General features: G+C 64.4%; 51 protein-coding genes, 2 tRNA genes, 2 pseudogenes and 1 riboswitch (1 of these 56 cut by a window edge). Of the genes and pseudogenes, 27 read left to right on the top strand and 28 right to left on the bottom strand.

Going from position 1 to position 51,148, the window contains the following annotated elements; all coding sequences use genetic code 11:
- Positions 1-204 (top strand): annotated as a pseudogene (locus tag G584_RS12790) (hypothetical protein); the annotation flags it as partial.
- A 25-nt stretch (positions 205-229) separates the two neighbouring features.
- On the opposite strand, the gene G584_RS0107040 reads toward G584_RS12790, so the two are convergent.
- From G584_RS0107040 to argF, 5 genes are all read right to left on the bottom strand, one after another.
- A complete protein-coding gene (locus G584_RS0107040) occupies positions 230-685 on the bottom strand; it encodes a hypothetical protein (protein WP_028493991.1) in 456 nt (151 codons plus the stop codon).
- Between the two features lie 76 nt (positions 686-761).
- Positions 762-1,907, bottom strand: coding sequence for a bifunctional glutamate N-acetyltransferase/amino-acid acetyltransferase ArgJ (gene argJ / locus G584_RS0107035; protein WP_028493990.1), 1,146 nt, complete (start codon positions 1,905-1,907; stop codon positions 762-764).
- The gene (argC, locus tag G584_RS0107030) at positions 1,898-2,935 is read right to left on the bottom strand and encodes an N-acetyl-gamma-glutamyl-phosphate reductase (protein WP_211218403.1); all 1,038 of its coding nucleotides are present in this window, start codon (positions 2,933-2,935) and stop codon (positions 1,898-1,900) included. Before argC ends, argJ begins: the two co-directional genes overlap by 10 nt.
- A gap of 2 nt (positions 2,936-2,937) precedes the next feature.
- Entirely contained in the window at positions 2,938-3,459 is a 522-nt protein-coding gene (locus tag G584_RS0107025) for a Uma2 family endonuclease (protein WP_028493988.1), read from the bottom strand.
- 4 nt (positions 3,460-3,463) lie between these two features.
- Positions 3,464-4,369: an ornithine carbamoyltransferase gene (argF, locus tag G584_RS0107020; protein ID WP_028493987.1), complete on the bottom strand. Its 906-nt coding sequence runs from the start codon at positions 4,367-4,369 to the stop codon at positions 3,464-3,466.
- A gap of 79 nt (positions 4,370-4,448) precedes the next feature.
- A riboswitch (molybdenum cofactor riboswitch) is annotated at positions 4,449-4,572 on the top strand.
- Between argF and modA the strand changes: the two genes are divergently transcribed.
- The 3 genes from modA (at position 4,563) to G584_RS0107005 (ending at position 7,093) form a co-directional block, all read left to right on the top strand.
- Positions 4,563-5,444 carry a molybdate ABC transporter substrate-binding protein gene (modA, locus tag G584_RS0107015; RefSeq protein ID WP_028493986.1) on the top strand — a complete coding sequence of 294 codons (882 nt, stop codon included), beginning with the start codon at positions 4,563-4,565 and terminating at the stop codon, positions 5,442-5,444. Its footprint overlaps the riboswitch before it by 10 nt.
- The gene (gene modB, locus G584_RS0107010; protein WP_028493985.1) at positions 5,445-6,119 is read left to right on the top strand and encodes a molybdate ABC transporter permease subunit; all 675 of its coding nucleotides are present in this window, start codon (positions 5,445-5,447) and stop codon (positions 6,117-6,119) included.
- Positions 6,101-7,093 carry an ABC transporter ATP-binding protein gene (locus tag G584_RS0107005; protein ID WP_028493984.1) on the top strand — a complete coding sequence of 331 codons (993 nt, stop codon included), beginning with the start codon at positions 6,101-6,103 and terminating at the stop codon, positions 7,091-7,093. The genes modB and G584_RS0107005 overlap by 19 nt, the downstream gene beginning before the upstream one ends.
- 465 nt (positions 7,094-7,558) lie before the next feature.
- On the opposite strand, the gene G584_RS0106995 is transcribed toward G584_RS0107005, so the two are convergent.
- On the bottom strand, positions 7,559-7,903 hold the full coding sequence (locus G584_RS0106995; RefSeq protein WP_028493982.1) for a hypothetical protein: 345 nt from the start codon (positions 7,901-7,903) through the stop codon (positions 7,559-7,561).
- 41 nt (positions 7,904-7,944) lie between these two features.
- On the opposite strand from G584_RS0106995, the gene hisS reads away from it, so the two are divergent.
- From hisS to G584_RS0106975, 4 genes are read left to right on the top strand one after another with little or no spacing between them, the layout of a single operon-like run.
- A complete protein-coding gene (hisS, locus tag G584_RS0106990) occupies positions 7,945-9,201 on the top strand; it encodes a histidine--tRNA ligase (protein ID WP_028493981.1) in 1,257 nt (418 codons plus the stop codon).
- A 24-nt stretch (positions 9,202-9,225) separates the two neighbouring features.
- On the top strand, positions 9,226-10,971 hold the full coding sequence (gene aspS / locus G584_RS0106985) for an aspartate--tRNA ligase (RefSeq protein WP_028493980.1): 1,746 nt from the start codon (positions 9,226-9,228) through the stop codon (positions 10,969-10,971).
- Positions 10,964-11,857, top strand: a complete 894-nt coding sequence (locus G584_RS0106980) for a PhzF family phenazine biosynthesis protein (RefSeq protein WP_028493979.1) — start codon at positions 10,964-10,966, stop codon at positions 11,855-11,857. The genes aspS and G584_RS0106980 overlap by 8 nt, the downstream gene beginning before the upstream one ends.
- The gene (locus G584_RS0106975) at positions 11,857-12,684 is read left to right on the top strand and encodes an HAD family hydrolase (protein WP_028493978.1); all 828 of its coding nucleotides are present in this window, start codon (positions 11,857-11,859) and stop codon (positions 12,682-12,684) included. Before G584_RS0106980 ends, G584_RS0106975 begins: the two co-directional genes overlap by 1 nt.
- Here G584_RS0106975 and G584_RS12065 read toward each other — a convergent pair.
- The 4 genes from G584_RS12065 to G584_RS0106955 form a co-directional block, all read right to left on the bottom strand.
- Positions 12,681-13,280 (bottom strand): hypothetical protein, encoded by a 600-nt coding sequence (locus G584_RS12065; RefSeq protein WP_028493977.1) that lies wholly within the window; start codon positions 13,278-13,280, stop codon positions 12,681-12,683. The genes G584_RS0106975 and G584_RS12065 overlap by 4 nt on opposite strands.
- A gap of 14 nt (positions 13,281-13,294) precedes the next feature.
- On the bottom strand, positions 13,295-14,539 hold the full coding sequence (locus tag G584_RS12385) for a sensor histidine kinase (RefSeq protein ID WP_051209199.1): 1,245 nt from the start codon (positions 14,537-14,539) through the stop codon (positions 13,295-13,297).
- The gene (locus G584_RS0106960; RefSeq protein WP_028493976.1) at positions 14,517-15,179 is read right to left on the bottom strand and encodes a response regulator transcription factor; all 663 of its coding nucleotides are present in this window, start codon (positions 15,177-15,179) and stop codon (positions 14,517-14,519) included. The genes G584_RS12385 and G584_RS0106960 overlap by 23 nt, the downstream gene beginning before the upstream one ends.
- A gap of 61 nt (positions 15,180-15,240) precedes the next feature.
- Positions 15,241-15,876 carry a hypothetical protein gene (locus G584_RS0106955; RefSeq protein ID WP_028493975.1) on the bottom strand — a complete coding sequence of 212 codons (636 nt, stop codon included), beginning with the start codon at positions 15,874-15,876 and terminating at the stop codon, positions 15,241-15,243.
- Between the two features lie 80 nt (positions 15,877-15,956).
- On the opposite strand from G584_RS0106955, the gene asnS reads away from it, so the two are divergent.
- From asnS to G584_RS0106935, 4 genes are all read left to right on the top strand, one after another.
- Entirely contained in the window at positions 15,957-17,273 is a 1,317-nt protein-coding gene (gene asnS, locus G584_RS0106950; RefSeq protein WP_028493974.1) for an asparagine--tRNA ligase, read from the top strand.
- 224 nt (positions 17,274-17,497) lie between these two features.
- Positions 17,498-18,580, top strand: a complete 1,083-nt coding sequence (gene dctP, locus G584_RS0106945) for a TRAP transporter substrate-binding protein DctP (protein WP_028493973.1) — start codon at positions 17,498-17,500, stop codon at positions 18,578-18,580.
- Positions 18,581-18,599: 19 nt separating this feature from the next.
- The gene (locus G584_RS0106940; protein ID WP_038050864.1) at positions 18,600-19,118 is read left to right on the top strand and encodes a TRAP transporter small permease subunit; all 519 of its coding nucleotides are present in this window, start codon (positions 18,600-18,602) and stop codon (positions 19,116-19,118) included.
- Positions 19,108-20,421 carry a TRAP transporter large permease gene (locus tag G584_RS0106935; protein WP_028493971.1) on the top strand — a complete coding sequence of 438 codons (1,314 nt, stop codon included), beginning with the start codon at positions 19,108-19,110 and terminating at the stop codon, positions 20,419-20,421. Before G584_RS0106940 ends, G584_RS0106935 begins: the two co-directional genes overlap by 11 nt.
- 28 nt (positions 20,422-20,449) lie before the next feature.
- On the opposite strand, the gene pdxT is transcribed toward G584_RS0106935, so the two are convergent.
- The 7 genes from pdxT to fsa form a co-directional block, all read right to left on the bottom strand.
- The gene (pdxT, locus tag G584_RS0106930) at positions 20,450-21,025 is read right to left on the bottom strand and encodes a pyridoxal 5'-phosphate synthase glutaminase subunit PdxT (RefSeq protein ID WP_038050851.1); all 576 of its coding nucleotides are present in this window, start codon (positions 21,023-21,025) and stop codon (positions 20,450-20,452) included.
- 35 nt (positions 21,026-21,060) lie between these two features.
- Entirely contained in the window at positions 21,061-23,115 is a 2,055-nt protein-coding gene (locus G584_RS0106925; RefSeq protein ID WP_028493969.1) for a heavy metal translocating P-type ATPase, read from the bottom strand.
- 31 nt (positions 23,116-23,146) lie between these two features.
- A complete protein-coding gene (locus tag G584_RS0106920; RefSeq protein ID WP_028493968.1) occupies positions 23,147-23,506 on the bottom strand; it encodes an ArsR/SmtB family transcription factor in 360 nt (119 codons plus the stop codon).
- A gap of 20 nt (positions 23,507-23,526) precedes the next feature.
- Positions 23,527-24,408 carry a pyridoxal 5'-phosphate synthase lyase subunit PdxS gene (gene pdxS, locus G584_RS0106915; protein WP_028493967.1) on the bottom strand — a complete coding sequence of 294 codons (882 nt, stop codon included), beginning with the start codon at positions 24,406-24,408 and terminating at the stop codon, positions 23,527-23,529.
- A gap of 87 nt (positions 24,409-24,495) precedes the next feature.
- Positions 24,496-25,692, bottom strand: coding sequence for a LysM peptidoglycan-binding domain-containing M23 family metallopeptidase (locus G584_RS0106910; protein ID WP_038050845.1), 1,197 nt, complete (start codon positions 25,690-25,692; stop codon positions 24,496-24,498).
- Positions 25,693-25,816: 124 nt separating this feature from the next.
- A complete protein-coding gene (gene rho / locus G584_RS0106905; protein ID WP_028493965.1) occupies positions 25,817-27,100 on the bottom strand; it encodes a transcription termination factor Rho in 1,284 nt (427 codons plus the stop codon).
- Positions 27,097-27,768 (bottom strand): fructose-6-phosphate aldolase, encoded by a 672-nt coding sequence (fsa, locus tag G584_RS0106900; protein WP_028493964.1) that lies wholly within the window; start codon positions 27,766-27,768, stop codon positions 27,097-27,099. The genes rho and fsa overlap by 4 nt, the downstream gene beginning before the upstream one ends.
- Before the next feature lie 410 nt (positions 27,769-28,178).
- Here fsa and ileS point away from each other — a divergent pair, with 410 nt between their 5' ends.
- The 5 genes from ileS to nfo are packed head-to-tail and all read left to right on the top strand — an operon-like array spanning position 28,179 to position 34,242.
- Positions 28,179-31,310, top strand: coding sequence for an isoleucine--tRNA ligase (gene ileS, locus G584_RS0106890; protein WP_028493963.1), 3,132 nt, complete (start codon positions 28,179-28,181; stop codon positions 31,308-31,310).
- A 4-nt stretch (positions 31,311-31,314) separates the two neighbouring features.
- Positions 31,315-31,869, top strand: coding sequence for a Uma2 family endonuclease (locus G584_RS0106885; RefSeq protein WP_028493962.1), 555 nt, complete (start codon positions 31,315-31,317; stop codon positions 31,867-31,869).
- A gap of 23 nt (positions 31,870-31,892) precedes the next feature.
- Positions 31,893-32,924, top strand: coding sequence for a M24 family metallopeptidase (locus tag G584_RS0106880; RefSeq protein ID WP_028493961.1), 1,032 nt, complete (start codon positions 31,893-31,895; stop codon positions 32,922-32,924).
- Positions 32,925-33,422 carry a septal ring lytic transglycosylase RlpA family protein gene (locus G584_RS0106875; protein ID WP_028493960.1) on the top strand — a complete coding sequence of 166 codons (498 nt, stop codon included), beginning with the start codon at positions 32,925-32,927 and terminating at the stop codon, positions 33,420-33,422.
- Between the two features lies 1 nt (position 33,423).
- Positions 33,424-34,242 (top strand): endonuclease IV, encoded by an 819-nt coding sequence (nfo, locus tag G584_RS0106870; protein WP_028493959.1) that lies wholly within the window; start codon positions 33,424-33,426, stop codon positions 34,240-34,242.
- Here the strand turns inward: nfo and G584_RS0106865 are convergent.
- From G584_RS0106865 to G584_RS0106850, 4 genes are read right to left on the bottom strand one after another with little or no spacing between them, the layout of a single operon-like run.
- On the bottom strand, positions 34,222-34,440 hold the full coding sequence (locus tag G584_RS0106865; protein WP_019550678.1) for a hypothetical protein: 219 nt from the start codon (positions 34,438-34,440) through the stop codon (positions 34,222-34,224). The genes nfo and G584_RS0106865 overlap by 21 nt on opposite strands.
- Positions 34,441-34,449: 9 nt before the next feature.
- The gene (locus G584_RS0106860; protein ID WP_028493958.1) at positions 34,450-35,109 is read right to left on the bottom strand and encodes a site-2 protease family protein; all 660 of its coding nucleotides are present in this window, start codon (positions 35,107-35,109) and stop codon (positions 34,450-34,452) included.
- The gene (locus G584_RS0106855) at positions 35,106-35,711 is read right to left on the bottom strand and encodes a zinc metalloprotease (RefSeq protein ID WP_028493957.1); all 606 of its coding nucleotides are present in this window, start codon (positions 35,709-35,711) and stop codon (positions 35,106-35,108) included. Before G584_RS0106855 ends, G584_RS0106860 begins: the two co-directional genes overlap by 4 nt.
- Entirely contained in the window at positions 35,686-38,172 is a 2,487-nt protein-coding gene (locus G584_RS0106850) for a CBS domain-containing protein (protein ID WP_028493956.1), read from the bottom strand. The genes G584_RS0106855 and G584_RS0106850 overlap by 26 nt, the downstream gene beginning before the upstream one ends.
- A gap of 56 nt (positions 38,173-38,228) precedes the next feature.
- On the opposite strand from G584_RS0106850, the gene G584_RS0106845 reads away from it, so the two are divergent.
- A tRNA-Ser gene (locus tag G584_RS0106845) sits at positions 38,229-38,322 on the top strand.
- 15 nt (positions 38,323-38,337) lie between these two features.
- Here the strand turns inward: G584_RS0106845 and G584_RS0106840 are convergent.
- The gene (locus G584_RS0106840; protein WP_028493955.1) at positions 38,338-39,585 is read right to left on the bottom strand and encodes a Gfo/Idh/MocA family protein; all 1,248 of its coding nucleotides are present in this window, start codon (positions 39,583-39,585) and stop codon (positions 38,338-38,340) included.
- Positions 39,586-40,105: 520 nt separating this feature from the next.
- On the opposite strand from G584_RS0106840, the gene G584_RS12675 reads away from it, so the two are divergent.
- Entirely contained in the window at positions 40,106-41,272 is a 1,167-nt protein-coding gene (locus G584_RS12675; RefSeq protein WP_028493954.1) for a hypothetical protein, read from the top strand.
- Between the two features lie 128 nt (positions 41,273-41,400).
- Here G584_RS12675 and G584_RS0106830 read toward each other — a convergent pair.
- Positions 41,401-41,475 (bottom strand) — tRNA-Ala (locus G584_RS0106830).
- Positions 41,476-41,639: 164 nt separating this feature from the next.
- Between G584_RS0106830 and rpsB the strand changes: the two genes are divergently transcribed.
- The 8 genes from rpsB to G584_RS0106790 all read left to right on the top strand — a co-directional run bounded on the left by rpsB (position 41,640) and on the right by G584_RS0106790 (position 48,024).
- Positions 41,640-42,428 (top strand): 30S ribosomal protein S2, encoded by a 789-nt coding sequence (rpsB, locus tag G584_RS0106825; RefSeq protein WP_028493953.1) that lies wholly within the window; start codon positions 41,640-41,642, stop codon positions 42,426-42,428.
- On the top strand, positions 42,425-43,015 hold the full coding sequence (tsf, locus tag G584_RS0106820) for a translation elongation factor Ts (protein ID WP_028493952.1): 591 nt from the start codon (positions 42,425-42,427) through the stop codon (positions 43,013-43,015). The genes rpsB and tsf overlap by 4 nt, the downstream gene beginning before the upstream one ends.
- A 75-nt stretch (positions 43,016-43,090) precedes the next feature.
- Positions 43,091-43,795 (top strand): UMP kinase, encoded by a 705-nt coding sequence (pyrH, locus tag G584_RS0106815; RefSeq protein WP_028493951.1) that lies wholly within the window; start codon positions 43,091-43,093, stop codon positions 43,793-43,795.
- Between the two features lie 10 nt (positions 43,796-43,805).
- Positions 43,806-44,363 (top strand): ribosome recycling factor, encoded by a 558-nt coding sequence (frr, locus tag G584_RS0106810; RefSeq protein ID WP_028493950.1) that lies wholly within the window; start codon positions 43,806-43,808, stop codon positions 44,361-44,363.
- A 93-nt stretch (positions 44,364-44,456) separates the two neighbouring features.
- Complete coding sequence (locus tag G584_RS0106805; RefSeq protein ID WP_028493949.1) at positions 44,457-45,287, top strand: phosphatidate cytidylyltransferase; 831 nt, start codon at positions 44,457-44,459, stop codon at positions 45,285-45,287.
- Entirely contained in the window at positions 45,284-46,387 is a 1,104-nt protein-coding gene (gene dxr, locus G584_RS0106800) for a 1-deoxy-D-xylulose-5-phosphate reductoisomerase (RefSeq protein ID WP_028493948.1), read from the top strand. The genes G584_RS0106805 and dxr overlap by 4 nt, the downstream gene beginning before the upstream one ends.
- Entirely contained in the window at positions 46,384-47,394 is a 1,011-nt protein-coding gene (locus G584_RS0106795; RefSeq protein ID WP_028493947.1) for a M50 family metallopeptidase, read from the top strand. Before dxr ends, G584_RS0106795 begins: the two co-directional genes overlap by 4 nt.
- On the top strand, positions 47,395-48,024 hold the full coding sequence (locus G584_RS0106790) for a glycosyltransferase family 2 protein (RefSeq protein WP_028493946.1): 630 nt from the start codon (positions 47,395-47,397) through the stop codon (positions 48,022-48,024).
- Here G584_RS0106790 and G584_RS0106785 read toward each other — a convergent pair.
- The 5 genes and pseudogenes from G584_RS0106785 to G584_RS12055 form a co-directional block, all read right to left on the bottom strand.
- Complete coding sequence (locus G584_RS0106785; protein ID WP_028493945.1) at positions 48,021-48,593, bottom strand: hypothetical protein; 573 nt, start codon at positions 48,591-48,593, stop codon at positions 48,021-48,023. The genes G584_RS0106790 and G584_RS0106785 overlap by 4 nt on opposite strands.
- A gap of 4 nt (positions 48,594-48,597) precedes the next feature.
- The gene (gene proC / locus G584_RS0106780; RefSeq protein ID WP_028493944.1) at positions 48,598-49,383 is read right to left on the bottom strand and encodes a pyrroline-5-carboxylate reductase; all 786 of its coding nucleotides are present in this window, start codon (positions 49,381-49,383) and stop codon (positions 48,598-48,600) included.
- The gene (locus G584_RS0106775) at positions 49,380-50,579 is read right to left on the bottom strand and encodes an RsmB/NOP family class I SAM-dependent RNA methyltransferase (RefSeq protein ID WP_028493943.1); all 1,200 of its coding nucleotides are present in this window, start codon (positions 50,577-50,579) and stop codon (positions 49,380-49,382) included. The genes proC and G584_RS0106775 overlap by 4 nt, the downstream gene beginning before the upstream one ends.
- Positions 50,576-50,848 carry a stage V sporulation protein S gene (locus G584_RS0106770; protein WP_003044778.1) on the bottom strand — a complete coding sequence of 91 codons (273 nt, stop codon included), beginning with the start codon at positions 50,846-50,848 and terminating at the stop codon, positions 50,576-50,578. Before G584_RS0106770 ends, G584_RS0106775 begins: the two co-directional genes overlap by 4 nt.
- 91 nt (positions 50,849-50,939) lie before the next feature.
- Positions 50,940-51,148, bottom strand: a pseudogene (locus G584_RS12055) (integrase core domain-containing protein) (its annotated part continues 479 nt past the right edge of the window); the annotation flags it as partial.

The raw sequence follows: 51,148 nt of genomic DNA, 5'->3' as shown, positions 1-51,148 counted from the left end.
TTGGTCTTTTTGCCCCCCTACTCTCCTGAGCTACAGCCTGTGGAGCGGGTATGGCCCTTGGTGGACGGGGTGGTAGCGAATGGGCGGGTGGATTCGGAGGAGGAGCTTTGGGAGAGGGTGGAGGCCCGCTGTGCTTACTTGCAGACCCAGCCGGAGCTTATTCGGAGCCACACTCTTTTTCACTGGTGGCCGGGGGGATGCTGAGGGAATGGATCGGGAGGATTTCATATTAGAAACCGTAATTAGCCCCCACCTTTAGGTAATACACGAAAGCCCCAGCTCCCGCGAAGGCATAACCCGGCTGCACTTCGAGGAAGGCCGTCAGAGGCGCACCGGCGATAGGGTACTTAAGGCCCAAAGTCCCATGGGCACCAAAGAAAGAGCCGTTGGGCCAAAGCCACAGATTACCTCCTAACCCTACATAGGGCACAACCGGTGAACCTGGCATACTCAGGTTCATCAAAACATCAGCATTAACACCCGGAAGGAGGACGCCAAAAACAGAGGAAAAGTCCACGCCACCCCGCACCTCGAGGCCCCCTTGCAAACCAACACCGGCGTGCAGCCCTCCGTTAAGAAGGTTCAACCCCGAGGTGCCAAAAAGCCCCACGTGACCTCCCACGTAGGGCGCTTGCGCCAACGCGAAACCCAAAGCCAAAAGACCACCTAGGATAAGCTTCTTCATCGTTTCCCTCCTTTGACCAGACACAGCCTAAGGCTGTGTCTGACCGCATTGATTTTAAACAGTGGTCTAGAGTCTGTCAAGTTGTGTACAAGGAGTTAATCCTCACATATCCCTCTGTCAAGTCGCACCCCCAGGCCACACCCTCTCCCCTTCCCTCCTGAAGGTCCACCAGGATCTCCACCTCTTCGGAACGCATGGCCTGGCTCGCAGCCTCCCGGTCAAAGGGAAGAACGCCCCCGGCATAAAGGGGAATCCCCTGCACCCAGATCCTCACCCTTAAGGGGTCAAACCGGGCCCCTGAGTTGCCTAAAGCCGCCAAAATCCGGCCCCAGTTGGGATCGTTTCCGTAAAGGGCGCTTTTCCAAAGGGCGCTTCCCGCTATGGTCCTCGCCGCCCGCCTGGCCTCTTCCTCCGTGGCTGCCCCCACCACCCGCACGGTCATGAGCTTGGTGGCTCCCTCCCCATCCCGGGCGATCTTCCTCGCCAACTCCTGGGCCACTGCCCCCAGGGCGGGAAAGAGGGCCTCGAGGGGCACCGCGCCAAAAGCCCCGTTCGCCATCACCAGGGCGAGATCGTTGGTAGAGGTATCCCCGTCCACGGTCACCTGGTTGAAGGTGCGGTCCACGATACCCCGCCAGGCCTCCCTCAAGGCCTCCTGGGGTAAAGCGGCATCCGTCACCACGAAGGCCAGCATGGTGGCCATGTTGGGATGGATCATCCCGCTGCCCTTGGCGATACCCACGATCCTCGCCCCCTCCACCTCGGCCTCCGCTACCTTGGGAACTAAGTCCGTGGTAAGGATGGCCTCGGCAAAGGCATCGGCATAGGGGGTGAGTTCTATCTGGGGCAAACCCGTCTCCACCTTTTCCACGGGAAGGGGAACCCCGATGACCCCCGTGGAAGCAGTCAAGACCTCCTCCACGGGCACTCCCAGGCGCAGGGCAGCAACCTCGGCCATGCGCCGATCATCCAAAAAGCCCCGCTCCCCGGTGGCACAGTTGGCGTTGCCCGCGTTGACCACCACTGCCCGCAAGGTCCCACCCCGGGCATAAAGGGCCCTACCCCGGTGGATGGAAGGGGCTGCAGCCCGGTTCTGCGTGGCCACATAGGCCCAGGAGGCAGGAAGGCCGGAAACCAACAAGGCCAGATCGGGCTTGCCGGAAGGCTTGATGCCCGCCCGGGTAGCCCCGGCGCGAAAACCCCGGGGAAGCCTCACGGCCATAGGCCCTCCCTGGGAAGCGCGGTCTCCTCAGGCAGACCCAGCATCAGGTTCAAGTTCTGCACCGCCTGCCCCGCCATCCCCTTCACCAGGTTGTCCAAGGCCGCAAACACCATAACACGCCCCGTTCTAGCTTCATAGAGAGGCTTCACATCCACCCGGTTGGAAGCATAGGTGCCCTTGGTTTCCGGCAAGGCCTCGGTGATCCGCACAAAAGGTTCTTGGGCGTAGAAGTCCTGGTAAAGCTCGTCCAGGGCCTTTTGGTTCCAGTTCCCTTCCACCTCCGCCTCCACCGTGACCAAGATGCCCCGGGTCATGGGCACCAGGTGGGGGACGAAGGAAAGGCGCACCTCTCCCAGGGGCCCATGGGTGCGCACCGGGCGCCCCTGGGCCAAAAGGCGGCCCAGGTTCCTTTCCATCTCCGGTATATGGCGATGGACACCCCCCACCTTGTAGGGCTTAAGGTTCTCGTTCACCTCGGCAAAAAAGGTACCCTCCCCCTCCCTGCCCGCCCCGGAGACCCCGCTTAGACCCACCACAAAGGCCCCCCGCAGGGCACCTTCCGCCGCCAGAGGGGCCAAGGCCAAGGTGGTGGCCGTCACGTAACAACCGGGGTTGGCCACCAGGCGCGCACCTCCAAGCTCCTCCCGATGCAACTCGGGAAGGCCATAGACCGCCTCCCGGTAAAGCCCTGGGCTCTTGTGAGGGATCTCGTACCAGGATTCGTAAACCTCCGGGGGAAGCCGGAAGTCCCCGGAGAGGTCTATGACCCGTTTGCCCTCCTTCAAGGCCCTGGGAGCAAGCTCCATGGCAAGCCCGTTGGGCAAGGCCAAAAAGACCACCTCAGCTCGCTCCAGTACGTCCTCCAGGGTGGCAAAAAGCCCCTCATCCCATAGCTGGGGCCAGGCGGAGGAAAGGGGTTTCCCCTCGTGTTTACGGCTGCTAAACCCTACCAGCTCCACCCCGGGGTGAGCCTTAAGGAGGCGAATCAGCTCCCCTCCCCCATACCCCGAGGCCCCGATGATCCCCACCCTTACCACGGCACCTCCAAAGGGATGTCAGCGAAGGCCAAGGGAGCCAGTTTTTCCCCAGGGGAAAGCCAAAGCTGCTCCCGGTAGTGGTCGCCCGCAGGACCCCGGAAGACCAAGAGGCGGCCCTGAGTTAAATCCTGTACCCAAACCTCCAGAACTCCTCCCTGGGCGTAAAGGGGAACCTTTCTTCCTAAGTCGTATTCCAAGCTGGTGTCCGCGACCTCTATTGCCAAGAGCACCTCATCGGGAACAGGATAGCGCTCCCGGTAATCCTTCAACTGGCACAGAAGGAGATCGGGTTCCAGATAGGTGTCTGGCGGAATAGCGAAAGGACCTTGTATCCGCACCCGGGCCCTGCCCGAAAAGGTGCGAAGGAGCACTTCTGCCCACCGATCCACCAAATCCGCATGACGGGATCCAATAGGTGCCATCTGGTATATCTCCCCCCTCAAAAGCTCCACACCCCGCTCCGGCAGGGGAAGCCGCAGAAACTCCTCGAGGGAGAAGCGGTAGGGCCGGACCATACCCCTAGCTTAGCAGGCACAGGAGGACGGCCTTAGCGGTGTGGAGACGGTTTTCCGCCTGGTCAAAGACCCGGCTCCGCGGCCCGTGCACCGCCTCCTCGGTGGTTTCCTCACCGTAGTGGGCCGGAAGGCAATGGAGGAAGATGCCCTCAGGCCGCAGGAGCTTCAAGAGTTCCCCGTTTACCTGGAACCCATTGAAATCCCTGAGCCGCCTTTCCCGCTCCGCCTCCTGGCCCATGCTGGTCCAGACATCGGTGTAAAGGGCATGGGCTCCCAAGGCGGCTTCCTTGGGATCGTGGGTCAAGAAGGCCCCCGCCTTCTGCAAAAGGCCGGGATCCGGCTCATACCCCCTTGGCGTGGCCACCCGCATCCTAAGGCCCACAAGGGGAGCCACCTCAAGAAGGGAGTTCAACACGTTATTCCCATCCCCCACCCAGGCCACCTCGAGGCCCTCCCATCCCCCGAAGGCCTCCTTCAAGGTGAGGAGGTCCGCCAGAGCCTGCAAGGGATGGGCCCGGTCGGAAAGGGCATTGATCACCGGGATGCGGGCGTGGCGAGCGAGTTCCTCCACGGTCCCGTGCCGGTATACGCGGGCGGCGATCCCCTCCACGAAGCGCTCCAGGTTCTTGGCTACATCCCTCACAGGCTCGCGCTCGCCGATGCCCACCTGTTTCTGGTCCAGGTAGATGGCATACCCTCCCAGGTGCAGCATGGCCACCTCGAGGGTGGTGCGGGTGCGCAAGGAGGGCTTCTCGAAAAGAAGGGCCAGGACTTTTCCCTTGAGGTCCTCCCCGCGGTAGCGCTCCCTCTTCAGCCTCTCCGCCAAGGCCAAAAGTTCCTCGATCTCCTGGCGACCGTAGGCCGAGAAGTCCAAAAGATCCTTGGGCCGGGTGAGGGCGTCTCCCACCATGAGGCTTATAGGATACCGCATCCTTGCAAACTTATGCAACCCCGAGCCCTCGTTGACATGGGATGAGCCCGCGGGCTAGCATCCCCTTAGCCTCCGAGCCCGGATAGACCCCCTGGGCCTTCCGGGCCGGGCTTATGGCCCCGGGGTGGTGGGGGTAACCCTGCCGCCTGCCGCGGTTGCAAAGGAGGTAAGGGTGAACAAAAAGGTGCTGTTCCTGTCCTCGGTGCTGGCCTTTGCCCTGGCTTGGGCACAGAGGACGGTCCAGGTGGTGGCGGCCGCCGACCTGCAGTATGCCTTAAAGGAAGTAACCCACGCCTTTGAGGCCAGGAACCCGGGGACACGGGTCTTGCTAAGCTTCGGCTCCTCGGGGAAGTTCTACACCCAGCTCACCCAGGGCCTCGAGGCGGACCTGTACTTCTCCGCGGAAAAGCTCTACCCCGAGCTCCTGGAAAAAAAAGGCCTAGCAGAGGCCGGAACCCGCAGGTCCTACGCCATCGGACGCATGGTCATCTGGCTGGACCGCAGGCTGGGGTTAAACCCGAGCCCTGAAGCCCTCAAGAACCTCAGGATCACCCGGCTCGCCATCGCCAACCCGGTGCATGCTCCTTACGGCCGGGCCGCTATCACCCTGCTGGAACATTACGGCCTTCTAAGGCGCCGGACCAATGCCCCGGTCCCTGGCCTGAAGAAACCCTTTCCCAACCTTTCCTGGGAGGAGATTCCCTGGGAGCGCCTCTCCCAGGGGGTGGAGGCCTACTGGGATGCCAGCCCCCTGCGGCAGGGCAAGGCCAGCTTCCAGTTCGTCTACGGGGAGAACATCTCCCACACCGCCCAGCTGGCCCTCACCGCCACCCAGGCGGGTATCCTAGCCCTTTCCCTGGCGGTGCACGAAAGCCTTTCCCGCCCCGGGGTGTACTGGCTCGCCCCCTTGGAAAGCCACCTCACCTTGGAGCAGGACTATGTGATCCTGAAAGGTCGCAGGCGACCCGAGGTCTTGGCCTTTTACACCTTCGTGGGAAGCCCCGAGGCCCGAGCCATTTTTAAGCGCTACGGCTTCCTTCTCCCGGGGGAGTAGATGCCGGAGCCCCTCTTCTGGACCTCCCTGAAGCTCTCCCTGGTGGTGGCGATGGCCGCCTCCCTAATTCTCCTCCTTCTGGGAGTTCCTCTGGCCTGGCTCCTGGCCTTCCGCCGCTTCCCAGGCAAATCCATTCTGGAGGCCATCTTCCTCCTACCCCTGGTTCTTCCGCCCACGGTGCTGGGGTTTTACCTCCTCCTCTTCCTGGGGCCGGAGGGGCTTTGGCGCAAGCTTACCGGGCTTTCCTGGGCCTTCCGGCTCGAGGGGCTGGTCCTCGCCAGCGTCCTCTTCAGCCTGCCCTTCGCCCTCACCGCCTACCGGGAGGCCTTTTTGGCCCTGGACCGGAACCTTTTGGAGGTAGCCCGAACCCTGGGGGTCCCCCCCTGGAAGACCTGGGGACGGGTGGTGCTGCCCTTGGTCTGGCCTGGGTTGCTCTCAGGGACCCTTTTGGCCTTCGCCCACACCCTGGGGGAGTTCGGAGTGGTCCTCATGGTGGGTGGTTCCATCCCGGGGAAAACCCAGATGGTGAGCATCTATATCTACGACCTGGTGCAAGCCCTACGCTTCGAGGAAGCCTCCAGGGCAGCCGCGGTACTCCTTTTCCTCAGCCTGGCCATCCTGGTGGCGGCAAGAACCCTGGAGGCCAAGGGACGAGCATGGAAGTCCACTACCTGATCAGGAAGCCGATCCTCCTCGAGGCCCGGTTCCACATCCAGGGCTTCACCGTGCTCCTGGGGGAAAGCGGCGCAGGCAAGACCACGCTTCTCAAGGCCCTGGCGGGCCTGGTACCCGCCGAGGGCAGGCCCTATGGGGGCCTTCCCCCCGAAAGACGGCCCGTGGGCTACCTGCCCCAGGACCTGGCCCTCTTCCCCCACATGACCGCTTGGGAGAACGTGGCCTTTCCCCTGGCGGGAGGAAACCGGAAGGCTAGGGCCCTGGCCCTCTTGGAGCGGGTTGGCCTCGAGGAGCACGCCCACAAGCGCCCAAGCCAGCTTTCGGGCGGCCAGAAGCAACGGGTGGCCCTCGCCCGGGCTTTGGCCAGGAACCCGGAGATTCTCCTTCTGGACGAGCCCACCAGCGCCCTGGATCCCCTCACCAAGGACCAGGTTCTAGGGGAGCTGGTGGAACTCATCCGCCGGGAAGGAATCCCCACCCTGGCGGTGAGCCACGACCCCATCCTGGCCCGCATGGCCGACTGGCTTCTGGTGATGGGGTCGGGAAAAATCCTGCAAGAAGGCCCGCCCGAGGAAGTGTACTCCGCCCCAAGCCAGCTCCTGGTGGCCAGGCTGCTCGGCTACGAAAACCTATTCCCGGCCCGCATAGAACCTGGGGGCGTGGAGGTCAACGGGGTCCACCTCCGCCTTTCCCTCCCTTCCTGGGCCCGGCCCGGGGACACCGCCTGGGTGGGCATCCGGGCCGAGGAGGTCATCGTGGTGCGCCAGGACCGGCCCCCACCCCCAGAAAACATCCTAGATGGCGTGCTGGTAAGCCTTCATCCGGAAGGCCTCGCCTACCGGGGTGTGTTCCAGGGATCCATCCGCCTGCAGATCCTGCTCCCCAGGCACGTCCAAGCCCGGTTGAACCTGCACCCCGGGCAGAGGCTCCAGGTGGTCCTTAAGCCCCATTACCTTCACCTGATGCCGGGCTAGGTGGACTAACCCTTCCTCCCCCAGGCCAAACTTATTGGTAACCCCCTTCAGGAAAAAGCGGGCCCGGTCCCGGGAAAACCCCAGGGCCCGGGCCAAGGCCCCCACCCTCGGGGGAATTCCGTTTCCCACCGCCCACAACACTGCCTTTTCCCCCGGAAGGAGCCGTAGGCCCACCCGTCCCCCAAGGCCCAAAGCCAAGGTCCTGGGATCGTCCCGACGGGTGAGAAAGATCATGCCCAAAGGGGCATAGGCCCTAAGCCCCCAAGGGGTAACCCAAAGGAGCACCTCCCCCTTTTCCATCTGGTCCAGCCCCGCCAGGGCCAGGCCACGGCCTTCCTTCCAGTACACCTTCCAACCCGCTGGGCTAAGCGCCCCGTGCACCAGGGCGTAAAGCTGCAAACTCTCCGTGTACACCACTGCTTCCAAGATTCCACCCCCCTTTCGCCCAAGGAGCCCTCGTCTAACTCAAGCGAAGATCCCGGGGGCAAAAGGAGGGGAGCGGGAAGAAAAAGCCCCTCCCTGGGGTTCCGGATAGCCGGACACGGGGGCAACCCTGGCGCGCACCACCCGCACCAGGGTAGGAGGCACCACCTCCCCTATGGGGGGCAAACCTGGAGAGACCTGCAGGCCACAGAAGGGGGAGTGGTCCACCTCCCTCTCTTCCCCCGGAGCCTGGCAGAGATCCGTCCGGAGGCCAGGGTTCCGTACCTGCATAAGGTACGTCTGCAGGGCCACCCCGGTGGAGGCGGCGAGGGTGAGGAGGAGGTAGAGGAATACCAAAAACCCCCGCACGGAACCCCTGGAGGACATGGCTGCAGTATAGCCTTCGCCCTCGGGTAAAGTGAAGGGGTATGGCCGTGCGCGGCACCAAGGATCTTTTCGGCAAAGAGCTAAGGCTCCACCAGCACATCGTGGCCACCGCCCGCCGGGTGCTGGAGGCAGCAGGGGCTTTGGAGCTCATCACCCCAGTGTTTGAGGAAACCCAGGTCTTCGAGAAAGGGGTGGGGATCTCCACCGACATCGTCAGGAAGGAGATGTTCACCTTCCAGGACCGGGGTGGGCGCTCCCTCACCCTGCGCCCTGAGGGCACCGCTGCCATGGTGCGGGCCTATCTGGAACACGGGATGAAGGTCTGGCCCCAGCCCGTGAGGCTCTGGATGGCGGGGCCCATGTTCCGGGCGGAGCGCCCCCAGAAGGGACGCTACCGCCAGTTCCACCAGGTGAACTACGAGGCCCTGGGCTCGGAAAGCCCCATCCTGGATGCGGAAGCCGTGGCGCTCCTGTATGAAAGCCTTAAGGAGCTCGGCTTGAGGCACCTCACCGTCAAGCTCTCCTCCGTGGGGGACCCCGAGGACCGGGCCCGCTACAACGCCTACCTACGGGAGGTCCTCTCCCCCCACCGGGAGGCCCTCTCCCAGGACTCCCAGGAGCGCCTGGAACTTAACCCCATGCGTATCCTAGACTCTAAGAGCGAGCAAGACCAGGCCCTCCTCAAGGAGCTCCGCATCCGGCCCATGCTGGACTTCCTGGGGCAGGAAGCCAGAACCCATCTGAAGGCGGTAGAACGCCACCTAGAAAGGCTTTCCGTGCCCTACGAACTGGACCCCACCCTGGTGCGGGGCCTGGATTACTACGTGCGTACCGCCTTCGAGGTGCACCACGCGGAGATCGGGGCACAAAGCGCCTTGGGGGGTGGGGGAAGGTACGACGGCCTATCTGAGCTCCTGGGGGGGCCGAGGGTACCCGGGGTGGGTTTCGCCTTCGGGGTGGAGAGGGTGGCCCTGGCCCTCGAGGCGGAAGGGTTTGACCTTCCCGAGGAAAGGGGCCCAGACCTCTACCTCATCCCCCTCACGGAAGCCGCCGTGGCCGAGGCCTTCTACCTGGCAGAGAGGCTGAGGCCTCGCCTGCGGGTGGAATACGCCCTTACCCCCAAGAAGCCGGGCAAAGGCGTGGAGGAAGCCTTGAAACGAGGCGCTTCCTTTGCTGGCTTTCTGGGGGAGGACGAGCTTAGAATGGGGGAGGTCACCCTAAAGCGGCTTTCCACGGGGGAGCAGGTTCGTTTACCCCAGACGGAAGCGTTGGGCTTCCTTCTTTCCGCCCTGGCCTGAGAATCCGTTAAGATTTGGGGGATTATGCGGCGCACCCACTTCGCCGGAAGCCTAAGGGAAGAACACGTGGGGGAGGAGGTGGTCCTCGAGGGGTGGATAAACCGCCGCCGGGACCTGGGGGGGCTCATCTTCCTGGACCTCCGCGACCGCGAGGGTTTGGTCCAGCTGGTGGCCCACCCGGAAAGCCCCGCCTATAAGGAAGCGGAGCGAGTCCGCTCGGAGTGGGTGGTGCGGGCCAGGGGCACCGTGCGCCTACGCCCGGAGCCCAACCCCCGTCTGCCCACCGGAAAGGTGGAGGTGGCCCTCACCTCCCTCGAGGTCCTCTCCGAGGCCAAAACACCCCCCTTCCCCGTGGACGCCGGCTGGCGGGGAGAGGAGGAAAAGGAGGTTTCCGAAGAGCTCAGGCTCAGGTACCGCTACCTGGACCTACGCCGGAGGAAAATGCAGGAAAACCTGCGCCTCCGCCATCGGGTCATCAAGGCCATCTGGGACTTCCTGGACCGGGAGGGTTTCATCCAGGTGGAAACCCCCTTCCTGACCAAAAGCACCCCGGAAGGGGCCCGGGATTTCCTGGTGCCCTACCGCCAGCAACCTGGCCTCTTCTACGCCCTCCCCCAGTCGCCGCAACTCTTCAAGCAAATGCTCATGGTGGCGGGTTTTGACCGCTACTTCCAAATCGCCCGCTGCTTCCGCGACGAGGACCTCCGGGCCGACCGCCAGCCCGACTTCACCCAGGTGGACCTGGAGATGAGCTTCGTGGAAGTAGAGGATATCCTGGAGCTTAACGAAAGGCTCATGGCCCACGTGTTTCGGGAAGCCCTGGGCGTGGAGCTTCCCCTCCCCTTCCCCCGCCTCACCTACCAGGAAGCTCTGGAACGCTTCGGCTCGGATAAACCCGACACCCGCTTCGGCCTGGAGCTCAAGGAGGTGGGGCACCTCTTCCGGGAAAGCGCCTTTCAGGTTTTCCGGGAAGCGGAAAGGGTAAAGGCCCTGGCGGTGCCCAAGGCCCTTTCCCGCAAGGAGATCGCCGACCTAGAGGAGCTGGCCAAACGCTACGGGGCCAAGGGCCTGGCCTTTGCCCGGGTAGAGGAGGGAGGATTCGCAGGCGGGATCGCCAGGTTTCTCGAGCCCGTGCGGCAAAGCCTCCTGGAGGCCACGGAAGCCGGTCCGGGGGACACCCTCCTCTTCGTGGCCGGGCCCGCCAAGATAGCGGCCACCGCCTTGGGGCAGGTGCGGCTTAAGCTGGCGGAGGTCTTAAACCTCCCTAGGGAAGGCTTCCGGTTCCTCTGGGTGGTGGACTTCCCCCTTTTGGAGTGGGACGAGGAAAGGGGCCAGTACACCTACATGCACCATCCCTTTACCAGCCCCCATCCCGAGGACCTACCCCTCTTGGACACCGATCCTGGGAAGGTGCGGGCCTTGGCCTACGACCTGGTGCTGAACGGCACCGAGGTGGGGGGCGGATCCATCCGCATCCACGACCCCGCTCTTCAGGCCAAGATGTTCCAGGTGCTGGGCATCGGGGAGGAAGAGCAGCGGGAAAAGTTTGGTTTCTTCCTAGAGGCCCTGGCCTACGGGGCCCCACCCCACGGCGGCATCGCCTGGGGCCTGGACCGCCTCCTGGCCCTCATGACGGCCAGCTCCTCCATCCGCGAGGTCATCGCCTTCCCCAAGAACAAGGAGGGTAGGGATCCCCTCACCGGAGCCCCAAGCCCGGTGTCCGAAGAACAGCTTCGGGAACTCGGCCTCAGGGTGATCGCCCATGGCTAGGATTCCCTACGTGATCGTGGACGCCTTTGCCTCCACCCCGGGGGCCGGGAACCGGGTGGCCATCGTGCTGGACGCCCGGGGCATGGGCCTAGAAGAAATGCGAAGCCTAGCCCGGCGCCTGGGCGAACCGGAAACCGCCTTCGTAACGGAAAAGCAAGGGACCCTGTTCGCCGTGCGCTTCTTCACCCCTTCGGGAGAGGTGGAGTTCTCCGGCCACGCCGCCATAGCCCTGGGCCTTACCCTGGTGCGCCTGGGCCTAGCTCCCGAGGGCACCAAGCGGCTTTTCCTGCACACCCCCACGGAGGCCCTGCCGGTGGAGATCCTGTACGAGGCCGGAGAACCCCGCAAGGCCTTGGTGAGGGGTCCTGCCCCGAGGTTCCGGGATCTTCCCCCTTACCAGGTGCTCAAGGAGGTCCTCGAGGCCCTGGGCTCGGATGAGCGTTACCTGCACCGCGGCCTGCCTTACGGCATCGCCTACACCGGGCTTTGGAGCCTCTTCGTCCCCCTTATCGCCCCCGGGGTGGTGGATGCCCTGGAGCCAGAGATGAAGACCCTGGCCGAACTTTCCCACCAGCTGGAGGTGGCCACCGTCCATGCCTACGCCCCCATGGGCCCAAGGAGCTTCTACGCCCGGGACTTTGCCCCCATCCTGGGCATACCCGAAGACCCGGTGACGGGCTCCGCCAACGCCGCCCTGGGCGCCCTCCTGGCCCGGGCAGGGGTGGTGCCCAGGCGGGAAGGCCGGGTAGCCCTCACCATCTACCAGGGCCACCGCCTGGGCAACCCGGGGGTGGTGGAGGTGGTGGTGGAGTACAGCCCCACGGGCCAACCCTACGGGGTGCAGATCGGGGGGGAGGCGGTCCAGGTATCCGCTGGGGAAGTTTGATGGTGCGGCTGGTCTTCGTGGACGTGGACGGCACCCTGGTGGGCAAGGAGGGGGTGCCCGAGTGCGTGTGGCCAGCGGTGGAAGCCTTAAGGGCCAAAGGCATCCGCCTAAGCCTTATCACCGGCCGGCCGGGCCGGGGGCACGCCCTGGCCTACGCCCGCAGGCTGGACCCCATGGGCCTCCACGTGTTCGAGTCGGGGGCAGTGGTCCTGGCGTTTTCCCGTGATCCCCACTCCCCTCCCACCCATCCCCTCCTGGTGGAAGCCCTGCCCCAGGAGGCGGCCCGGGAAGCCATCCGCCTGGCCCGCAGGCTCGGGCTTCCCCTCGAGGGCTATACCGCCGACGGGGGCTTCTTCATAGAGGGGGATAGCCCCCTCCTCAAGGCCCACCAGGAACTCCTAGGCGTGGTGGCCGAGGAAGCGGACCTGCTAAGGCTTCCTACCCCTTTGGTCCGCCTCCAGGTGCTGGCCGAGGTTCACGCTCCCCTGGGCGCCCTCATGGACCCCTTGCCCCAGGAACTCCAGGCCCACGTGGCGGAAAGCCCCAGGATGCCCGGGGTGCGCTTCGTCTCCCTGACCAAGCGGGGGGTGAGCAAGCTCTCGGCCGCCCGCTTTGTGGCGGAAAGCTACGGCCTGACCCTGGCCCAATGCGCCATGGTGGGGGACGGGGAAAACGACCTGGAACTCATCCAAGGAGTAGGCCTGGGCATCGCCATGGGGAACGCTTCGCCCCGGGTCAAGAAGGTGGCCCAACGGGTGGTGGCTCCCGTGGAGGCGTGCGGTTTGGCGGAGGCTCTTGCCAGCCTATTACCCAGCCAAACGCCTTAAGGGAATGGCCTAAACCGCACCCATACCACCCGCCCATCCCGATAAACGCCGGTCCCTTCCACCCAGCCTGGAGCCAAGCCGGGGGCAGGGGGCCGGAGCCCGGGGGGCAGAGCCAAGAAGCGCTGCCCATCCCAGTACGCCACCAGGTAAACGCCGGCTCCTTCTGGAGCAGTTCTTAGGGCCAGGGTCCGCACGCTGTTCCCTTCCTCCACCGTCCAAAGCTCCAGGGCCCGGTAGCCCCCTTGGCCCACCACGGCCCCCGGGCCCCGGTAATACGAGAAGCGCGCCGGGGCCACAATGCGCAACTCCCGGAGGCGAAACCCCATTCCCTCCCAACTTCCCTCCACTTCCACCACCATGCCGGGAACCAAAAGGGTCATCCAGGGGGAGGAACCAAGGAGGGGAACGCCACCCACCAAGAGCGCCTGCCCATCGCTAAGGGTGACCTGACCGTAGAAACGCTGCAGGCCCTGGTCGGAAGGGGATGGGGTAACCGGGGGGGGCAGGACGGGAGGCTTGGGGAGGGGCACGGGGGGAAGGGGCAAGGGGGGTAGTTCCAGGGCCAACCCCCACCCCAGGAGCAAAAGCCCCAGCACCGCTATCCGGCGGTTTATGAAACCTCCTTGGGCAACCATAGGACCACCCGCCAACCGGGGTGGGCGTTTCCCCACTGGACCCTTCCACCCAACCGCTCCACGGTGTGGCGCACCAAGGCCAAGCCTAGGCCCGAACCGGAAGAAGAGGGTCCCTTGTGAAAGGGGGTACCGAGCGCAGGTATCCGGGCCTCCGGAACCCCGGGACCATGGTCGCGCACGCTAAGGACCAGCCATTCCCCTTCCTCCCTTAACCCCACCTCCACAGGGGGACTGCCGTGCCGAAAAGCATTGGTCAACAGGTTCGCCACCACCTGGCGCAGAAGATCGGGAGGCCCCCATACCTTCCCTTCCGTCTCCACCTTCAAAACCAAACCCGGCCATTCCCGCCCCAGCTCCTCCAACAAGGCCTTCAACCCCACCCGCTCCCGGGTCATCTCGCCCCGAGCCAAGGCCAGCAGGTCCCTCAGCAGACCCTCGAGGCGGGAAACCTGCGCCTTCAGGCGGGGAAGGGCCTGCTCCTGCGATACCAGACCCCGCTCCAAGGCCTCCAGTTGGCTACGCAAAGCCGCCACCGGCGTCCGTAACTCATGGGCCGCATGCCGGGTAAAGGTGCGCTCCCTTTCCAAAAAAGCCCTCACTGCCTCCACCATGCGATTAAAACTCCTGGCCAGGGTGACAAGCTCGTCCTCCCCCGTGGGAACCGGCACGGGTTCGGGAAAGCGCTCCTGGGAAAGGGCCTCCGTCGCCCGGGCCAACTCCCCAAGAGGGCGGAGGAGACCCTTGAGAAGCAGGAAGGTGATCCCCAAGGCCAAGGCCAGGGCCAAGGGAAAGGCCAAAAGGCTCGCACCGAGGGCATACCCCAAACTGGGGGCGGGAAGGGCCACCTCCAGGGCGTACCCTTGGGGCAAGGCCCAGGCTTGGGTCATCCAACCCCTTTCCGCTCGGTGCTCCCCTAAGGGGGAAGGAACCGGAAAGGGACCGCCATAGCTGAGGTAGATTCGCCCCTCCCTCGTTACCCGCGCCCTACCCCTGGAGAAGGGGAGGAGGAAGCTATAACCCTCCGGTTTAAGGGCGGGCAGGGGCCCGGTAAAATCCAGAGCCTGATAAAGGCTTTGGGCAAAGACCAGAAGCTCCCTTTGGACCGTTGCCTCAGCGGCGCGCAACAAAACCCAGTACCCCAGGCCCAGCTGGGCCAGGGCGGAGATTCCCACCGCTACCCCCACCCCGAGGAGCAGCCTATTCCGGAAGCCCCAGGCCATACCCTCCTGCCCCCGTGCGCACCACTTCTGGGGCGAGTTTTTGCCTTAGGCGGTGAATGTAGATCCGCACCATTCTTACCGCCGTATCCCGGCCCGGGAACAAGCGATCGGCCAGCTCCTCGGGGGTGAAAAGGCGATCGGGGTTTAGGCACAGGGTCTCTAGCAAAGCAAACTCCTTGAGGGTCAGGCCGATCTCCTCTCCCTTCCAGTACGCCTTCCGCGCCACCAGATCCACCACGAGATCCCCCCGCTGGAAACGGCCCCCCTTGTGCTGGGCTCCCCGGCGGAGAAGGGCCCGAACCCGGGCGAGAAGCTCTTCCAGGGCGAAAGGCTTGACCAGGTAGTCATCCCCTCCGAGGTCTAGCCCGGCTACCCGGTCCTCCAGGGAATCCCGGGCTGTGAGAAAGAGGATGGAGCCGGAATACCCTCCCTCGCGCACCTGACGGGCAAAGGTAAACCCCGCATCCTCCCCTTCGGGCAACATCACGTCCAAAACCAGCAAAGCGGGTTCGGCAGCCAAAAACTCCTCCCACGCCGAATCCAGGTTGGGGGCCCAGGCTACCTCATACCCTTCCCGGGACAAAAGCAGGGTTACGGGCTCGGCGATGTCCGGTTCGTCCTCCACCACCAGGATGCGCACGCCTTCCCCTATTCCAAGGCCCGGCCCCCCTCGAGGTCAAGGGGGGCCGGGGAAACGTCCCTTACCTTCCCCCGCCGATCCCAATCCCGATCCTCAGGTTCACCCCTCCTTGGCCACTACCCTCTATCCCACTGGAACCCTGGCCCTGCGAGCCTTGCCTCGCCTGGCTTCCCCGGGCCACCTCCAACAGGCTCCGCACCTGCCCCTCCACGCTGACGCTCACGTCCACCAAGGTGCTCCCTGCATGGTGAACCTGCAGGGTTCGCTCCTGGCCGTTCAGGATCAAGGTCACCTGGGTTGCTCCCTCGGCGGACACCCGGGCATTGGGGTTCACCTCCACCAGGCCCACCACCCGGCCCTCCTTCCAGAAGACGGCCAGCTCCTTCTTGCCCTCCAGGGCCATGCGAAGCTCCGTGGCCACCTGGGCTAAAGCCGTTGCCTGTCCGTTCAGCCAAACCCTCGTTTCCCCCAAGGTCTTGCCCATCTGGGCCAGGGCAAAGGCGTAAACCCTTCCCTCCAAGTGGAGCCTCACCTCTCCCTGGGCCTTAGTTTGAGAGGAGGTAGCCTGATCCAATTTCCCCTGGACCACCAGCCGGCCCTGGGCATAGACCTCAGCCCAAACCCCCCGCTCTTGCTCGGCAAGACCCCAAGCACCTAAGGCCGCTACCAACAACCCAACCAGCCACTGCTTGCTCATACCTTCACCTCCCATGCCCAGGGTAGGGAACAGAGGTAAATGCCAGGTAAACGCCTCGAGGCCCCTTAGGATAGAAGGGTATGCGGGTCTTTATTGATGAGATCGCCAAATACGAGGGCCAGGAGGTGGAGCTCAGGGGCTGGCTCTACCAAAGGCGCTCCAAGGGCAAGATCCACTTCCTTATCCTCCGGGACGGCACGGGATTCCTGCAGGCCACCCTCTTCAAGGGGGAGGTACCGGAGGAGGTCTTTGAGCAGACGGATCACCTGCCCCAGGAAACCGCCCTGAAGGTCCATGGCCTGGTGCGGCGGGACGAGAGGGCCCCCGGGGGCTTTGAGCTTTCAGTGCGGAACCTCGAGGTGGTGAGCCTTCCCCACGGGGAGTATCCCATCGGTCCCAAGGAGCACGGCATCGACTTCCTCATGGACCACCGCCACCTGTGGCTCCGCCACCGCCGCCCCTTCGCGGTGATGCGCATCCGGGACGAACTGGAAAGGGCCATCCACGATTTCTTCGCCGAGCGGGGTTTCCTGCGGTTTGACGCCCCCATCCTCACCCCGAGCGCCGTGGAGGGCACCACCGACCTCTTCGAGGTGGACCTCTTCGACGGGGAAAAGGCCTACCTTTCCCAGTCGGGCCAGCTCTACGCCGAGGCCGGGGCCTTGGCCTTCGGCAAAGTCTACACCTTCGGCCCCACCTTCCGAGCGGAAAGGAGCAAAACCCGCCGCCACCTCCTGGAGTTCTGGATGATCGAGCCCGAGGTGGCCTTCATGACCCACGAGGAGAACATGGCCCTGCAGGAGGAGTTGGTGAGCTACCTGGTGGGCCGGGTTCTCACGCGAAGGGCCAAGGAGCTGGAGATGCTGGAGCGGGATCCCAAAGCCCTCGAGCCCGCCGCAGAAGGCAACTACCCCCGGCTCACCTACCGGGAGGCGGTGGCCCTGGTGAACCGGCTTGCGGAGAAGGACCCTCAGGTGCCGCCTCTGCCCTACGGGGAGGACTTCGGGGCCCCCCACGAGGCCGCCCTCAGCCGCCAGTTTGACCGCCCGGTCTTCATCGAGCGCTACCCCGCCCGGATCAAGGCCTTTTACATGGAACCCGACCCCGAGAACCCGGAGCTGGTCCTAAACGACGACCTCCTGGCCCCCGAGGGCTACGGGGAGATCATCGGGGGGAGCCAGAGAATCCACGACCTGGAGCTTCTACGCAGGAAAATCCAAGAGTTCGGCCTCCCGGAGGAGGTCTACCACTGGTATCTGGACCTGAGGCGCTTTGGCAGCGTGCCCCACTCGGGTTTCGGATTGGGCCTGGAGCGCACCGTGGCTTGGATCTGCGGCCTCGCCCACGTGCGCGAGGCGATTCCCTTCCCCCGGATGTACACCCGGATGTGGCCCTGAGCATCCGGGTGAATTCCTTCCGCCGTAAAATCTCCCGCTCCACGCTCTTTGGCGTGGAGCGGTTACCTTTCACGCTGGATCCCAGCAGGGACCTTGGTATTTCACTTCTTGAATAATCATGCCAAGGCTTGACAAATAACGCAACTCGTGTTTCTATAAGTCCGTCACCAACCTACCGCGCTGCTCCGAGAGGTACCTGTATCGCTTTACGCTGGAGGGGAACCATGAAGGAGAACCGGAGGAACTTTATTCGCAAGCTGGCCACCGGTGTTGCGGCGAGCTCGGTGTTTAGCCCTCTGGCCATCGCCCAGGCCCCCAGGTTCCGCTGGCGCATCCAGTCGGCCTGGGACGCGGGAACCGTGGGCTATAGCCTGTTCCAGAAGTTCGCCGAGCGGGTCAAAGAGCTCACCGACGGCCAAATAGAGATCCAAACCTTCCCTGCCGGGGCAGTGGTGGGCACCTTTGACATGTTCGACGCCGTCAAGACCGGGGTCTTGGACGGCATGCACCCCTTTACCCTTTACTGGGCAGGGAGGATGCCCGTAACCGCCTTCCTTTCCTCCTATCCCCTGGGCCTGGACCGGCCTGACCAGTGGGAAACCTGGTACTACGGCCTGGGTGGCCTAGAGCTGGCCCGCAAAGCCTACGAGGAACAGGGACTCTTCTTTGTGGGCCCGGTCCAGCACGACTATAACCTCATTCATTCCAAGAAACCCATCAAGAGCTTCGAGGACTTCAAGGGAGTGAAGCTGAGGGTGCCCGGGGGCATGATCGCCGAGATCTTCGCCGCCGCCGGGGCTGCCACGGTGCTCCTGCCGGGTGGCGAGGTGTATCCCGCCTTGGAACGCGGGGTCATCGATGCGGCCGACTTTGTGGGCCCAGCGGTGAACTACAACCTGGGTTTCCACCAAGTTGCCAAGTACATCATCATGGGCCCACCCGAAACGCCCTGCATCCACCAGCCCGTGGACCTTGCGGATATCACCATCAACATCAACCGCTGGCGCGCCCTGCCCAGGAACCTTCAGGAGCGCTTTGAGGCAGCGGTTCACGAGTGGAGCTGGATCCACTACGCCGGCATCCAGAAGGCAAACCTGGAAACCTGGCCCAAATACAAAGCCGCGGGCGTGCAGATCATTCGCCTGTCCACGGTGGATGTGCGCAAGTTCCGCCGTGTGGCCATCCCCATCTGGTTCAAGTGGGCCAAACAGGACAAGTACACTCGGGAAGCCTTTGCCAGCCAGCTGGAGTACATGAAGGCCTTAGGGTACGTTACCGATGCGGACATCCGCGGCTTGAGCCTCTAGCCTCGAGGGTTGCACCGTGATCCAAACCCTGCTGCGCCTCCTCAACCTCATCGACGCCTTAAGCCTGTGGACAGGGCGGTTGGCTGCCTGGCTTACCTTGCTGGCGGTTCTCATCCTTACCGCCGAAGTGGTGCGGCGGTACTTCTTCAACGCCCCCACCCAGTGGGCCCACGAGGTGTCCACGCTTCTCTTTGGCCTCCTGTATGTGCTTGCTGGGGCTTACGCCCTGAAGGAAAAAGCCCACGTGGGTGTGGATGTTTTCTATAGCCGCCTTTCCCGCAAGGGACAGGCCTGGTTCAACCTCCTGGGCTTCGTCTTTTTGACGCTATTTGCTGGCACCCTGGTGGTGTATGGCTGGAAGTTCTTCCTGGCTTCCTGGCAGAACCGGGAGTTTTCCCTGGCCAACCAGGCCATCCCCATATTTCCCTTCAAGCTGGCTATCCCCCTGGGTGCCGCCCTGTTGCTCCTACAGGGTCTAGCTAACGCGATTCGGGACCTTCTCCTGCTTCTAGGAAAGGAGGAAGATCGTGCCCATTGAGACGCTCACCTGGTTGATGTTCGGAAGCCTCTTCCTCCTCCTCTTCACGGGTTATCCCCTGGCCTTTCTGATTGGGGGCGTTGCGGTAACCTTCATCGCCTGGCTGTGGAGCCCAGACGCCCTGGCCCTGGTGCCCCAGCGCATGTGGAACAACATGACCCAGTACCTTCTAGCGGCCATCCCCCTCTTCATTTTCATGGCCTCCATGCTAGAAAAATCTGGGCTCATCGAGGAAATCTTTGACGTCGCCTACAAGTGGCTGGGTCGGGTCCCGGGCGGTCTGGCGGTCGCCACCGTTGCCGCTTCCACCGTTCTCGCCGCCATGGTGGGGGTGATCGGCGCGGCAGTGGTAACCATGGCCTTAGTGGCCCTACCGGCGATGCTCCGCCGGGGGTATAGCCCCGTGCTCGCTGCAGGCACGGTGATGGCGGGGGGCACCCTCGGCATCCTCATCCCTCCCAGTGTCCTCGCCATCATTTACGGCCTGGTGGCCAACCAGTCCGTGGGAGAGCTTTACCTGGGCTCTGTGCTCCCCGGGTTGGTCCTTTCGGGCCTGTACATGCTCTTCTCCGTCGTCTATGCGCTCCTCTATCCCCAGGCTGCCCCCAGGATCCCCAAGGAGGAAATGCCCACCTGGGCGGAGCGCTGGCGAGCCCTAAGGGCCATCTGGGCCCCCCTCCTTCTCATCTTCCTGGTGCTCGGGACGATTTTCCTGGGCCTGGCCGCCCCCACGGAGGCGGCGGCGGTGGGCGCCTTCGGATCCCTGTTGGTGGCCGCCCTACACCGCAAGCTCACCTGGCAAAACCTGCAGCTGGCCTTGGAGCAGACCGCCAAGGCCACCGCCATGGTGCTTTGGATCATCTTCGGGGCCAACGCCTTTGTGGCCTTCTACGTGGCCCAAGGGGGGGATCGCTTCGTCAGCGAGCTCCTTTTAGGAACCGGGCTCTCTCCTTGGGGAATCCTGATTGTGATGCAGATCATCCTTATCATTTTGGGGATGTTTCTGGATTGGGTGGGGATACTCCTCCTGGCCGTTCCCGTCTTCGTACCCATCATCCGGAGCCTAGGGTTTGATCCCTTGTGGTTCGGGGTCCTCTACCTGGTAAACATGCAGATGTCCTTTCTCTCACCCCCCTTTGGGTATGCCCTCTTCTACGTAAGGGGGGTGGCACCCCAGATCCCCATGGGCACCATTTACCGGGCAGCCATCCCCTTTCTCCTCCTCCAGCTCACGGGCCTTATCCTGGTTATGCTCTTCCCAGGGCTCGCTACCTGGTTGCCCAGTCTGGTTTACGGGAAGTAGGCTCCAGGAAATACCTGGAGCCTACTCTTTACACCCCCGCCAGCTCCAGGAAGTACCGGTGGAGCCTAGGATCCTGGGTGAGCTCGGGGTGGAAGGCACTGGCGAGGATCTTGCCCTGGCGCACCAGGACGGGAAGACCATTCAGCTCCGCCAGCACCTCCACTCCTTCCCCGAGCCTACGGAAGACGGGGGCCCTGATGAAGATCCCGTGGAAGGGACCCAAACCCCGAACCTCGAGGTCCTCCTCAAAGCTTTCCACCTGCCTGCCAAAGGCGTTGCGTTCCACCCATGCCTCCAACACCCCCAAACGGGGTTGCTCGGGGTAGCCCACGATCTCCTTGGCCAACCAGATGGCCCCGGCGCAGGTGCCGAAGAGGGCCAGGGAACCCTCTTTCACCCGCCTGCGCACCTCGTCCTCGATCCCGTATTCCCGGGCCAGCTTGCCGATGGTGGTGGACTCCCCGCCAGGCACGATGAGGGCCTTCAGCCCCTCCAGGTGCTCCTTCTTCCGCACCTCCCTTGCCTCTATCCCCAGGCGCTTAAGCGTTTCCTTATGCTCGCGGAAATCCCCTTGTAAAGCTAGGACGCCAACCACGCCCCTCATCCTGGACCCAGGCCCTGGCCCTGTCAAGGGCCAGGCTACACCCGGGCCCGAAGAAGGCGAAGGCTATTCAGGGTCACCAGGACCAAAGCGCCGTTGTCCGCCAAGATCGCCGGCCAAAGCCCGGTCAGGCCCACCAAGGTGGTGAGGAGGAAAAGCCCCTTAAGCCCCACCGCCAAGGCCACGTTCTGGCGGACCACGCCCAGGGTCAGGCGGCTTAGCCGGAAGGCCCGGGGCAAGGCCGCAAGGCTTAGAAGCCCCACATCTGCACTCTGCAGGGCAGCCTCCGTGCCCTCAGCCACGGCAAGCCCCACCGTGGCCCTGGCCAGGGCTGGGGCGTCGTTCACCCCGTCCCCCACCATGGCCACGCCACCCCCCTTTTCCATCTCCTCCACCAGGCGGAGCTTGTCCACGGGAGAAAGGCCAGCCCGGATTTCCTCAGGAAAAAGCCCTATGGCCGTGCCCAAAGCCAAAGCAGAGGTTTCCCGATCCCCGGTGAGCAAGAGGGGCCTAAGGCCCAGTCGGCGCAGTTCGGCCAAGGCTTCCCGGGCCTCGAGGCGGGGGGTATCCTGGAAGGCCAAGAGGGCCAAGGGAACCCCCTCCCTAACCAAGAGGGAAAGGCTGAAGCCTTCCTCCGTCAAGGCCTTCACCTGGGCCTCTACTTCCGGGGGCAGGTCCCAGGCCTCGGGCCGCACCAAACCCACCTCCTTCCCCTCCACCCGAGCGAAGGCCCCGAGGCCCGGCACCGCCCGATGCTCCTCCGAGGGCAAGGCCTTGGGGCCCAAAGCCTCCCGCACCGCCCGGGCTAAGGGGTGGGAGGAACCCTCCGCCACCCCCTTCGCCAGGGCCAAGGCCTCCTCCGCCGAAACCCCAAAGGTAACCACCCGCACCAGCGTGGGCTTTCCCAGGGTCAGGGTTCCCGTCTTGTCCAAAGCCACGTAGCGAACCCCAGCCAAGCGCTCCAGGGCCGCCCCGCTCTTAAAGAGCACCCCCGCCCTGGCTCCCCGGGCCACCCCTGCGGCGATGGCCGCAGGCACCGACACCACCAGAGCGCAGGGACAGGCGATGAGGAGAAGGGCCAAGGCCTTGTAGACATGCCCCAGGAAATCCCCCTGGAAAAGGGGAAGGACCAGGCCCACGAAGCCTGCCAGGGCCAGGACCGCCGGGGTGTAGCGGCGGCTAAAGGCATCCACCACCCGCTCCGCCTGGCTCTTCTTAAGCAAGGCCCCCTCCGCCAGGCGTTCCATCTCCGCCAGGAAGCCCTCCTCGGGAAGGCGCTCCACCTTTACCACCAAGCTCCCCTCCTGCACCAGACTGCCCCCGTAAACCCGGTCCCCTATCCCCTTGGGCCTAGGCAAGGGCTCCCCGGTGAAGGCGGCCTCCTCCACGGAAGCCTGTCCAGACACCACCACCCCGTCGGCCGGTACCCGCTCCCCCGGGGGCACCCTCACCAGGTCCCCCACCCTCAAGGCCTTAAGGGGCACCTCCTCCACCCCACCCTCCTTCAGGCGGTAGGCCCGCCTGGGAAGAAGCTCGGAAAGGGCGTAAAGGGACCTGCGGGCCTGGGCCACGCTATAAGCCTCCAGCACCTCCCCCACCAGGAAGAGGAAGACCACCACCGCCGCCTCGGCCTCCGCCCCGATGACCAAGGCCCCAAGGGTGGCCAGCGTGACCAGACTCTGCATGCTAAAGGGGTTTTGCCGGAACGCAGCCACCGCACGACGAGCCAGGGGGAAAACCCCTATCAAGGCCGCCAGCCGATAACCCCAAGGGGCTAGGCCGGGGAGGAAGAGCGAAGCCAAAAAGGCCGCCAGGAGAAGCCCTCCGGAAGCCAAGGCCCAGCGCCAGGGTCCCAAAACACCCCTGGTCGTGTCCCCTTCAGGCTTCAAACGGTAGCCCAGGGCGGAAACCACCCTTTCCGCCTCCTTCTCCGCCCCGGGAACCTCGAGGTGCAGATACGCCTTACCGCTGGCAAAGCTGACCTGGGCCTGCACCACTCCAGGCACCTCGGAAAGGGCTTTCTCCACCTTTAAGGCGCAGTCGGCGCAGTCCAAACCCTCCACCCGGAACACGCGAACCCTGTGAGCCTCCATGCCCCCAGGGTAGCATCACTTGAGCAGATATTCAAGTGTTCTCTAATGCGTGCTCCAGGGCTCCCTCCAGCAGCCTCTCCACGTGGTGGTCCGCCAGGCGGTAATAGACCTGCTTCCCCTCCCGGCGAAAGGCCACCAGCCGGGCCTCGCGTAGAAGCCTGAGCTGGTGGCTCACCGCGGAAACCGAAACCCCAGCGAGGAGGGCTAGATCGCACACGCAAAGCTCCCCCGCCGTCTTCAAAGCCAGAAGAAGGCGCATCCGGGTAGGGTCGGCCAAAGCCTTAAGGAGGAGGGCGGCTTTCCCCAGCACCGCCTCCTCGGGCAAGGCCGCGCGGGCTTTCTCCACCCGCTCGGGGTGGATCTCGTAAACCCCACAGACCGCCCGCGCCATGGCCTTACCCTAGGCTTCCCTTACCAGCCTCGCTTGGCTAGGCGTTCCTCCTCCCTAAGCTGGTCCAGGTTGATGCCCACCATGGGCTCGCCCAGGTCCTCGGAAACCTCGGCCAGCACCTCGGGATCGTTGTAGTGGGCCACCGCCCGCACGATGGCCCGGGCCCGCTTCTTGGGGTCACCGGACTTGAAGATGCCGCTTCCCACGAAGACCCCATCCATCCCCAGGTGCATCATCAAGGCGGCATCGGCCGGGGTGGCGATGCCCCCGGCAGCGAAGTTCACCACGGGAAGGCGGCCGTGGTGGTGGACCCACCTCACCAGCTCCAAGGGGGCCCCGATCTCCTTGGCGTAGGCCACGAGCTCGTCCTCCCGGAGGGACTGGACGTAGCGGATCTGCTTCCACATGGTGCGGGCGTGGCGGACCGCCTCCACCACGTTGCCCGTGCCCGCCTCCCCCTTGGTGCGGATCATGGCCGCTCCTTCGGCGATGCGCCTTAGGGCCTCCCCCAGGTCCCGAGCCCCATTAACGAAGGGCACCTTGAACTTCCATTTGTCGATGTGGTGCTCCTCGTCGGCAGGGGTGAGGACCTCGGACTCGTCGATAAAGTCCACCCCGATGGCCTCGAGGATCATGGCCTCCACAAAGTGGCCGATCCGCACCTTGGCCATCACGGGAATGGACACCGCCGCCATGATCTCTTTGATGACCTTGGGGTCGGACATGCGGGCCACGCCCCCCTGGGCCCGGATGTCGGCGGGAACCCTTTCCAAAGCCATCACCGCCACCGCCCCCGCCTCCTCGGCGATCACCGCCTGCTCGGGGGTGGTCACGTCCATGATCACCCCGCCCTTGAACATCTCGGCAAAGCCGGTCTTGATTTGGAAGGTACCCTTCTCCATCCCGTCCTCCATCCTCCAGCTTACCGCCCGGCGGGTCAAGCCAAAAGAAGCCGGGGGCCCAAGAGCCCCCAGGGCGCTAAGGCCCACCTAAGGCAGATAGGCCAAGGGGTTGCGGGCCACCCCCCCCACCCGCACCTCAAAGTGCAGGTGGGGCCCGGTGGACCAGCCGGTGGAACCCACGTACCCGATCACCTGCCCGGCTTCCACCCACTGCCCCGCCCGCACGGCAACGCGGGACATGTGCGCGTAAAGGGTTTGTACACCGCCCCCGTGGTCCAACACCACGTGGAAACCGTAACCCACCGAGCTCCAGCCCGCCACCTCCACCTGGCCCGCCTTGGCCGCCACGATGGGGGTGCCGTAAGGAGCAGCCAGGTCGATCCCCGTGTGGAAGCGCTGGAAGGCTCCCCGCTGACCGAAGTAGGTGGTGATGCGAAAGTCGGAAAGGGGCCAACGCATGGCCCCTTCCTGGTAGCTCACCCGCCGCACCTGGGGCTGCTGGGCCTGGGCCCGCCGCGCTTCCCGGGCGCGCTGCTGGGCCAAAGCCTGCTGCCTCCTGCGCTCCTCCGCCAGGCGCCTTAGCTCCTCCTGGCGACGCCGCTCCGCCTCGAGGCGGGCCTGGCGCTCCGCTTCCTGTTTAGCCAGAAGGCGCTGGTACGTGGTTTTGGCCTGAATGCCGGGCAGGAGGACCAGGTCCCCTGGCTTCAAGTCCAAGGGATCCTTGACCCCGTTGGCCCGGGCCACCGCCACCGGGGAGAGGCCGAAACGGGCCGCCAGGTCCACCAAGGTCTCCCCCTCGGGCAAGACCACCAACAAGCCCTTGGTCCTTTTAGGAATGTAAAGGATACTCCCCGCCACCAAGCGGTCCAGGCTTTCTAAGGAAGGGTTGGCAGAAACCAGGTCCAGGACGCTTATACCATAACGGCTCGCCACTCCCTGCAGGGTATCCCCAGGGCGCACGCGGTACACCTCCACCCCCGGGGGTACCCGGGGAGAGCGGTCCTCCACAGCCACCAAGGGGATAAGAAGCCTTTGCCCCACCTGCAAGCGGTCGCTTTGCAGGTTGCTGGACCACATGATGTGCCGGGGATCTACCCCGTAACGAGCGGCAATCCCCAGCAGGGTATCCCCGGGCTTCACCTCGTAGATCACCCACCCCTTTCTGGCCGCCTGGCCCACCTCCACCGTGTTCTCGGGAAGGGGAAGGGGGCTAAGAATAGGGAGCTTGGCGAAGGCCAAAGAGGAAACCAATAGACATAAATTTCCCCACCATATTCCCCGCAACGCTCACCTCCCAACAAAACCCCGCCCAAACCTCGCGGGGATTATACCAGGGACAAGCGGGAAAAGCGCAAGGGGCAAAAAGCCTTGGGAGGCGGAAAACCCGCCTCCCAAGGGAGAATCCCGTCTAACGGGCAGCCAAGGAAGCCAGAAACTCCTTGTTGTTCTTGGTGCGCCCCAAGCGGGCAAGGAGCATCTCCATGGCCTCCGCCGGGTCCATATCCGCCAGGACCTTGCGCAGAAGCCACATCTTGTGCACCACCTCCTCGCCCAAGAGGAGCTCCTCCCGACGGGTCCCGGACTTCAGGATGTCTATGGCCGGGAAGATGCGGCGCTCCTCGAGGCGGCGGGAAAGGTGGAGCTCCATGTTCCCTGTACCCTTGAACTCCTCAAAGATCACGTCATCCATGCGGCTTCCCGTCTCCACCAAGGCGGTGGCCAGGATGGTAAGGCTACCCCCACCCCGGATGTTGCGGGCCGCTCCCAGGAAGCGCTTGGGGAAGTAGAGGGCGGCGGAGTCCAAACCGCCAGACAGGGTACGGCCCGTGGGCGGGGTCACCAGGTTGTTGGCCCGGGCCAAGCGGGTGATGGAGTCCAGGAGGATCATCACGTGCCCCCCTTCCTCCACGATGCGCTTAGCCCTCTCGTGCACGAACTCCGCCACCCGGATGTGGTTTTGGGGAGGCTCGTCAAAGGTGCTGGCGATGACCTCGGCTCCCTGGACGCTTTCCCGGAAGTCCGTGACCTCCTCAGGGCGCTCGTCTATGAGCAAAACGATCACCTTGATGTCGGGTTCATTCTTCAGGACCGCATTGGCGATCTTCTTGAGGAGGGTGGTCTTGCCCGCCTTGGGCGGGGCCACGATGAGCCCCCGCTGCCCCCGGCCGATGGGGGCTAGCAGGTCGATCACCCGGGTGGAAAGCTCATCAGGGGTGGTCTCCAGCTTGATCTGCCGGTCGGGAAACTGGGGGATGAGCTCGTCAAAGCGGGGCCGGTTCTTGGCGGCCTCGGGATCCAGGTCGTTCACCGCCTCCACCTTGAGGAGGGTGCCGTAGCGCTCGTTTTCCCGGGGCGGCCGCGCCCGGCCCACGATGTAGTCCCCGCTCCTTAAGGCATACTGCCGGATGAGCCCTGCAGAGACGATGGCCACCCTGGACTCCAGGTTGTACAGGCTCTCGGTGATGAAGCCATACCCATCCGGGCTGATCTCCAGGTAACCCTTGACCAGCTGCAGGCCCTCCCCTTGGGTCTGCCGTTCTAGGAGGGCCATGATGAGCTGGTCCTTCTTCATGCGCTTGTAGTTCTCAATCCCTGCCTCCTGGGCCAGCAAGTGGAGCTCCGGAAGGATTTTGGCCGAAAGCTCCTGGTAGGTGAGGGGTGCTTCTTGTTGGGTATCCGCTTTTCTCCTCATGGCTTGACCTTCTCCCAGTCCTCCATAAAGCGTTTCAGGCCTAGGTCCGTCAGCGGATGCTTAAGAAGCTGCTTGAACACCGCATAGGGCATGGTGGCGATGTCCGCCCCCAAAAGGGCAGCCTCGGTCACATGGCGGGGGTGGCGGATGGAGGCGGCGATGACCTTGACCGGCAGGTTCTGGACCTGGATTACTTCCACGATCTCCCGCAAAAGCTCTCCCCCATCCCAGGAAATATCGTCCACCCGACCCAGAAAGGGGGAAACATAGGCCGCCCCCGCCCGGGCCGCCAGAAGGGCCTGGTTAGTGGAAAAGATTAAGGTCATGTTTACCTTTACGCCTTCGGCGGAAAGGCGCCTGCAGGCCTTCAAACCCTCCTCGGTGGTGGGCAGTTTGACCACGATGTTGGGGTGGATACCGGCAAGCCGCCGGCCCTCCTCCACCATGGCCTCTGCCTCCAATGCGGTCACCTCCGCCGACACAGGCCCCCTTACCACCTCGCATATGGTCCGTAGGTGAGTGAACAAAACCTCCTCGGTAAGCCTCGCTCCTCGGCCCGCATATTCCTTAGCCACCAAAGTGGGGTTGGTGGTAACCCCGGAGAGCACCCCCCAGGCAGCGATCTCCCGTATCTCCTCCAAGTTGGCGGTATCCAGGTAAAGCTCCATGAGCACTCCTTTTGTCGGGAAGTGGACCGGCTTAGCTCGATTCTAGCAGACCCAGCCAGGACGTTGTCAAGAAAGGGGAAGGGCTGCTAGCATGGGCTTAGCCGCCAATGGGGGATTTTACCCCAGGGGGCACGAGCTGTAAAGGCGAGGATGGGGAGAGTACCCCTTTCCGATAGCCGCAAGCGAGCCGGGGAGGGTGGAAGCCCGGTGGTGAGGAAAGGCGGGAAGATCACCCCGGAGCCGCGGGAGGAAAGGGGCTAAGAGCCTCGAGTAATGCCCGCCGGGTGCGCCCGTGATCGCGCGGAAATGAGGGCCTGGAGGCTATCTCCAGGAAGCGCGGTGGTACCGCGGAAGCCTTTGCGCTTTCGTCCGCGCCCAAATGGCGCGGGCGTTTCTTTAGGGAGGAGCGTATGTTCAAGGAGGTCGGTGAACCCAACTTTCCCAGGCTGGAAGAGGAGGTTCTGGAGTTTTGGAAGCGGGAGAGGATTTTTGAGAAGAGCGTGGAAAACCGTAAAGGGAGGCCCCGTTACACCGTCTACGAGGGACCCCCCACCGCCAACGGTATGCCCCACGTGGGCCATGCGCAAGCCCGAAGCTACAAGGACCTTTTCCCTCGCTACAAGACCATGCGAGGCTTCTACGTGCCCCGCCGGGCCGGCTGGGACACCCACGGCCTCCCGGTAGAACTGGAGGTGGAGAAGAAGCTGGGGCTAAAGAGCAAACGGGAGATCGAAGCCTACGGCATCGAGCGCTTCAACCAGGCCTGCCGGGAGTCGGTTTTTACGTACGAGAAGGAGTGGGAAGCCTTCACCGAACGCATCGCCTACTGGGTGGATCTCAAAAACGCCTACGCCACCCTGGATCCCACCTATGTGGAAAGCATCTGGTGGAGCCTGAAGAACCTCTTCGACCGGGGGCTTCTCTACCGGGACCACAAGGTGGTGCCCTACTGCCCTCGCTGTGGCACGCCTCTTTCCTCCCACGAGCTCTCCCTGGGGTACAAGGAGATCACCGATCCCTCGGTCTACGTGCGCCTTCCCCTCAAGGAACCGGGAAGAGTGGGCCTGGAAAAGGCCAGCCTCCTCATCTGGACCACCACCCCCTGGACCCTGCCCGGGAACGTGGCCGCGGCGGTGCACCCCGAGTACACCTATGGGGCCTTTGCCGTGGGGGAGGAGGCGGTGATCCTCGAGGAGACCCTGGGCCGCAGGCTCCTCGGCGAGGAAACCCCCATTCTAAGGACCTTTTCCGGGAAGGAACTGGAGGGCCTGGCCTACGACCCCCCCTACCCCCAGGCCCTGGAGAAGGGGTACTTCGTGGTCCTGGCCGAGTACGTGAGCCGGGAGGACGGCACGGGCATCGTCCACCAGGCCCCCGCCTTCGGGGCCGAGGACCTGGACACGGCCAGGGCCTACGGTCTTCCCCTCCTCAAGACGGTGGACGAGGACGGGAGACTCCTGGTGGAGCCCTTTAAGGGCCTCTTCTTCCGCGAGGCCAACCGGACCATCCTGAAAGACCTCCGCTCCCGGGGGCTTCTTTTCAAGGAGGAAAGCTACCTCCACAGCTACCCCCACTGCTGGCGGTGCTCCACTCCCCTCATGTACTACGCCACGGAAACCTGGTTCATCAAAAACACCCTCTTCAAAGAGGAACTCATCCGCAAAAACCAGGAGATCAACTGGGTCCCGCCCCACATCAAGGAGGGACGTTACGGGGAGTGGCTCCGGAACCTGGTGGACTGGGCCCTAAGCCGCAACCGCTACTGGGGCACGCCCCTTCCCATCTGGGTCTGCGGCTCTTGCGGAAAGGAAGAGGCCATCGGCAGCTTCCAGGAGCTGAAGGAAAGGGCCATTCAACCCCTTCCCGAGCCTTTTGATCCTCATCGTCCCTACGTGGACGAGGTGGAACTCCGGTGCACCTGCGGGGGCACCATGCGCCGGGTTCCCTACGTGATCGACGTCTGGTACGACTCCGGAGCCATGCCCTTTGCCTCCTTGCACTACCCCTTCGAGAACGGGGAGGAGTTTAAGGAGGCCTTCCCCGCGGACTTCATCGCGGAAGGCATCGACCAGACCCGGGGCTGGTTCAACTCCCTACACCAGCTTGGGGTGATGCTCTTCGGCTCCATCGCCTTCAAAAACGTCATCTGCCATGGCCTCATCCTGGACGAAAAGGGCCAGAAGATGAGCAAGTCCAAGGGGAACGTGGTGGACCCCTGGGACATCATCCGGGAGTTTGGCGCGGATGCCCTCAGGTGGTACATCTACATCTCCGCTCCCCCGGAGGCGGACCGCCGCTTCGGGCCCAACCTGGTGCGGGAGACGGTGCGGGACTACTTCCTCACCCTCTGGAACGTGTATAGCTTCTTCGTCACCTACGCCAACCTGGACCGGCCGGACCTTAAGAACCCGCCTCCCGTGGAGAAGCGGCCCGAGCTGGACCGCTGGCTTCTTGCCCGGCTCCAGGATCTGATTCAAAGGGTGACGGAGGCCCTCGAGGCCTATGACCCCACCTCGAGCAGCCGGGCCCTGCGGGACTTCGTGGTGGAGGACCTCTCCCAGTGGTACGTGCGCCGGGGCCGCAGGCGCTACTGGAAAAACGAGGATCCCCTGGACCGGGAGTCCGCCTACGCCACCTTGTACCAGGCCCTGGTCACCATCAGCCAGCTCTCCGCCCCCTTCACCCCCTTCCTGGCCGAGGTGCTTTGGCAGAACCTGGTGCGCTCGGTAAACCCCGAGGCCCCCCTTTCCGTGCACCTTTCCGACTGGCCCGAGGTGGATCCCCGCCTGGTGGACGAGGAGCTGGTGGCCAAGATGCGGGCGGTGCTCAAGGTGGTGGACCTGGCCCGCTCCGCCCGGGCTAGAAGCGGGATCAAGACCCGCATCCCCCTTCCCCTTCTCCTCATCACCGCTCCCACCGCCCTCGAGCGGGAGGGCCTGAGGCACTTCGCCTCCGAGATCGCCGAGGAGCTCAATGTGAAGGAAGTGCGGGTCTTGGAACCAGGGGAAGAGGTGCTCCGCTACCGGGTCCTGCCCAACCTGAAGCTCCTCGGCAAGAAGTACGGCAAGCTTCTTCCCAGGATCCGCGAGGCCCTGGAAAAGGAGGCCTCGAGGGTGGCTGGCCTGGTCCTGAAGGGGGAGAGGGTGCCCCTGCGTTTGGAGGACCAGGAGGTGGTCCTGGAGCCAGAGGAAGTGCTCCTCGAGGCCCAGGCCCCCGAGGGGTACCAGGCCCTGGAAAAGGAGGGGTACGTGGCCGCCCTGGAGGTGCGGGTCACGGAGGAGCTGAGGCTTGAGGGCCTGGCCCGGGACCTGATCCGCCACCTGCAACAGACCCGCAAGGAGATGGGCCTCAAGGTTTCCGACCGCATCCGGGTGGGCTACGAGGCGGAAGGCGCCTACCTGGAAGCCCTGAAACGGCACGGCAGCTGGATCGCCGAGGAGGTCCTGGCCTTAGAGTTTGCTGAAGGCCTCTTCCCCGGCCACACCACCCTCCTGGAGGACGAGGAAGGCCGGGTGCGCTTCAGCTTGGCCAAGCTAGAATAGAGCCATGGGCCAGCCCGCCCGAAAGGCCCTCAGCCTCGAGGCCTACCTCCAGCTGGAGGAGAAAAGCCCCATCCGCCATCACCTGGTGGAGGGAACCCTTTGGGCCATGGCGGGGGCAGGGCGGGCCCATAACCAGATCCTGACCCGGCTTCTCCTAAAGGTGGGCCCCAAAGCCTTGGAGGAAGGATGTGAGACCTATGCGGTGGACCGCAGGCTGAAGGTTTCGGAGGATACCGTCTTCTACCCCGACCTCATGGTGGTGTGTACCCCTTCCCCTTCCCTATACGAGGAAGCCCCCTGCCTCTTGGTGGAAATTCTCTCGGAAAGCACGGAGGACCTGGACCGGGGGAAAAAGCTGTGGCACTACCTCCGGCTGCCCTCGCTCCGGGCGTACCTCCTGGTGGATAGCCGCCGGGTAAGCCTCGAGGCCTACCTGCGGGAGGGAAACCAGTGGACCTACCTCCGCCTGGGGCCGGGGGAGAAGCTTCCTCTCCCCTGCCCCACCCTGGAGTTGGCCGTGGACGACCTCTACCGGGGCGTGAACCTAGAAGAGGGTTAACGGGTGGTATAGTAGGCCCCGTGCTGGATCCGAAGACCCTCCTCGAGCCCCTAGGGCTGGACGCCCTTTACGTGACCCGTCCCGAGAACGTGCGCTACCTATCGGGCTTTCCTCACCCCGAAGACGCCCAGGTCCTCGTTACCCACGAAGGAGCCTTCCTCCTCACGGATCCCCGCTACCCCGAGGCGGAGCAGGAAAGCCGCATCCCCGCCAGGGTGCTGAAGCGGGAGGAAAAAGAGGAGGTCTTCAAGGGCTTGAAGGGCCGGGTGGGCTTTGAGGCGGAACACCTCCCCTACGCCGCCCTGGAACGCCTGCGGGAGCTTGCCCCCGCGGAGTGGGTGCCCACCAAGGGGGTTATCGAGCGGCTCCGGCTCAAAAAGACACCGGAGGAAGTGGAAAGGATCCGCAAGGCCCAGGCCCTGGCGGAGGAAGCCCTGGCCCACGCCCTTACCCTGCTCAAGCCAGGGGTTTTGGAACGGGATGTCGCCTTGGAAATAGAGTTCTTCCTGAAACGGCGGGGGGCCGAGGTGGCCTTCCCCCCCATCGTGGCCTCGGGGGTGCGGGGAGCCTTGCCCCACGCCAGGGCCTCGGAAAAAGCCCTCGAGGCGGGAGAGCTCGTTACCCTGGACCTGGGGGCCAGGGTGGAGGGGTACCATTCGGACATGACCCGCACCGTGGCCTTGGGAAGGGTGGACGGGGAACTCAAGCGGGCCTTTGAGGCCACCCTGGCCGCCTTGGAACGGGTTCTAGAAGTTCTGGGCCCAGGGAAGAGCACCAAGGAGGTGGACGCCCTGGCCCGGGAGGAGCTTAAGCGCTTTGACCTGGACCGCTACTTCGTCCACTCCCTGGGGCACGGGGTGGGGCTCGCGGTGCACGAGGGGCCGGGGCTTTCCCCCTACACGGAGGAAACCCTCGAGGCGGGCATGGTGGTCACCGTGGAACCCGGGGTCTACCTGCCGGGTATAGGCGGGGTGCGGATTGAGGAGCTCGTCCTCATCCGGGACACAGGGATTGAGCTCCTCTCCCGCTTCCCCCGGGGCTGGCAGGAGGTTTAGGTGCGCGCCCTTATTCTAGCCCTCCTCCTCTCCAGCGCCCTGGCCCAGACCTACACGGTAAAGAAGGGGGATACCCTCTTCCGCATCGCCAAAGCCCACGGTATGAGCGTGAGGGAACTGAAGGAGCTCAACGGCCTCACCTCGGACCTGATCCATCCCGGCCAGGTCCTGAGGCTTACGGGAAAGGAGCCCCTAGCCAAAACCCGCTTCCTCCAGGAGGGGCTTGCGGTCTGGTACGGCCCCGGCTTCCACGGCAGGCGTACGGCCAGCGGGGAACGCTACGACATGTACGCCCTCACCGCCGCCCATCCCTCCCTGCCCTTCGGCACCCGGGTGCGGGTCACCAACCTGAAAAACGGCAAAAGCGTGGTGGTGCGCATCAACGACCGGGGGCCCTTTGGGGGAAGGTACATCATCGACCTCTCCTACGCCGCTGCCAAGGCCATTGGAGCCCTTTCCGCTACCCGGGTACGGGTGGAGGTTGTGAAGGAGGAGTAGCATGGTGCGCTACGGCTTCCACCTCTCCATCGCCGGAAAAAAGGGGGTGGCCGGGGCCGTGGAGGAAGCCCAGGCCCTGGGCCTTTCCGCCTTCCAGATCTTCGCCAAAAGCCCGAGAAGCTGGAAAACCCGAGCCCTCTCCCCAAGCGAGGTGGAGACGTTTCGCGCCCTGCGGGAGATGGCCGGGGAGCCTCCCGGGGTTATCCATGCCTCCTACCTGGTAAACCTGGGAGCGGAAGGGGAGCTTTGGGAAAAGAGCGTGATGAGCCTGGCGGACGACCTGGAGAAAGCCCGCCTACTGGGCCTGGAGTACGTGGTGGTCCATCCGGGCTCTGGAGACCCCAAGCGGGTCAAGGAAGGCCTCCTGAAGGCCCTGCACCTGGCCGGGGTCAGGGAGCGCCCCACCCTCCTGGTGGAGAACACCGCCGGCGGCGGGGAAAAGGTGGGGGCTCGCTTTGAGGAGTTGGCCTGGCTCATAGAGGACACGCCCTTGGGGGTCTGCCTGGACACCTGCCACGCCTATGCCGCCGGGTACGACGTGAAAGGGGATCCAAAGGGAGTTTTGAGCGAGCTTAACCGCCTCGTGGGGCTCGAGCGGGTACCTGTGGTCCACCTGAACGACTCCGTGGGGGGCTTGGCTAGCCGCATCGACCACCACGCCCACCTCCTCCAGGGCCAGATCGGGGAAGGGCTTAAGGGCGTGCTCCTCGACCCCCGGCTAAGGGAGCGGGTCTTCATCTTGGAAACCCCAAGGAGCCCGGAGGAGGACGCCTGGAACCTGAGGATCCTGCGCACTTGGCTAGAGGAAGCCTCCCCCTAGGAAAAGGCGCAAGGCGGAAACCACCATCAGCAGAAGCCCGAGCTTAAAGGCCCGCTCCTCTCCCGAAAGCAGGCCGAGCCCTGCGGCCAGAAGGGCCAGGGGCAGGACCACCCAGTTGAGCCAGCCCAAAAGGGGCAGGAGGGCAGGGAGGAGGAGCAGGAGGGCCACCACGGCCAGCACCAGGCTTAGGGTGCGCATGGCCCCAGTCTAGCCGAAGAAAAAGCCAAAGAACATCCGCCGGGCCAAGCGCAACACCTCCTGGATAGGCCCCCGCAACACGGTAAGGATCAGAAGAAAGGAAAGCCAGGCGTACTGCTCCAACCGCCACAAAAGGGGTTGCCAGGAAAGGGGAAGAAGGCTCTGCAGGATCTTGGAACCATCCAAGGGGGGGATGGGCAGGAGGTTAAAGACCGCCAGGACCAGGTTAATGGAACTGGCGAAAAAGGCCGCCAGGGCCAGCAGGCCAAGCCCAGTCTGCCCCTCCCCCCGCAGGGTCATCACCACTCCCACGGGATCCAGGGCAAATAGCCCCCGAACCAGGAGGGCAAAGAGCACGGCCAAAACCAGGTTGACGACGATCCCGGCAATGGAAACCCCGAAAAGCCCCAGGCGGTAGTGGCGGAAGGCCGGGGGGTAGATGGGCACGGGTTTGGCCCAGCCGAAGCCCACCAGGAGGAGAAGCGCCGTTCCCAGGGGATCCAGGTGCCGTAAGGGGTTAAGGGTAAGCCTCCCTTGGCGCTTGGCGGTGGCGTCCCCGAAGAGGTAGGCCGCGTAGGCGTGGCCCAGCTCGTGAAGGACCAGGCTGAACACCAAGATGGCAAAGGTTAAAAGAAAGGCCAGGGGATCCCGCTGCAAAAGGGCGATCATAGCCCGATGACCCGGTATAACGTGGCCAAGAAACCCGCAAGCCCTTGGACCACCGCCCCGGTAACCCCGGTATAGGAGAGAACCAGAAAGATCAGGATGAAACCCAGGGGTCCGTAGGCCGCAAGCTGCTCCAGAAAGCGCCGGGCCTCATACCCGCCCACGGCATAGAGGGCCTTGGCCCCATCCAAGGGAGGCACGGGGAAAAGGTAGATGGCGGCGTGAAGGAGCATGAGCCTTTGGGCCAGCAAAAGCCCTTCGCCGAAGGGATAGGGCAGAAAGCGGGCGAGAAGGCCATAGAGGAAGGCCGCCACAAAAAACCCCAAAGGCCCCATGAGGGCCACCATGGCCCCCTTCCTCCCGGGAAGGTTCGTGGGCACGAACCGGGGCCAGCCGAAGCCCAGAAGGACCAAGAGGACCAGGCCCAAGGGCTCCAGGTGGGCCCGGAGGTCCAGGGAAAGAAAACCGTAACGCCGGGGGGCCGTCTCCCCATACCGGTCCGCCAGGTAGGCTTGGAACAGGTTGTGGACCACCAGGCCAAAAACAGCAAAGGCGAAGGCCACCAGGAAGACCGGGGGGTCATTGAGGTACGGAAAAAGACCCATCGCCTATCAGTCTACGGGCTAAGGCCAGTTCCTCCTCGAAGGTCCTTACCTCCCCCCGGGCCCGCGCCTCAGCCACCTGGCGCAGGATCTCCCCCACCCTGGGACCCGGCTTCAGGCCCAGCTGCAAGAGATCCCGCCCCATGAGGACCCGTCTTTTTTCCGTAAGCCAGCCCTCCTTCTCAGGGAATAGGGCCAGAAAAACACTGCGCAAGGGCTCCTTCCCCAAAGCCTCCTTGTCCACCTCTTCCCAGGAGCCTTTGAGAAGCAGGGCCAAAGCCTCCTGCAACCGCTTGGGAAGCCCCAGGGCCAAGGCCTTTTCCAGGGGGTTTTCCTGGAAGTAGAGGAGAAGGAGAAGGCGGGCTTCCATCCTCGCCCGCCCAGGCGGGAACCCCTCCTCTTCCAGAGGCTCCCACCTAAGCCGTACAAAGGGGTCCCTGGGTGGAAGCTTTAGCCCGTAGAGGGGACCCAAAGCCCCAAGCTCCTCCAAAAGGGAAAGGGCCTCGAGGAAGGTGTCCTCCTCCAGGGTCAAGAAGAGCTCGTCGCGCAGGCGGCTCTTGCTGGCACCCTTGAGCACCTCGGGAAGGAGGGCTGGGGGCAAGGCCTTTAAGGCCTCCTCGGAAAAACGGAAGGCCAACCGGGCGGCCAGGCGCGCCCCCCGGACGATGCGGCTCGGGTCCTCCACGAAGGAAAGGGGATGAAGGGGACGGAGGAGGCGGTTCCTTAGATCCTCGAGGCCCCCATAGGGATCCAAAAGCTCTAAGGTGGCCAAGGACAGGGCCATGGCGTTCACCGTGTAATCCCGCCTCTCCAGGTCCTTGGCGATAGGGGCCGGACGCACCTGGGGTAAGGCGCCGGGATAGGGGTAGACCTCCTCCCGGCTTTCCGCCAGGTCCACGGTAAGGCCAAAACTCACGCGCACCCGGGCGGTGCCGAAGGCATAGTGGAGGCCAAAGCTGCCCCCGAAGCGCTCCACCAAAAAGCGGGCCACCTCCCCCACCCTGACCCCCGGTTCCAGAACCAGGTCCAGGTCGGGGCCCGACCGGTCCAAAAGGGCATCCCGCACCGCCCCCCCCACCAGGTAGATCCCTTGCGGAAACACCTCCCTAAGGGCCAGGACCACTCGCCTGGCCCCTTCCGGCAAGGCCTCCAGGATCCGCTCCCCCAGAGGCTTCTCCAAAGCGGGCCTCTTGCGGTAGAGGTCGGTACGGGTGAAGATCCCAAGAAGCTTAACACCCTCCCCCAACCTCTCCCCCACCAGAACCCTCCCCCCTCCCGCCTTCAGGTGGGGCTCCACCTCGGAGAGAGGGGTCTCCGGAGGCAGGACAAGGGCCCGGGCCAAAAAGCCCTCCACGGGATGCTCCGCCAGGCCGAGCCTTTCCGCCTTCCTGAGGTCCCTTCGCCGGGCCAGGCCCAAGACCCGCACCCTTCCTCCCTCCAGGGGCTCCACCACCGGCATGGCCCCGTACCCCCGCTCCTCTAGAACCCGCAGGGCTTCCCGCACGGTGGTGGGACGCAGGGTTTCCACGGGCGAGGTCATGACCTCGGCTAGGGTGGGCTCGGGCTCCAGGTACCGGGGAAGGCTTTCCAGAAGGCGCCGCACCGCATTGCGTACCCCCCGCACCCGGGCAAAGGCTGCCCGGGGGTGCCCCCCACCTCCCACCTGGGAAAGCCAGCGGCCCACATCCAACCGCTCTCGGCTCCGGGCGATGAGGAGGACCTCCCGGGCAAGCCGAAGCACCAGCAACACCCCATGGGCCTCGTGCAGGTCCAAAAGAGCATGGGCGAGGGGAGCCAAGGCCGGCACATAGCCCTCCTCCTGAGCCCGGGCGAGGAGGAGCCGGAACCCCTGCCGTTCCACCACCTTGGCGGTGCGGATAAGGCTCTTCAGGACCTCCCGGGCCTCCTCCCCCAACTGGGGCCGCACCCACTCCCGCACCCGGGGGATCTCCGCCCCTTGCTGGGCTAAAAAGTAAGCGGCCTCGAGGTCCTGGGGCGTGGTGGAGGGAAAGCTGAACCCCCCGGTATCCTCCCAGATCCCCGCATAGGCCAAGGTGGCCTCCAAGGGCGTGAGGGTCAGGCCCCGCTCCCGGATCAGGGGAACCAGGAGGCTCACCGTGGCCCCTACCTGGGCCACCCTCCCCCCCACCGCGGGCACATCCCCCGGTGCCCGGGGGTGGTGGTCGAAGACCAAAAAGGGCACCCGCCCCACTAGGGCCTTAAAGGGACCGATGCGCTCAGGCCGGGCGTTGTCCACCAGGACCACCTCGGTCACCTTTTCCACAGGAATCTCTGCAGCCGGGACCAGATCCAGACGATCCTCCAAAAGGGGGGCGATCTCCTTCAAGGGCCCCTCGAGGCCCCCAATCAAGGCCAGAACGCTTCCCGGAAAGAGCCTTCCCGCCAGGACCATGGAACCCAGGGCGTCAAAGTCCAGGTTCTCGTGGGCCACCACCACCCGCACACCTTCAGCTTACTTGACGATAAAAACGGGCCTTGTTAAACTCAGGCTTGGCACTTGGAGAGGTGCCCGAGTGGCTGAAGGGACACGACTGGAAATCGTGTAGGCGGGCTTAAACCTGCCTCGCGGGTTCGAATCCCGCCCTCTCCGCCAAAGATCCCCTGCCCTTCAGGGCAGGGGATTGTCTACTTGAACCACCCTCCCCTCCCTCCTGGCCTCCTCCGCTAAGAAGGTGAGCCGGTGGGCCTGCACCGCCTCGGAGAAAGGCTCCACAAGGCTTTCGTCCTCCTGGGTTAGGGCCTCCAGGAAGGCCCGCACCAAACCCAGGTCTCCGCCCCCGTGCCCGCTTCGGATGGAGCCCTCCCGTTCCGTCTCCAGGTCAAAGACCCTCTCCCCCTCCCCGAACCGGTAGAGCCTCAGGTACCTCCCGTCCCCAAAGAGCTCCCCCCGGGTGCCGAAGATCCGGGTCTTGCGAAACCGCATCCGGCTTAGGCCTTCCACGTGCAAGCTGGCCGTGCGCCCATCCCGGTATTCCAGCATCACCACCTGGTGGTCCGCCACGTCGTTCTTCCCCAGGTACACGCACTCCCCATAGGGGCCTTCCGCCAGGGCCTTTACCAGGTTCTCCCAGGTCACCGGGTAGGCCACCACGTCCAGGGGCCAGCCCCTCTCCCCCTTCTCGTAGGCTTCCAGGTAGATGCGCCTGGCGGAGAAGGGGCAGTTCCTCTCCACCTCCTCCGGGCATTCCAGGCATCGGGAGGCCGCCTTGGGAGGTCGGTTCTCCGGGCGGAAATGGAAGAGCCCCCCGAAGGAGGCTACCCGCCTCACCTCCCCCGGCATCACGAAAAGCAGCCAGTCCAGGTCGTGCACGCTCTTGGCCAGGAGAAAGGGGCTGGACTCCTCTTCCCTTCGCCAGTTTCCCCGCACGAAGCTATGGGCGTAGTGCCAGTGGCCCACGGGTTCCAGGTGCTGGACCGACACCACCTCCCCCACGGCCCCTTCCCTTAAGAGCCCCTTCAGGGCCCGGGCGTAAGGGGTGTAGCGGAGCACGTGGGCCACGGCCACCAGGCGTCCGGTGCGTTCCTTGGCCTGGGCCACCCGTTCCACCTCGGCCCAGGTGGGGGCGATGGGTTTCTCCAGGAGGAGGTGGTAGCCCTTCTCCATCAGGGCCACCGCCGCCTCAGCGTGGAGCCGGTCGGGCAGGGCGATGACCGCCGCCTCCCCCAGAAGGGGAGCCTCCAGAACCTCCCGCCAGTCGGCAAAGGTCCGCTCCACGGAGAAGGCTTCCCGGAAGGCCTGGAGGCGTTCGGGGCGGGGGTCCGCCACCCCGGCGATGCGGGCGCCCAGGGCGTGGGCGTGGTGGGCATAGGCCATGCCGCGGTTGCCCGCTCCCAGGAACACCAGGCTAGGGGCCATGGCTCCATCCTGCCATGGCCTACCTTCGCTGGGAAAGGCGGAAGGGACGATACCTGAAGCCCCATGAACCGCCCCTCCTGGCCTCGCCCTCCGCCAGAACCCGGCGCCGCCCCACACGCCGTACTCCCTCTTCACCTCTCGGAACGGTCCATGGCCCCGGTTAGCAGGACTTCGCCCTTCTTCCGGGCGTGGCCCGACCCGTAGCCACCACCTCCCCCAGGCCCAGGGTCTACCTGTACCGGAACATGGTCCAGGCTAAGGTAGCCCTCGTGGGAAAAACGTAACTCCCGGGTAGGGGAAGGTAACCAGGTTAACCCTTCCGGTGCGTTACCTTCCCCCTGGTATCCTAGGGGTGAAGCCGAAGGGAGGGATGAAGTGTTCCAAGGATGGGCAGGAGCCAGGCTTTGGGGTTTGGCTTCACAGGAGGTAGGATTTGGCAACCGGTGGCGTACCCCGTCGAAGGGGGCATTATCTGGTTAGAAGGCTTCTCCGCAAACTTGTAAACCCAATTTCCTCCTTGATCCGCAAGATCCCACTGCTACCTGAAGCCTTGGGCGACCTGGGAGCCGCCCTGGGCTTCAGCGCCTTGGCCCTCGAGGTGGCCCGCACGGGGGAAGCCCTTTGGGTCGGGCTCTTCGCCGTCATGGGCTACCTGACCCTGGGACCCCTCCTTCTTCTGAGCCCCTGGGTCGACCGGGCCCACCCCGCCCGGGCTCTCCTTCTCCTCCGCCTCCTCCGGGGGCTCCTCTGGCTTCCCTTCCCCTTTCTCCCCCGGGAAGCGGCCCTCCTCGTCCTCCTGGCCTATCCCCTCATGGTAGCCACCGACTTGGCCGTGGTGGCTTGGGACACCCTTCTCCTGAGGGTGGACAGGGGAGGACTTCTAGGAAACACGGGCCGGCTCTACGCCGCCTGGAACCTGGGCGGGCTCCTAGGAAGCCTGCTGGGTCCCCCCTTGCTCCTCCTCCACCCTGCCCTCCCCTACCTTGCAGCGGCCGGTGCCCTCCTTCTCTCCCTGGGCCTCCTCTTGCCTTGGCTTCAAGGACTTAGCCCCTCTGGAAGCGGCAGGCGGGAAACGGGAATCCCTCTCGGGAAGGCCTTGGCCCTTGTGGCGGGCCACCGCCCCCTTCGCCCCTACCTCCTCCTCTCCCTGCTCTTCGCCTTGGCTCACGCCCTGGCCACCGCTCTTTTGGGCCTCCTGGTCCTCCGGGCAGGGACCCCGGAAGGACTTTTCGGCCTCTTCTTCGCCCTCCAGGACCTGGGCTACACCCTGGGGAGCTACGGAGCAGGACGCGTGCCGCAGATTGTGGCCCTCCTGGGAGGACCCCTTCTAGCTGGCTTCGGCCTTCTCCTGATTCTCCTCCCCTTCCCCCTTCTGCTCCTCGGGGGAGCAGCCTATGGTCTGGCCACGGGAGGCCTCAGCGCCCACCTCCGGGCCCTCCGGGGCTGGCTCCTCCCCCAAGAGGGCCAGGCCCCAGGCCTGGCCGCCCTTCGGGTCCTGCTTTACGGCACCGGCACCCTGGGAGGAGGCTTGGCCGGAGTCCTGGGCCGAGGCGACCCCACCCTACCCCTACGGCTTGGCCTCCTGGGCTTCCTGGCCTTCCTCCTCTTCCTACCGGGACCCTTAAACCCGGGGCGGCTTCGGGCCCTTGCCCGCTACCGAGAGGAGGCGCCGGGGACAGAGAAGTGAAACAGGCTTCCCCTTCCTCGTAAGCGCGCTCCCCAGAGGAGCATGGCTACGGTTCTACCCCGCCCCATAAACCGTATAACGAACCCCCCGGCCAAGCTACCGGGGGGTAAAGCTTTGTGTCCTAGACTTGGTGGAGCGGAGGGGATTTGAACCCCTGACCTCCCGCTTGCAAGGCGGGTGCTCTCCCTCTGAGCTACCGCCCCAAGCCTAGGGGAGTATAGCCCAAAAGGGGGGGTTACGCAAAGCCCCTTTTCCCCCTATAATCGGGAAGGTGTGCCGGGCCAGCCCGTAGGCAGGGGAAGGTCCTGCGGGAACGAGGACGGCACACAGGAAACGCCAAGCCCAACCTTCCCCGAATGGGAGGAATATGCCTGTAAACATCACCATCAAGGAGCTTCTTGAGGCAGGGGTTCACTTCGGCCACGAGCGCAAGCGCTGGAACCCCAAGTTCAGCCGCTATATCTACGCGGAGCGCAACGGCATCCACATCATCGACCTGCAGAAGACCATGGTGGAGCTGGAGCGCACCTTCCGCTTCCTCGAGGACCTGGCCATGCGGGGAGGCACCATCCTCTTCGTGGGCACCAAGAAGCAGGCCCAGGACATCATCCGCATGGAAGCGGAGCGGGCCGGGATGCCCTATGTGAACCAGCGCTGGCTGGGTGGGATGCTCACCAACTTCAAGACCATTTCCCAGCGGGTAAACCGCCTAGAGGAGCTGGAGAACCTCTTTGCCTCCCCGGAGATCCAGGACCGGCCCAAGAAGGAGCAGGTGCGCTTGAAGCACGAGCTGGACCGGCTCCACAAGTACCTTTCGGGCTTCCGCCGTCTGAAGCGCCTTCCTGACGCCGTTTTCGTGGTGGACCCCACCAAGGAAGCCATCGCCGTGCGGGAGGCCCGTAAGCTCTTCATCCCCGTGGTGGCCCTGGCGGACACCGACTCCGATCCCGAGCTGGTGGACTACATCATCCCTGGCAACGACGACGCCATCCGCTCCATCCAGCTCATCGTCTCCCGGGCCGTGGACCTTATCATCCAGGCCCGGGGCGGGGTGGTGGAACCCTCCCCCTCCTACGCCCTGGTGGAGGAGGCCGAAAAGGCGGAAGCCCGGGTCCAGGAGGAACCCGACTTCGGCGAGGACGAGGTGGAAGCATGAGCCAGCTCGAACTCATCAAGAAGCTGCGCGAGGCCACGGGGGCCGGCATGATGGAGGTGAAGAAGGCCCTCGAGGACGCCGGCTGGAACGAGGAGAGGGCTGTCCAGCTCCTCCGGGAGCGGGGGGCCATGAAGGCGGCCAAGAAGGCGGAGCGAGAGGCTCGGGAAGGAATCATCGGCCACTACATCCACCACAACCAGCGGATAGGGGTCCTGGTGGAGCTTAACTGCGAAACCGACTTCGTAGCCCGGAACGAGATCTTCCAGAACCTGGCCCGGGATCTGGCCATGCACATCGCCATGATGAACCCCCGTTATATCTCCGCCGAGGAGGTCCCCGCCGAGGAGCTGGAGCGGGAGCGACAGATCTACATCCAAGCTGCCCTTAACGAGGGTAAACCCGCCCAGATCGCGGAGAGGATCGCCGAGGGGCGCCTGAAAAAGTACCTGGAGGAGGTAGCCCTTCTGGAACAGCCCTTCGTCAAGGACGACAAGATCCGGGTGAAGGAACTCATCCAGGAGGCCATCGCCAAAACCGGGGAGAACATCGTGGTACGGCGCTTCTGCCGCTTTGAGCTGGGGGCATAGGCCATGGGGGAAACCGGGGCCCTTACCCAAAGGGCCCCCGGTTTTGTTAAATCTGGTTGTGGGACCAGATAGGCCATGAAGTACAAAAGGGTTCTCCTTAAACTGTCCGGCGAGTTTCTGACCGCAAATGGCTTCGGTATCGAACCCGAAGCCACCAGAGCCCTAGCCAGGGAAATCAAAGCCGCCTACGAAACGGGGGTACAGCTGGCCATCGTGATTGGAGCAGGGAACCTCTGGCGGGGGGCAAGGCAGGGCGTGGGTATGGACCGGGCCACCGCCGACTATATCGGCATGCTGGCCACCATCATGAACGCCTTAGCCCTGCAAGACGCCCTGGAGTCCCTGGGGATCCCCACCCGGGTCCAGACCGCCCTCACCATCACCCAGGTGGCCGAACCCTACATCCGCAGGCGGGCCCTGCGCCACCTGGAGAAGGAACGCATCGTCATCTTCGGCGGAGGAACGGGCAACCCCTTCTTCTCCACGGATACCGCCGCCGCCCTAAGGGCCCTGGAGGTGGGGGCCGAGGTGGTTCTCATGGCCAAGAACAAGGTGGACGGGGTTTATTCCGATGACCCCCGGAAGAATCCCAACGCGGTGCGCTTTGACGAGCTCACCTACCTGGAGGTCTTGAACCGGGGCCTGCAGGTCATGGACACCACCGCCATCACCCTGTGCATGGAAGCGGGGCTTCCCATCGTGGTCTTTGATATCTTCAAACCCGGCGCCTTGGTGGGTATTATCCAGGGGGAAAAGGTGGGTACCCTGATCCACGCCTGAAGGAGGTGCCATGAGCCTGAAGGAGCTTTACGCGGAAACAAGGGCGCATATGCAAAAGAGCCTCGAGGCCCTGGAGCACAACCTGGCGGGCCTTCGTACCGGGCGGGCCAACCCCGCCCTTCTCCTCCACCTCAAGGTGGAGTACTACGGCACCCATGTGCCCCTGAACCAGATCGCCACCGTAACCGCCCCCGACGCCAAGACCCTGGTGGTGCAGTCCTGGGACCAAAACGCCCTAAAGGCCATAGAAAAGGCCATCCGCGACTCGGACCTGGGCCTAAACCCCACCAACAAGGGGGACGCCCTGTACATCAACATACCCCCCCTCACCGAGGAACGGCGCAAGGAGCTGGTGAAAACCGCCCGCCACTATGCCGAGGAAGGCCGGATTGCCATCCGCAACGTCCGGCGCGAGGCCTTGGAAAAACTCAAGAAACTCTCCAAGGAACTTCACCTCTCGGAGGACGATACCAAGCGGGCGGAGGCCGAAATCCAGAAGATTACCGACGAGTTCATCGCCAAGGCTGACGAACTCTTGGAGAAGAAGGAGCAGGAAATCCTAGGCTAGGAAGCCCCTTAGGACCCACCTTTTGTCTGCTGTGGACGGTTTGCCCAAATCTCATGGGCCCCTTACCCAGGGGCCCACGGGGAAGGAGGGGTGATGGAGGGCAGGGACGACCTGCCCACCCGGGTCCTCTCCGCCCTGGTAGGGGTTCTTTTGCTCCTATGGGTGCTCTGGGGGGGAGTCGCCCTAATCCTGCCCACCCTGGTTTTCGTCCTGTGGCTGGGGAGCTTAGAGCTTAGGGACATGCTGGCCAAGAGGGGCATCCGCTTGAACCTGCCCTTCCTGGTGGGCGGAGGGGTACTCCTCTTCCTCTTCTCCTTGCCCCAGCTCTACTGGCACTTCCCCCAGGTGCCCTGGCGGGAGGTGGCCCTGGGGCTTTTCCTGCTGGGCAGCTTCAGCCATGAGCTGCTCAAGGGAGCCGACCTTACCCGTTTCGCCTTCACCCTCATGGCCTTTTTGTACCTGCCCTGGAGTCTAGGGTATGTTCTCCTCCTGCGGGAGATCCCGGACAGCACCCTGGGCCTTTGGACCCTTTCCCTGCCCCTGGTGGCCAGCTTCGCCACCGACATCGGTGCCTACTTCGTGGGCCGGACCCTGGGCCGGCAAAAGCTGGCCCCGGAAATCTCCCCCGGTAAGACGGTGGAAGGCTCTCTGGGGGGGATTGCGGTAAGCTTCCTGGCCCTGGCCCTCTACACCGGGCTGGTGCGGGAGGTCTTCCCCTTCGGCCTATTGGAACTTTGGCTTTTCAGCCTCCTCCTTTCCCTGGCCGCCCAGCTTGGGGACCTGGTAGAGTCCATGTTGAAGCGGTACTGTGGGGTGAAGGACTCGGGGCACTTCCTTCCCGGGCACGGAGGCCTTCTGGATAGGATCGATAGCCTTCTCTTCACCTTTCCCCTCACCTACTTTTTGGTGGTGCTCTTCACATGAAACGGGTGGTGATCCTGGGCTCCACGGGTTCCATAGGGCGGCAGGCCCTCGAGGTGTGCCGCTGGCGGGGCTACCAGGTGGTGGGGCTTGCCGCCGGGCAAAACCTGGAGGAGCTCTCCCGCCAGATCCAGGAGTGGAGGCCCCTTCTGGTGGCCGCCCACGAAAGCCTCCACAGGGAGCTAAAGGCTCGCTTCCCCGGGCTAAGGCTTGGCACTCCGGAAGAGGTAGCGTCCCTGGAGGCGGAGGTGGCCGTGGCCGCCATTCCGGGCCTCGCAGGGCTTGCCCCTACCTGGGCCGCGGCCAGAACAGGAAAGCGCCTGGCCCTGGCCAACAAGGAGGCCATGGTGGCGGCGGGGCCCCTCCTCTGGCAGGAGGTGGAAGCCCAGGGGGCCGAGATCCTCCCCGTGGACTCCGAGCACTCGGCGCTTTTCCAGGCCCTTTTAGGGGAGAGGCGGGAAGATGTGGCCGAGCTCATCCTCACGGCAAGCGGAGGACCCTTCCTGCGGGAGCCCGAGGACCTCTCCCAGGTCACCCCAGCCATGGCCTTAAACCATCCCCGCTGGCGCATGGGCCCTAAGGTGACGATAGACTCGGCCACCCTCTTCAACAAGGGCCTCGAGGTCCTCGAGGCCAAGGAGCTTTTTCGCTTTCCCCTGGAGAAGATCAAGGTCCTGGTTCACCCCCAGGCCTATGTCCACGGCCTGGTCCGCTTCGTGGACGGTAGCCTCAAGGCCCAACTTGGCCCCACGGACATGCGCCTTCCCATCCAGTACGCCCTCACCTACCCCGAAAGGGCGGAAACCCCTTTGCAGAACCTCCCCTTCCCTGGGGTGCTGGAGTTCTTCGAGCCGGACCTCAACCGCTTCCCCGCCCTGGCGGTGGCCTACGAGGCGGGAAGGCGGGGCGGGGTGGCCCAGGTAGCGGTTTCCGCCGCCGACGAGGTGGCGGTGGAGGCCTTTCTTTCCGGAAAGATTCCATTTACCGAGATCCCAAAGATCCTGGCCCGGGTCCTGGAAAACACCCCTTCCCTTCCCCTAACATGGGAGAACCTCTTCGCCGTGGATGCCTGGGCCCGGGAAGAGGCCAAGAGGTGGGCATGAGCCTGTTCTGGTTTTTGATCATCATCGGCGTGAGCATCTTCGTGCACGAGCTGGGACACTACCTGGCGGCACGGGCCCAAGGGGTGCGGGTCAAGGCCTTCAGCCTGGGCTTCGGCCCGATCCTTCTAAGGCGGCAGGCCTGGGGAACGGAGTGGCGGCTTTCTGCCATTCCCCTGGGGGGGTACGCGGACATCGAAGGCCTCCTCCCCGAGGAGCGGGGCCGGGGATACGATGCCCTTCCCTTCCTGGGAAAGCTTTTGGTCCTGGTGGCCGGGGTCGTCATGAACGTCCTCCTGGCCTGGGGACTCCTCGCCTACCTCTTCAGCGCCCAAGGGGTGCCGGAGGCCACGGGAAGGGCGGTGATCCTGGAGGTCCTGCCGGGGAGCGTGGCGGAAAGAGCGGGGCTACGGGCCGGCGACATCCTGGTGGCCGTGGACGGGACACCCCTCGCCCAAGCCCAGGGGATTGAACGGGTGAAGACTCCAGGCAACCACACCCTCACCGTGCGCCGCCAAGGACAGGAGCTCACCCTCTCCCTCACCTGGCAGGAAGGCATGGAGCGGCTTGGGGTGGTGTACCAGCCCGAGGTAGCCTTCCGCAAGGTAGGTTTCCTCGAGGGCCTTAGCCTGGCGGTGAGCCGCTCCTTGGCCTTCGGCCCCCAGATGGCGAAGGCCCTGGTGGGAGGGCTTTTAGGGGTGCTGGCCGGAAACCCGGATAGCGGGGTGGTGGGCCCCTTGGGCATCGTGGCGGAAACGGGCCGGGCAGCCCAAGAGGGGCCTTTCCGTCTCCTGGAGCTTACCGTGGCCATCAACCTCTCCCTGGCCCTTTTCAACCTTTTGCCCATCCCTGCCCTGGATGGCGGGCGTATTCTCCTCCTCTTCCTCTCCCGTTTCCTCCGCATTCGCCCCGAGCAGGAGGCCATGGTCCACTACCTGGGCTTCGTCTTCCTCATCCTCCTGGTCATCCTGGTCACCTTCCAGGACCTAAGGAGGCTTCTCGGGGGCTAGATGGAGGCCACGGTCCTCATCCCTGCCTACAACGAGGAGGCCACCATCGCAGGGGTGGTGCAGGTGGCCAAAGAGGCAGGTTTCCCCGTGGTGGTGGCCGACGACGGCTCAAAGGACCGCACCGCCCAGGAGGCCGCCAGGGCTGGAGCCCAGGTGGTGCGCCTGCCCCACAACCGGGGTAAGGGCGGGGCCATCGCCGAAGGGCTCAAACGGGTAAACACCCCCTTGGTCCTCCTCCTGGACGCGGATCTTCTGGGTCTTGCCCCGCACCATTTGGAGTCCCTGCTGGCCCCCGTGGCAGAGGGGAGGGCGGAGATGACGGTGGGCGTCTTCCAAGGGGGAAGGCTTTCCACGGATCTCGCCATGCGCCTTACCCCCTTTCTCTCCGGACAGCGGGCCCTGAAGACGGAGGATTTGCGAGGGGTGCCGGGCCTCGAGAACGCCCGCTACGACCTGGAGCTCCTCCTCACCCGGCACGCTAAAAAAGCGGGCTGGCGGGTCCTCTACCTGCCCCTTCCTGGGGTGAGCCAGGTGATGAAGGAGGAAAAGCGGGGACTTCTACCGGGATTTCTCCACCGCCTGCGCATGTACCGGGAAATCCTGCGCTACTACCTCAAGGCCAAGGCTTAGGGCCCCTGCCTGGGCATAAGGGCCTCTGGGAACCTTAAAAGCTCCACCCAGGCCTCCCCGGTGCGGTAGGCCACCACCCCGAGGCCCGGAACCAGGAAGATCTCCTTGAGGTCCGTACCCCCTTTCTCCGTGGTGTAGGCCACCCGCACCCGGTAGGCGTTGAAGGCCCCGGCCTTCACCCTTACCCCTTCGATTCCCTCCACCCGGGCGAAAAGGGCCACCCGTTGCCCGCGAAACCGGGCGCTTCCCCCCCAGGAAAGCCCCAGGTCCAGCCTCGAGGGGTAGAGCATAAGGGGGGGCGAAAAGGGAAAGTACCCTTCAGGCAGACCCACCCCCAGGAGAAAAAGCCCCTCGGTTCCCCCTTTGAGCCGGTCCTCCCGGAACACGCGCCCCTCCTTCCAGTAGCGGAGGCGATACCCCTCCTGGGTGGGGAGGAGCTCCTGCTGGGTGCCATCGGAGTACAGGTACCGTCCCCCTCCCTGAGGAAAGACCTGGCCCAGGGCCAGGGAAAGGAAAACCGGCACCGCCCAGAGGAACCGCCAAAGCCCCCCGCCCTTAGCGCTTCCCATACCCTTACTCCGCCTCTCCCAGCTCGTGCCCGCGCCGGGTGGCGGCCTCCACCGCCTCGTAGAAGGCAGCTCTCAAGGAGCGGGCCTCGAGGGCATGGAGGCCGTAAATGGTGGTCCCCCCGGGGCTCGCCACCTCATCTTTGAGCTGGGCGGGATGGCGGCTTTTCAAGAGCTCCCCTGTGGCCGCCAAGGCCTCCGCCGCCAGGCGCAGGGCCAGGGCCCGGGGCATACCCATCTTCACTCCAGCGTCGGCCAAAGCCTCCGCCACCACCGCCAAATAGGCGGGGGCAGAGGCGGACATGGCGGTAAAAGGATCGAAGAGGTGCTCGGGGATCTCGTACACATCCCCCACGGTGGCAAAAAGGGACCGGGCAAAGTCCAGGTCCCCTGCCTCCCGGGCCTCCCTTAAGGCGGTAAGGGCGGTGGAACTCTCACCGATCACCGCCGCCAGGTTGGGCATGGCCCGCACCACCCGCCGGGTGTCCAGCCTGCGGGAAAGCACCGCCGTGGATACCCCGGCCATGATGGAGATGTATCCCACCCCAGGGTGGGCGATCTCCGGGGCCAGATGGGGAAAATCCCGGGGCTGGACGGCCAAAAGCACCCGCTCCGCCTGGGCGAGTTCCTTAAGCGCCAAAGGACGAAGGCCAAAGGCCTCGGCCAGCTCCCGGGTGCGCTCCGGGGTGCGGCCCACCACTCCCACCTCCTCGGGCCTGAGGAAACCCCGGTCCAAGGCTCCCTTCAGGATGCTTTTCCCCATCTTGCCCAGGCCCACAAACGCCAGCTTCATGTTCTAGAGTTTACCTTCCGCAGGCGCAGGTAATAAAACCCATCCAGGCCTCCCTCCGGGGCCACATAGACACCCAGGCCCGATCGAAGCACGGGAAAGGGGCAGGCTATGGGCTCCGGCTCAAACTCCGGGTGCCGGGCAAGAAAGGCCCGGGCCACCCCCTCTCCTTCCTCCTCCGTCAGGGTGCAGACGCTATAGACCAGCACTCCCCCTTCCTCCGTGGCCCGGGCGGCGGTCTCCAGGAGCTTAAGCTGCAACTCCGCCATGCGCTTCGGGTCTTCTGGAGCCAGGCGGTAGCGCAGCTCGGGATGGCTTCGGAAAGTGCCGGTTCCGGTGCAAGGAGCGTCCAGAAGAACTCTTTTGGCCTTCTCGGGAAGGGGTTCCATCAGGTCCTGGGTGCGGTAGGCCACCCTTAGGCCCAGCTTCCTCGCCGTCCTCTTCCCCGCCTCCTGGCGCCTGGGGTTCAGGTCGTAAGACACCACCTCCGCCCCCTTGGCGGCCAAGTAAAAGGCCTTAAGCCCTGCACCCCCGCACAGGTCCAGCACCTTTTCCCCGGGGGCAGGGTTTAGAAGCTGGGCGGCAAAGAGGGAAGCGGGGTTTTGGGGCTGGAGGCCTAAAGCGGAAAAGTCGGTTTTTCCCTCCTCCCAGAGGTAGCTATCGGGGATGGGTCCCGGCTTCAACCCCTCCACGGAGCGGTAAGCGGTGACGAAGAGGGGAGCGGGTTCGTTGAAACCCTCGGCGAAGGCCACCTGGCCGAAGAATCCTTGCCAGGCTTGGCAAAGCCAGTCGGGCAGGCTGAGGCGCACGCACTCCGGGGCCTCCCGCAGGCTCAAACGACGGAGCACGGCGTTGACCAAGCCGGCCAGGGGGGGAAAAACCCTCTTGGCCTCCTCCACCCAGGGGCTCACCCGGGCATGGTCCGCTTTGCCCAAAAGCCACTCCCAGGTCCCCAGGCGCAGGATCCAGCGCACCTGGGGAGGAAGCCTATCCGGCTTTCTGAGGTGGGGCTCCAAGAGAAAGTCCAAATACCTCAAGCGGCGCAGGGCCCCATACACCAGGTGGGTGGCATAGGCTTTATCCCGCTCGGGCCAGGACAGACGGTCCAGAGCTCGGTCCAGAAGCAATTGGGCCCTGCCGCCCCGCTCCACCTCGAGGAGGATGCGAACGGCCAGGGCCCTGGGGGTTCCGGACCTCAAGACTCCAGGGGATGGGCCTTGATGCTGAACTTAAGGGCGGTCCGTTCCTCGTTCTCCAACTCCAGCTTCACGAAGGCTGGCTTGACCACCAGGTCCAGGTTGTCGGGGGCGATGTACCCCCGAGCGATGGCGATGGCCTTCACCGCCTGGTTCACCGCCTGAGGCCCGATGGCCTGCACCTCCACCTCCCCCTTGGTGCGCAAGAGCGCTGCGATGGCACCGGCCACGGAGTTAGGGCGGGACTTGGAAGACACGCGCAACGTTTCCACTTTGACCTCCTGAAAGCTCTTGGGCCACCCTGCTTTGGAAGAACATGGGCGGCTTCAGGCCCATGGTAGAGCAAAAGGGCCCCATGTGCAACTAGGTGTAGTCGGCCAACACATCTGAGACTCCTGGGGGACCGACTCCCTCCGCATCTTAGCCAGGTATTCCAAAGGGGCCAAACCCCCTAGAGCCCGGTGCGGCCTCCGCCGATTGTAGTAGTCCAGGTAAGCGTTAAGCTCCCTCTGGAGCTCAGGAATCCCAGACGGCAACGACCGGGTGTAGAACTCGTCCCTGAAGGTCCGTTG

Source organism: Thermus antranikianii DSM 12462 (assembly GCF_000423905.1).
GTDB lineage: Bacteria > Deinococcota > Deinococci > Deinococcales > Thermaceae > Thermus > Thermus antranikianii.
Note: the sequence above shows the minus strand (reverse complement) of the source record. Positions and strands in the feature narration are given on the sequence as shown.

What these genes read in the sequence shown, in the direction of transcription:
- G584_RS0106865 (WP_019550678.1), bottom strand. Translation starts at nt 34,440, where the DNA reads ATGCGCACCCTAAGCCTGGTGCTGGCCGTGGTGGCCCTCCTGCTCCTC.
- fsa (WP_028493964.1), bottom strand. Translation starts at nt 27,768, where the DNA reads ATGGAGCTTTACCTGGATACCGCCAACTTGGAGGAGATACGGGAGATC.
- hisS (WP_028493981.1), top strand. Translation starts at nt 7,945, where the DNA reads ATGGCCGTGCGCGGCACCAAGGATCTTTTCGGCAAAGAGCTAAGGCTC.
- G584_RS0106805 (WP_028493949.1), top strand. Translation starts at nt 44,457, where the DNA reads ATGGAGGGCAGGGACGACCTGCCCACCCGGGTCCTCTCCGCCCTGGTA.
- G584_RS0106925 (WP_028493969.1), bottom strand. Translation starts at nt 23,115, where the DNA reads ATGGAGGCTCACAGGGTTCGCGTGTTCCGGGTGGAGGGTTTGGACTGC.
- ileS (WP_028493963.1), top strand. Translation starts at nt 28,179, where the DNA reads ATGTTCAAGGAGGTCGGTGAACCCAACTTTCCCAGGCTGGAAGAGGAG.
- dctP (WP_028493973.1), top strand. Translation starts at nt 17,498, where the DNA reads ATGAAGGAGAACCGGAGGAACTTTATTCGCAAGCTGGCCACCGGTGTT.
- G584_RS0107040 (WP_028493991.1), bottom strand. Translation starts at nt 685, where the DNA reads ATGAAGAAGCTTATCCTAGGTGGTCTTTTGGCTTTGGGTTTCGCGTTG.
- G584_RS0106920 (WP_028493968.1), bottom strand. Translation starts at nt 23,506, where the DNA reads ATGGCGCGGGCGGTCTGTGGGGTTTACGAGATCCACCCCGAGCGGGTG.
- pdxS (WP_028493967.1), bottom strand. Translation starts at nt 24,408, where the DNA reads ATGGAGAAGGGTACCTTCCAAATCAAGACCGGCTTTGCCGAGATGTTC.
- frr (WP_028493950.1), top strand. Translation starts at nt 43,806, where the DNA reads ATGAGCCTGAAGGAGCTTTACGCGGAAACAAGGGCGCATATGCAAAAG.
- G584_RS0106995 (WP_028493982.1), bottom strand. Translation starts at nt 7,903, where the DNA reads ATGTCCTCCAGGGGTTCCGTGCGGGGGTTTTTGGTATTCCTCTACCTC.
- asnS (WP_028493974.1), top strand. Translation starts at nt 15,957, where the DNA reads ATGCGGGTCTTTATTGATGAGATCGCCAAATACGAGGGCCAGGAGGTG.
- G584_RS0106955 (WP_028493975.1), bottom strand. Translation starts at nt 15,876, where the DNA reads ATGAGCAAGCAGTGGCTGGTTGGGTTGTTGGTAGCGGCCTTAGGTGCT.
- pdxT (WP_038050851.1), bottom strand. Translation starts at nt 21,025, where the DNA reads ATGAGGGGCGTGGTTGGCGTCCTAGCTTTACAAGGGGATTTCCGCGAG.
- argF (WP_028493987.1), bottom strand. Translation starts at nt 4,369, where the DNA reads ATGGTGGGAGACGCCCTCACCCGGCCCAAGGATCTTTTGGACTTCTCG.
- nfo (WP_028493959.1), top strand. Translation starts at nt 33,424, where the DNA reads ATGGTGCGCTACGGCTTCCACCTCTCCATCGCCGGAAAAAAGGGGGTG.
- G584_RS0106785 (WP_028493945.1), bottom strand. Translation starts at nt 48,593, where the DNA reads ATGGGAAGCGCTAAGGGCGGGGGGCTTTGGCGGTTCCTCTGGGCGGTG.
- G584_RS0106855 (WP_028493957.1), bottom strand. Translation starts at nt 35,711, where the DNA reads ATGGGTCTTTTTCCGTACCTCAATGACCCCCCGGTCTTCCTGGTGGCC.
- dxr (WP_028493948.1), top strand. Translation starts at nt 45,284, where the DNA reads ATGAAACGGGTGGTGATCCTGGGCTCCACGGGTTCCATAGGGCGGCAG.
- G584_RS0107005 (WP_028493984.1), top strand. Translation starts at nt 6,101, where the DNA reads ATGGAAGTCCACTACCTGATCAGGAAGCCGATCCTCCTCGAGGCCCGG.
- G584_RS0106975 (WP_028493978.1), top strand. Translation starts at nt 11,857, where the DNA reads ATGGTGCGGCTGGTCTTCGTGGACGTGGACGGCACCCTGGTGGGCAAG.
- pyrH (WP_028493951.1), top strand. Translation starts at nt 43,091, where the DNA reads ATGAAGTACAAAAGGGTTCTCCTTAAACTGTCCGGCGAGTTTCTGACC.
- G584_RS0106790 (WP_028493946.1), top strand. Translation starts at nt 47,395, where the DNA reads ATGGAGGCCACGGTCCTCATCCCTGCCTACAACGAGGAGGCCACCATC.
- tsf (WP_028493952.1), top strand. Translation starts at nt 42,425, where the DNA reads ATGAGCCAGCTCGAACTCATCAAGAAGCTGCGCGAGGCCACGGGGGCC.
- rpsB (WP_028493953.1), top strand. Translation starts at nt 41,640, where the DNA reads ATGCCTGTAAACATCACCATCAAGGAGCTTCTTGAGGCAGGGGTTCAC.
- G584_RS12385 (WP_051209199.1), bottom strand. Translation starts at nt 14,539, where the DNA reads ATGGCCTGGGGCTTCCGGAATAGGCTGCTCCTCGGGGTGGGGGTAGCG.
- argJ (WP_028493990.1), bottom strand. Translation starts at nt 1,907, where the DNA reads ATGGCCGTGAGGCTTCCCCGGGGTTTTCGCGCCGGGGCTACCCGGGCG.
- rho (WP_028493965.1), bottom strand. Translation starts at nt 27,100, where the DNA reads ATGAGGAGAAAAGCGGATACCCAACAAGAAGCACCCCTCACCTACCAG.
- proC (WP_028493944.1), bottom strand. Translation starts at nt 49,383, where the DNA reads ATGAAGCTGGCGTTTGTGGGCCTGGGCAAGATGGGGAAAAGCATCCTG.
- G584_RS0106795 (WP_028493947.1), top strand. Translation starts at nt 46,384, where the DNA reads ATGAGCCTGTTCTGGTTTTTGATCATCATCGGCGTGAGCATCTTCGTG.
- G584_RS0106980 (WP_028493979.1), top strand. Translation starts at nt 10,964, where the DNA reads ATGGCTAGGATTCCCTACGTGATCGTGGACGCCTTTGCCTCCACCCCG.
- G584_RS0106885 (WP_028493962.1), top strand. Translation starts at nt 31,315, where the DNA reads ATGGGCCAGCCCGCCCGAAAGGCCCTCAGCCTCGAGGCCTACCTCCAG.
- modB (WP_028493985.1), top strand. Translation starts at nt 5,445, where the DNA reads ATGCCGGAGCCCCTCTTCTGGACCTCCCTGAAGCTCTCCCTGGTGGTG.
- aspS (WP_028493980.1), top strand. Translation starts at nt 9,226, where the DNA reads ATGCGGCGCACCCACTTCGCCGGAAGCCTAAGGGAAGAACACGTGGGG.
- G584_RS0106840 (WP_028493955.1), bottom strand. Translation starts at nt 39,585, where the DNA reads ATGGCCCCTAGCCTGGTGTTCCTGGGAGCGGGCAACCGCGGCATGGCC.
- G584_RS0107025 (WP_028493988.1), bottom strand. Translation starts at nt 3,459, where the DNA reads ATGGTCCGGCCCTACCGCTTCTCCCTCGAGGAGTTTCTGCGGCTTCCC.
- G584_RS0106860 (WP_028493958.1), bottom strand. Translation starts at nt 35,109, where the DNA reads ATGATCGCCCTTTTGCAGCGGGATCCCCTGGCCTTTCTTTTAACCTTT.